At 45.7% G+C, this 56,275-nt stretch carries 56 protein-coding genes, 3 pseudogenes and 1 riboswitch (1 of these 60 running past the window's edge); of the genes and pseudogenes, 38 read left to right on the top strand and 21 right to left on the bottom strand.

Annotated elements, in window-relative coordinates; translation table 11 throughout:
- Positions 1-73 precede the first annotated feature (73 nt).
- The gene (locus ACZ5PW_RS15815) at positions 74-391 is read right to left on the bottom strand and encodes a hypothetical protein (protein WP_464555444.1); all 318 of its coding nucleotides are present in this window, start codon (positions 389-391) and stop codon (positions 74-76) included.
- A 319-nt stretch (positions 392-710) separates the two neighbouring features.
- Between ACZ5PW_RS15815 and ACZ5PW_RS15810 the strand changes: the two genes are divergently transcribed.
- Complete coding sequence (locus ACZ5PW_RS15810; RefSeq protein ID WP_464555443.1) at positions 711-1,406, top strand: hypothetical protein; 696 nt, start codon at positions 711-713, stop codon at positions 1,404-1,406.
- Between the two features lie 114 nt (positions 1,407-1,520).
- Here ACZ5PW_RS15810 and ACZ5PW_RS15805 read toward each other — a convergent pair whose 3' ends face one another.
- Positions 1,521-1,985, bottom strand: coding sequence for a hypothetical protein (locus ACZ5PW_RS15805; protein WP_464555441.1), 465 nt, complete (start codon positions 1,983-1,985; stop codon positions 1,521-1,523).
- A 1-nt stretch (position 1,986) separates the two neighbouring features.
- Positions 1,987-2,766 (bottom strand): DUF4198 domain-containing protein, encoded by a 780-nt coding sequence (locus tag ACZ5PW_RS15800; protein ID WP_464555440.1) that lies wholly within the window; start codon positions 2,764-2,766, stop codon positions 1,987-1,989.
- 262 nt (positions 2,767-3,028) lie between these two features.
- Here ACZ5PW_RS15800 and ACZ5PW_RS15795 point away from each other — a divergent pair, with 262 nt between their 5' ends.
- On the top strand, positions 3,029-4,369 hold the full coding sequence (locus ACZ5PW_RS15795; RefSeq protein WP_464555437.1) for a sensor domain-containing diguanylate cyclase: 1,341 nt from the start codon (positions 3,029-3,031) through the stop codon (positions 4,367-4,369).
- Between the two features lie 453 nt (positions 4,370-4,822).
- Here the strand turns inward: ACZ5PW_RS15795 and ACZ5PW_RS15790 are convergent, their stop codons facing one another.
- Entirely contained in the window at positions 4,823-6,529 is a 1,707-nt protein-coding gene (locus ACZ5PW_RS15790) for a Na+/H+ antiporter NhaC family protein (RefSeq protein ID WP_464555435.1), read from the bottom strand.
- A 325-nt stretch (positions 6,530-6,854) separates the two neighbouring features.
- Here ACZ5PW_RS15790 and thiC point away from each other — a divergent pair, with 325 nt between their 5' ends.
- The 4 genes from thiC (at position 6,855) to ACZ5PW_RS15770 (ending at position 11,240) form a co-directional block, all read left to right on the top strand.
- Positions 6,855-8,120, top strand: a complete 1,266-nt coding sequence (gene thiC, locus ACZ5PW_RS15785; protein ID WP_464555430.1) for a phosphomethylpyrimidine synthase ThiC — start codon at positions 6,855-6,857, stop codon at positions 8,118-8,120.
- A gap of 660 nt (positions 8,121-8,780) precedes the next feature.
- Positions 8,781-9,437 carry a PAQR family membrane homeostasis protein TrhA gene (gene trhA, locus ACZ5PW_RS15780; protein WP_464555428.1) on the top strand — a complete coding sequence of 219 codons (657 nt, stop codon included), beginning with the start codon at positions 8,781-8,783 and terminating at the stop codon, positions 9,435-9,437.
- 36 nt (positions 9,438-9,473) lie between these two features.
- Positions 9,474-9,902, top strand: coding sequence for a VOC family protein (locus ACZ5PW_RS15775; RefSeq protein ID WP_464555426.1), 429 nt, complete (start codon positions 9,474-9,476; stop codon positions 9,900-9,902).
- A gap of 297 nt (positions 9,903-10,199) precedes the next feature.
- On the top strand, positions 10,200-11,240 hold the full coding sequence (locus ACZ5PW_RS15770; protein ID WP_464555425.1) for a hypothetical protein: 1,041 nt from the start codon (positions 10,200-10,202) through the stop codon (positions 11,238-11,240).
- 14 nt (positions 11,241-11,254) lie between these two features.
- Here the strand turns inward: ACZ5PW_RS15770 and ACZ5PW_RS15765 are convergent, their stop codons facing one another.
- The gene (locus ACZ5PW_RS15765) at positions 11,255-12,757 is read right to left on the bottom strand and encodes a sensor domain-containing diguanylate cyclase (protein ID WP_464555424.1); all 1,503 of its coding nucleotides are present in this window, start codon (positions 12,755-12,757) and stop codon (positions 11,255-11,257) included.
- 553 nt (positions 12,758-13,310) lie between these two features.
- Here ACZ5PW_RS15765 and ACZ5PW_RS15760 point away from each other — a divergent pair.
- Positions 13,311-14,351, top strand: a complete 1,041-nt coding sequence (locus ACZ5PW_RS15760; RefSeq protein ID WP_464555423.1) for a DNA cytosine methyltransferase — start codon at positions 13,311-13,313, stop codon at positions 14,349-14,351.
- Positions 14,348-15,868, top strand: coding sequence for a hypothetical protein (locus ACZ5PW_RS15755; RefSeq protein WP_464555420.1), 1,521 nt, complete (start codon positions 14,348-14,350; stop codon positions 15,866-15,868). The genes ACZ5PW_RS15760 and ACZ5PW_RS15755 overlap by 4 nt, the downstream gene beginning before the upstream one ends.
- Before the next feature lie 568 nt (positions 15,869-16,436).
- Here ACZ5PW_RS15755 and ACZ5PW_RS15750 read toward each other — a convergent pair.
- From ACZ5PW_RS15750 to ACZ5PW_RS15720, 7 genes are all read right to left on the bottom strand, one after another.
- A complete protein-coding gene (locus tag ACZ5PW_RS15750; protein ID WP_464555419.1) occupies positions 16,437-16,628 on the bottom strand; it encodes a hypothetical protein in 192 nt (63 codons plus the stop codon).
- The gene (locus ACZ5PW_RS15745) at positions 16,628-17,116 is read right to left on the bottom strand and encodes a zeta toxin family protein (protein ID WP_464555417.1); all 489 of its coding nucleotides are present in this window, start codon (positions 17,114-17,116) and stop codon (positions 16,628-16,630) included. Before ACZ5PW_RS15745 ends, ACZ5PW_RS15750 begins: the two co-directional genes overlap by 1 nt.
- A gap of 408 nt (positions 17,117-17,524) precedes the next feature.
- A complete protein-coding gene (locus tag ACZ5PW_RS15740) occupies positions 17,525-18,631 on the bottom strand; it encodes an ABC transporter substrate-binding protein (RefSeq protein ID WP_464555416.1) in 1,107 nt (368 codons plus the stop codon).
- Positions 18,632-19,080: 449 nt separating this feature from the next.
- Positions 19,081-21,336, bottom strand: coding sequence for a methyl-accepting chemotaxis protein (locus ACZ5PW_RS15735; protein ID WP_464555414.1), 2,256 nt, complete (start codon positions 21,334-21,336; stop codon positions 19,081-19,083).
- A 308-nt stretch (positions 21,337-21,644) separates the two neighbouring features.
- Positions 21,645-21,908 (bottom strand): RNA recognition motif domain-containing protein, encoded by a 264-nt coding sequence (locus ACZ5PW_RS15730; RefSeq protein WP_464555411.1) that lies wholly within the window; start codon positions 21,906-21,908, stop codon positions 21,645-21,647.
- Positions 21,909-22,579: 671 nt separating this feature from the next.
- Complete coding sequence (locus ACZ5PW_RS15725; RefSeq protein ID WP_464555408.1) at positions 22,580-22,843, bottom strand: RNA recognition motif domain-containing protein; 264 nt, start codon at positions 22,841-22,843, stop codon at positions 22,580-22,582.
- A gap of 394 nt (positions 22,844-23,237) precedes the next feature.
- Positions 23,238-24,284: a tRNA dihydrouridine synthase gene (locus ACZ5PW_RS15720; RefSeq protein WP_464555406.1), complete on the bottom strand. Its 1,047-nt coding sequence runs from the start codon at positions 24,282-24,284 to the stop codon at positions 23,238-23,240.
- Positions 24,285-24,818: 534 nt separating this feature from the next.
- Here ACZ5PW_RS15720 and ACZ5PW_RS15715 point away from each other — a divergent pair.
- The 5 genes from ACZ5PW_RS15715 to ACZ5PW_RS15695 all read left to right on the top strand — a co-directional run bounded on the left by ACZ5PW_RS15715 (position 24,819) and on the right by ACZ5PW_RS15695 (position 28,312).
- Entirely contained in the window at positions 24,819-25,157 is a 339-nt protein-coding gene (locus tag ACZ5PW_RS15715; protein ID WP_464555404.1) for a hypothetical protein, read from the top strand.
- Positions 25,150-25,959 carry an endoprotease gene (locus ACZ5PW_RS15710; protein ID WP_464555402.1) on the top strand — a complete coding sequence of 270 codons (810 nt, stop codon included), beginning with the start codon at positions 25,150-25,152 and terminating at the stop codon, positions 25,957-25,959. Before ACZ5PW_RS15715 ends, ACZ5PW_RS15710 begins: the two co-directional genes overlap by 8 nt.
- Before the next feature lie 527 nt (positions 25,960-26,486).
- Entirely contained in the window at positions 26,487-27,455 is a 969-nt protein-coding gene (locus ACZ5PW_RS15705; RefSeq protein WP_464555400.1) for a major capsid protein, read from the top strand.
- 181 nt (positions 27,456-27,636) lie between these two features.
- Positions 27,637-28,029 (top strand): Bbp16 family capsid cement protein, encoded by a 393-nt coding sequence (locus tag ACZ5PW_RS15700; protein WP_464555399.1) that lies wholly within the window; start codon positions 27,637-27,639, stop codon positions 28,027-28,029.
- A 10-nt stretch (positions 28,030-28,039) separates the two neighbouring features.
- Complete coding sequence (locus tag ACZ5PW_RS15695) at positions 28,040-28,312, top strand: hypothetical protein (protein ID WP_464555397.1); 273 nt, start codon at positions 28,040-28,042, stop codon at positions 28,310-28,312.
- Positions 28,313-28,400: 88 nt separating this feature from the next.
- On the opposite strand, the gene ACZ5PW_RS15690 is transcribed toward ACZ5PW_RS15695, so the two are convergent.
- Complete coding sequence (locus ACZ5PW_RS15690; RefSeq protein WP_464555395.1) at positions 28,401-29,303, bottom strand: universal stress protein; 903 nt, start codon at positions 29,301-29,303, stop codon at positions 28,401-28,403.
- Between the two features lie 317 nt (positions 29,304-29,620).
- On the opposite strand from ACZ5PW_RS15690, the gene ACZ5PW_RS15685 reads away from it, so the two are divergent.
- From ACZ5PW_RS15685 to ACZ5PW_RS15610, 16 genes and pseudogenes are all read left to right on the top strand, one after another.
- Entirely contained in the window at positions 29,621-31,669 is a 2,049-nt protein-coding gene (locus ACZ5PW_RS15685) for an RHS repeat domain-containing protein (RefSeq protein WP_464555394.1), read from the top strand.
- Between the two features lie 54 nt (positions 31,670-31,723).
- Positions 31,724-32,404, top strand: coding sequence for a hypothetical protein (locus tag ACZ5PW_RS15680; RefSeq protein WP_464555392.1), 681 nt, complete (start codon positions 31,724-31,726; stop codon positions 32,402-32,404).
- Between the two features lie 132 nt (positions 32,405-32,536).
- Positions 32,537-32,620, top strand: a pseudogene (locus ACZ5PW_RS15675) (RHS repeat-associated core domain-containing protein); the annotation flags it as partial.
- Positions 32,621-33,250, top strand: a complete 630-nt coding sequence (locus tag ACZ5PW_RS15670; protein ID WP_464555391.1) for a hypothetical protein — start codon at positions 32,621-32,623, stop codon at positions 33,248-33,250.
- Positions 33,251-33,957: 707 nt separating this feature from the next.
- The gene (locus tag ACZ5PW_RS15665) at positions 33,958-34,428 is read left to right on the top strand and encodes an RHS repeat-associated core domain-containing protein (protein ID WP_464560435.1); all 471 of its coding nucleotides are present in this window, start codon (positions 33,958-33,960) and stop codon (positions 34,426-34,428) included.
- 897 nt (positions 34,429-35,325) lie between these two features.
- A pseudogene (locus ACZ5PW_RS15660) lies at positions 35,326-35,430 on the top strand (RHS repeat-associated core domain-containing protein); the annotation flags it as partial.
- Positions 35,431-36,171 (top strand): hypothetical protein, encoded by a 741-nt coding sequence (locus ACZ5PW_RS15655; RefSeq protein ID WP_464560485.1) that lies wholly within the window; start codon positions 35,431-35,433, stop codon positions 36,169-36,171.
- Between the two features lie 2 nt (positions 36,172-36,173).
- Entirely contained in the window at positions 36,174-36,488 is a 315-nt protein-coding gene (locus tag ACZ5PW_RS15650; RefSeq protein WP_464555390.1) for a hypothetical protein, read from the top strand.
- Between the two features lie 104 nt (positions 36,489-36,592).
- A pseudogene (locus ACZ5PW_RS15645) lies at positions 36,593-36,676 on the top strand (RHS repeat-associated core domain-containing protein); the annotation flags it as partial.
- Between the two features lie 72 nt (positions 36,677-36,748).
- The gene (locus ACZ5PW_RS15640) at positions 36,749-37,069 is read left to right on the top strand and encodes a hypothetical protein (RefSeq protein ID WP_464555388.1); all 321 of its coding nucleotides are present in this window, start codon (positions 36,749-36,751) and stop codon (positions 37,067-37,069) included.
- A 95-nt stretch (positions 37,070-37,164) separates the two neighbouring features.
- Entirely contained in the window at positions 37,165-37,311 is a 147-nt protein-coding gene (locus ACZ5PW_RS15635) for a hypothetical protein (protein WP_464555387.1), read from the top strand.
- Positions 37,308-37,532 carry a hypothetical protein gene (locus ACZ5PW_RS15630; protein ID WP_464555386.1) on the top strand — a complete coding sequence of 75 codons (225 nt, stop codon included), beginning with the start codon at positions 37,308-37,310 and terminating at the stop codon, positions 37,530-37,532. Before ACZ5PW_RS15635 ends, ACZ5PW_RS15630 begins: the two co-directional genes overlap by 4 nt.
- Positions 37,533-37,599: 67 nt before the next feature.
- Positions 37,600-37,839, top strand: coding sequence for a hypothetical protein (locus tag ACZ5PW_RS15625; RefSeq protein ID WP_464555384.1), 240 nt, complete (start codon positions 37,600-37,602; stop codon positions 37,837-37,839).
- A gap of 75 nt (positions 37,840-37,914) precedes the next feature.
- Positions 37,915-38,232: an RHS repeat-associated core domain-containing protein gene (locus tag ACZ5PW_RS15620; protein WP_464560433.1), complete on the top strand. Its 318-nt coding sequence runs from the start codon at positions 37,915-37,917 to the stop codon at positions 38,230-38,232.
- Between the two features lie 14 nt (positions 38,233-38,246).
- Complete coding sequence (locus ACZ5PW_RS15615; RefSeq protein WP_464555382.1) at positions 38,247-38,765, top strand: hypothetical protein; 519 nt, start codon at positions 38,247-38,249, stop codon at positions 38,763-38,765.
- Between the two features lie 1,361 nt (positions 38,766-40,126).
- Positions 40,127-40,540 carry a GFA family protein gene (locus tag ACZ5PW_RS15610; protein WP_464555381.1) on the top strand — a complete coding sequence of 138 codons (414 nt, stop codon included), beginning with the start codon at positions 40,127-40,129 and terminating at the stop codon, positions 40,538-40,540.
- Positions 40,541-40,762: 222 nt separating this feature from the next.
- Here the strand turns inward: ACZ5PW_RS15610 and ACZ5PW_RS15605 are convergent, their stop codons facing one another.
- Positions 40,763-41,758, bottom strand: a complete 996-nt coding sequence (locus tag ACZ5PW_RS15605; protein WP_464555380.1) for an ABC transporter substrate-binding protein — start codon at positions 41,756-41,758, stop codon at positions 40,763-40,765.
- A gap of 365 nt (positions 41,759-42,123) precedes the next feature.
- Here ACZ5PW_RS15605 and ACZ5PW_RS15600 point away from each other — a divergent pair, with 365 nt between their 5' ends.
- From ACZ5PW_RS15600 to ACZ5PW_RS15590, 3 genes are all read left to right on the top strand, one after another.
- On the top strand, positions 42,124-42,717 hold the full coding sequence (locus tag ACZ5PW_RS15600) for a VPLPA-CTERM sorting domain-containing protein (protein ID WP_464555378.1): 594 nt from the start codon (positions 42,124-42,126) through the stop codon (positions 42,715-42,717).
- A 168-nt stretch (positions 42,718-42,885) separates the two neighbouring features.
- Positions 42,886-43,323, top strand: a complete 438-nt coding sequence (locus ACZ5PW_RS15595) for an alanyl-tRNA editing protein (RefSeq protein ID WP_464555376.1) — start codon at positions 42,886-42,888, stop codon at positions 43,321-43,323.
- Between the two features lie 72 nt (positions 43,324-43,395).
- Positions 43,396-43,483: riboswitch (ZMP/ZTP riboswitch) on the top strand.
- 55 nt (positions 43,484-43,538) lie between these two features.
- Positions 43,539-44,795 carry a serine hydroxymethyltransferase gene (locus ACZ5PW_RS15590; protein WP_464555374.1) on the top strand — a complete coding sequence of 419 codons (1,257 nt, stop codon included), beginning with the start codon at positions 43,539-43,541 and terminating at the stop codon, positions 44,793-44,795.
- A gap of 286 nt (positions 44,796-45,081) precedes the next feature.
- On the opposite strand, the gene ACZ5PW_RS15585 is transcribed toward ACZ5PW_RS15590, so the two are convergent.
- From ACZ5PW_RS15585 to ACZ5PW_RS15565, 5 genes are all read right to left on the bottom strand, one after another.
- The gene (locus ACZ5PW_RS15585; RefSeq protein ID WP_464555371.1) at positions 45,082-45,756 is read right to left on the bottom strand and encodes a GDSL-type esterase/lipase family protein; all 675 of its coding nucleotides are present in this window, start codon (positions 45,754-45,756) and stop codon (positions 45,082-45,084) included.
- 4 nt (positions 45,757-45,760) lie between these two features.
- Positions 45,761-46,711, bottom strand: coding sequence for a hypothetical protein (locus ACZ5PW_RS15580; protein WP_464555369.1), 951 nt, complete (start codon positions 46,709-46,711; stop codon positions 45,761-45,763).
- Between the two features lie 13 nt (positions 46,712-46,724).
- The gene (locus ACZ5PW_RS15575) at positions 46,725-48,128 is read right to left on the bottom strand and encodes an MBOAT family O-acyltransferase (protein WP_464555367.1); all 1,404 of its coding nucleotides are present in this window, start codon (positions 48,126-48,128) and stop codon (positions 46,725-46,727) included.
- 186 nt (positions 48,129-48,314) lie between these two features.
- Positions 48,315-48,770 carry a GNAT family N-acetyltransferase gene (locus tag ACZ5PW_RS15570; protein ID WP_464555365.1) on the bottom strand — a complete coding sequence of 152 codons (456 nt, stop codon included), beginning with the start codon at positions 48,768-48,770 and terminating at the stop codon, positions 48,315-48,317.
- Positions 48,771-48,884: 114 nt separating this feature from the next.
- Complete coding sequence (locus ACZ5PW_RS15565) at positions 48,885-49,484, bottom strand: phosphatase PAP2 family protein (protein ID WP_464555363.1); 600 nt, start codon at positions 49,482-49,484, stop codon at positions 48,885-48,887.
- A gap of 228 nt (positions 49,485-49,712) precedes the next feature.
- Here ACZ5PW_RS15565 and ACZ5PW_RS15560 point away from each other — a divergent pair, with 228 nt between their 5' ends.
- Positions 49,713-50,822, top strand: a complete 1,110-nt coding sequence (locus tag ACZ5PW_RS15560; RefSeq protein WP_464555360.1) for a glycosyltransferase family 4 protein — start codon at positions 49,713-49,715, stop codon at positions 50,820-50,822.
- Positions 50,823-50,824: 2 nt separating this feature from the next.
- Here the strand turns inward: ACZ5PW_RS15560 and ACZ5PW_RS15555 are convergent, their stop codons facing one another.
- Both ACZ5PW_RS15555 and ACZ5PW_RS15550 read right to left on the bottom strand, forming a co-directional pair.
- Entirely contained in the window at positions 50,825-51,946 is a 1,122-nt protein-coding gene (locus ACZ5PW_RS15555; protein ID WP_464555358.1) for an endonuclease/exonuclease/phosphatase family protein, read from the bottom strand.
- 294 nt (positions 51,947-52,240) lie between these two features.
- A complete protein-coding gene (locus ACZ5PW_RS15550) occupies positions 52,241-53,473 on the bottom strand; it encodes a M24 family metallopeptidase (protein ID WP_464555357.1) in 1,233 nt (410 codons plus the stop codon).
- A gap of 159 nt (positions 53,474-53,632) precedes the next feature.
- On the opposite strand from ACZ5PW_RS15550, the gene ACZ5PW_RS15545 reads away from it, so the two are divergent.
- The 5 genes from ACZ5PW_RS15545 to hisF form a co-directional block, all read left to right on the top strand.
- Positions 53,633-54,055, top strand: coding sequence for a CoA-binding protein (locus ACZ5PW_RS15545; RefSeq protein WP_464555355.1), 423 nt, complete (start codon positions 53,633-53,635; stop codon positions 54,053-54,055).
- Positions 54,056-54,490 carry a YkgJ family cysteine cluster protein gene (locus tag ACZ5PW_RS15540; protein WP_464555354.1) on the top strand — a complete coding sequence of 145 codons (435 nt, stop codon included), beginning with the start codon at positions 54,056-54,058 and terminating at the stop codon, positions 54,488-54,490.
- A 6-nt stretch (positions 54,491-54,496) separates the two neighbouring features.
- Entirely contained in the window at positions 54,497-55,300 is an 804-nt protein-coding gene (locus ACZ5PW_RS15535; protein WP_464555353.1) for a DnaJ domain-containing protein, read from the top strand.
- Positions 55,301-55,509: 209 nt separating this feature from the next.
- Positions 55,510-56,151: an imidazole glycerol phosphate synthase subunit HisH gene (hisH, locus tag ACZ5PW_RS15530; protein ID WP_464555351.1), complete on the top strand. Its 642-nt coding sequence runs from the start codon at positions 55,510-55,512 to the stop codon at positions 56,149-56,151.
- Positions 56,141-56,275 carry the 5' portion of an imidazole glycerol phosphate synthase subunit HisF gene (hisF, locus tag ACZ5PW_RS15525; protein ID WP_464555349.1) on the top strand. It continues 645 nt past the right edge of the window, so the window shows 135 of its 780 coding nt (coding positions 1-135); its start codon is at positions 56,141-56,143; its stop codon lies beyond the right edge, outside the window. The genes hisH and hisF overlap by 11 nt, the downstream gene beginning before the upstream one ends.

The raw sequence follows: 56,275 nt of genomic DNA, 5'->3' as shown, positions 1-56,275 counted from the left end.
TCCGGCTCTTTCTCGGCCGCCTGATTTATGTTTGATTAAGCACTATCTGCGTTGCCGCAGATTCCGTTTCCAATCAGGATTTCAGAAACCTGTCATTGGCCTGCATCAGGCTGGTTTTGGCCTGTTGAGCCTTTTCCTGAGGGAAACCTATCTTGAGCAGATGTTTGACGGAAGACTCAAGAAGCCCGTTGAAGAAGTTCCTCTTTTCAGGCAGAGACTTGTCCGCCACCTCTTTCCAGCTTGCGTAGCCTGAATTTTTCAGGGCGTCATTGATGCCCAACCTGAATGCTCCCTTTACTGAAATTCTGGTCATTTCGGGGTGAATACCCATAACTATCTCAGCCATTGATTCAATCTTGCGCTCCTGCTTTCCCACTCCAGTTGTCTTCATGGCGAACTCCGTTGAATGAGTGTTTTTGATATTAATTCGTGACGGACATTTACCTTTTGCCTACATCAGCTCCCGCGCGGGATCATTGATCGGGATCAAGTCCGGTCCGGAAAAAGTGGACAGGTCACAGCAGGGTTATTTTCGGGAAACATTTTAAATAAAGGGCTGCCAATTCAGATTAAGTAAGTATATATATTGCAAAATCAGGCACTTTAAGGGTATATGCATAACTTGAATTGTCGGGGATGCTGGGTGGTCGAGTGTAATTTTTCAAGGATTGATATATTTCAAATAATTCCCGAACAGGATTTTCCATTTAATGCTGGTTCTTACTGACTTAACACGATTCAAAGATAGTGATGATGTCTGCATCGCCCTGCTGGATGAAAATGATGGCACCTGCTATCGGCCCCTTCCTTACGTAGACCGTTCATTTGTTTGCAGTCATAATATTTATCCCGGTACCATCGTTTCCGCTGATATTATTCCCGATGAAAATGCCGCCGCTCCTCATGTTGAGGATTGCAGATTCGAAAATGATATCTGGATGGAGCAGGTGGAGGAGGATGTTTTTCGGGAAATTCTCGAAAAAAGTGCCGTGGATTCGGTACATGAAGCCTTTGAAGGGCTGGTGACTCCCTCAAACAGATGTGTGCCGGTTGATTCTTCCTGTTCCCGTTCCATACGGACCGTCCGGGTTGATCCTCTTTCCCTTTCCGTGTCAGTTGTTGATTTCGGGGAAGAGAAAAAGCTGCGGGTCGGCTTCAGTGACCTTTCAGGTGAAAGATTCCGCCATACCCCGATTTCCGATCTTTATTTTCACAAGGCTGCACTGTGTTATGTCGAGCAGGACAGGCTTGATGAACTCAATGCCCTTCTTGCGGGAGGGGAGGCCGTTTATATCCGGGTGGGGCTCAGCCGCCTTTACGAATCAAAAAGCGGCAGGCAGGGATACTGGATGCAGGCAAACGGTATTTATACTTTTCCCGGCTGCCTGCGGAAAGATTGCGTCTGATCTGATTCTTCCCTAAAGAAAAGGCGCTGCCCGGAGGCAACGCCCTGAAGAGGGGGGATTTCATAAAAAGAGAACTGAAAGGTAGACTCTCCGGTTTCGGAAAGTCGCCTGAAGCTATTTCCTTTTTCTCCAGTAAAGAGCGCCGAGCGCCACGTTCAGGAGCAGGCTCAGACCCAGAGCCGCGTTTACGGCTTGGGACGAATGCCCCATACCCGCCACGTTGACTCCGTTTCTGTTTTCCGCTGAAGGTTCGGAAACCGTTACATCAAACATCAGTTTGTGCCCCAGTCCGCCATCCACTTCAACTTTCCATATTCCTGCCCGGTCCGGCAGAAAGGTGAACACTCCGTTCCTGTCGGTCCTGCCGTTCTGGTATTCCACTTCGCTGTCAGCGGGTGAATATATCAGCACTTCGCCATAGGCTATGGGTTCTCCGCTGGAGAATCCGCTCTTGAACGAGATGGCCGGTGAGGTGTCGATCATCTCATAAGAAACCCCGTGGGCAAGGCAGGCCGCCGCATAAAAAAAAGTCGCGGCCGCAATTGTGAGTGCGGCCGCTGTAATCTTACCGAATTTCATATTACTTCACTTCAAAAACCAGCACTGCGCGCATAACGTGGCTGTCGTAATCGGCAGTGGCGGTGTCGTTCTTGTACTGCACGCGGACCATCCAGGTTCCGGGGGCAGTGATTTTAACTTTGGTCAGTCCCGCGCCGTAAGGCTGGGTGTAATAGGCGTAGGTGTTGGGGTTGGAGGAGAAACCGTCGTATGTTGCGAGCATGTCCTCCACGGAGATGGGCTTGCCGTCCAGCAGGGTCTTGAATTCGATTTCGTCGCCCACTTTTGCCTGGGTGGGGTCACTCAGGGGAACGATTTCAAGGCGGTGGCCCACGGTCTTTGCGTAGTTGCCGTCAGCCTTACCCACGGTAACCAGAGTCTTGCAGAACTTCTCATATTTGCCGCTGCTGATAACACCCTTGAGGCCTTTCTTGGATTTCTGCTTCCAGCCCTGAGTGGTCTGGGTCCAGATAACTCCTTCACGATGTCCGGCAATGATTGCTGTTCCTTCAGCCGCAGGCTTGATCTGACCGTCAAGGGTCATCAGGGTTTCATTAGGATGCAGCTTGATGTCACTTACCTTGCCGCCGGAATACAGTTTGGTTTTAACATGCTGGATAGGCTCCATTTCTTCACTGATCATGAAAACATGGGCGGAGACAACAGAGAAGGGCACAACGTGGTCTTTCTCTGTTTCAAGCTGCACGGGCTTGATGATAAATTCATGGGCGAAAGCGGAACTGCAGGACAGAACCGCGAAAATGAAAGCCAGAATGAGAATGGAAAATCTGCGTTTGTTCATACACACCTCTGAGTAAGAAATTTTTATTGTTTATGCAGCTGTGCTACTTATACTAAAAAAATATGTCAATGTTAAAATTCAATATGTTTTCGTGTGGGGAGGAGTCCAGCTATCGACAATTATCTCTGTTTATTTTGCTGTCTGAGGTAGCCGCTTTAAGAGTTAATTTATATAAAATCTTATGTTAAAGTTTTATAAAAGGTTTGTATGACCAGCTATATCCTGTGTTGTGATTCAATTCGCTTTGACCCAGGGAGGTAGAATGCGGGAATTCTATGAAGGTAAATCTGTCCGGTTGACGATACTGATGCTTTTCTCTGTCAGTCTTGTCGGTATAGCCGGTGGATTTGCAATATATTTTGATTCCCTTGACCGTCTTGCCGCTGAAAATCTCAAAGAACGGGTGCAGGTGGCTTTGAGGATTGAAGCTAATCAGCAGAACAGGTTTCTTGAGGAGTATTCATTTTGGGATAAGGCATATGAAAAAACAGTTCTGAGCCCGGATGAAGAATGGATTGAACGAAATTCCGGAAAGTATCTGATCGATAAACTGGGATTGTCCTTTTCTCTAGCTGTGGATGACGGGATACCATCCTATATTGCCACTGATGAGACCTCCAAGGAAATAAACTACTCTATTCTTGCAGAATCAGGGCTGGATTCTCTTATGGAAAAATCCAGAAACAGCTTTTCTCTGTTTAAAATTGTAAGTGGATATATCATTTATGAAGATGAGTTGTACCTTGTAAGTGTTGGGCCGTTCATAAATGAAGAAACCAAGCTGCCAGTCAATACCGATGATTTTCTTGTTTTAGGCAAAAGATTGGACTCAGCTTATCTTGAGAGCATTGGTGAAGATTTCATGATTTCCGGGCTCGATTTTGCCGGTAAACCGGGCGATCATGAAAGTGCGCTGCCTTTGGATGGGGAGTCAGGGATGCTGGGGTATATTATATGGGACGAACATATACCGAGCAGGGAACTTCTGCCTAAGCTGGGTTTCATGATCTTCCTGTTCTATCTGCTGACCCTCGGAGGATGCTGGTATATTCTGCGCAGGGAAGCCCGCAACATCAAGGCGGAGGAGGAGAAACTGTATTTTCTTGCAACTAAGGATTTCCTCACAGGTATATACAACAGGCGTCATGTAATGGAACTGGGGCAGCGGATGCTGTCCACCCATGCAAGGTACGGGCGCAGTATGTCCGTTCTGCTTTTGGATATTGATCATTTCAAAGTCGTGAATGACCGTTACGGACATGATACCGGGGATAAAATCCTGAATATGTTTTCCAAAATTGTTTTAAGTAAATTACGCCCTTCGGATATTTTGGGTCGTTTCGGCGGGGAAGAGTTCATTGTCGCGCTGCATGACACTGAATACAGACAGGCTTTGGTAATAGCTGACCGAATTCGTGAGGCGATTCAGGATCTTGGAGTTGATTCCGGCGGTAAACTACCTGAAATAACCGTAAGTATCGGCGTTGCAAGTAATTGTGACTCTACTGATTTCGATGAAATAATAAGAAATGCTGATGACGCATTGTACAGAGCCAAACATGGAGGGCGTAACAGGGTTGTTTCTCATGAATGCGGATGTTGATGGAGGGCAGTATTTTTCTTGCGCCTCGCATCTGATACTTTCTCGATAGTCTTATTCTCCTTGCCTCATTATCAAAATAAAACTCCCCCCGAACATCTGTTCAGGGGGAGGCAGACTGCCGATAAAGCACCATCTGCTTCGTTGCTGCTAAAAATATTGAAACTCACGTATGTTTAGATACGCTTCGTTCCAATATTTTTCTTGCGCCTCGCATCTGATACTTTCTCAACAGTCTGATCAATTTAAATATTCAGCCTTCCGAAGCGGCGAAGCCTTATTGAAAGTTTTCGGAGAGTCCAGAGAACCCTTTTTCAAAAGGGTTCTTTGGTCCCCGAAGGGCCGCCGGAGGCTATACCCCGAAGGGCCGCCGGAGGCTATACCCCGAAGGGCCGCCGGAGGCTATACCCCGAAGGGCCGCCGGAGGCTATACCCCGAAGGGCTGCCGGAAGGCAATTAGTTTGCGACCGGCTTACCGAGGAATCTTACAGTTGCCAGTACGGCGAGGACACCTACGGGCAGTACCATGAGTACGGGCATTCCGAGTCCCGCTGGGATGTATCCGAACAGGATGGAGATGACAGCTACCGGTACGGCGTAGAAGAGCTGTGTTCTGGTATGGTCGATGTGGTCACAGGCCGAACCCATTGATGACAGGATTGTGGTATCTGAAATGGGTGAGCAGTGGTCACCGAAGATAGCGCCGGTGAGAACCGCACCGATGTTCAGGATCACGTAGCCCTGTTCGGGAACCAGCGCGAACGCCAGCGGAATGCACAGGGGCATGAGAATACCCATGGTTCCGTATGAGGTTCCTGTCGCGAAAGAGATGATGGACCCCATGATGAAAATAATGGAGGGCAGCAGGAATGACGGGATGGTATCGGACAGCACATTTACGAGATATGCCGCGGTTCCCAGTTCCTTGATGATGCCGGACAGGGACCATGCCAGCAGCAGGATAACCGCTGTGATGTTCAGGGATTTCACACCCTGCACCCATGTGGAGATGGCTTCATCTACCTTGAGCAGACGTTTACCGATGGCGATGGCGAGAGCCACAACACCGGCAATAAGGGCGGCCTGGAAAAGAACAACGGACGCATCGGACGCGCCGAATGCTTCACGGATGGCCACGAAGCTCATGGGAGATTCTTCGAAGATGGCTTTGACTGCCGCATCGTCTCCGGCCATGATGCCGTTGTATCCATTAAAATAGAAGCCGAGGAAAGCGGCAACAATCAGGGTTCCGATGGGGATGATGGCGTACCAGATGCTGGGTGTGATGTTCTCATCAGGCTGAAGCTCGGTAGCCTCGTCAGCGACCATGGGCTTGGCGTTGTCATCAAGGACTTTGCCTGTGGTGCGGGCACGCTGCTCGGCTTTGAGCATGGGACCGAATTCACGCATGAAAAAGATGGTGGCGAGGATGAAGACCAGAATCAGGATGTTGTAGAAACGGTAAGGAATGGTCTCCACGAAAACGCCGTACGCGTTCATGGTGTAGCCGATGCCCTGAAGACCGTCACGGATCAGGCCCACTTCGTAGGCAACCCATGTGGAGATAAGCGCGATACCCGCGATCGGGGCGGCGGTGGCATCAATAACAAATGCCAGCTTCTCACGGGAAACCTTCATCTTATCTGTTACCGGACGCATGATGGGACCGACTGTCAGGGAGTTTGCATAGTCATCGAAGAAGATGAAAAGACCTAGCATCCAGGTAACAAACTGCGAGCTTCTGGGGCTTCTGGCTTTCTTGGCCAGAGCGTCAGCAATCGCTTTAGCTCCGCCCATCTTGGAAACCAGTGCGATGAGACCGCCGATAGCCAGACACTGCAACACGATACCCGCGTTCCATGAATCGGCCAGAGATGCGAGAATCTCGTTGGACATTCTCAGAAAGCCGCCCACAAAACCGTTGTAGATGTCAAAGCCCTTGGCTTCGAGCATGAACGCACCGGAAAATACCCCGATGAAAAGTGAAAGAACAACGTTCTTGGTAATGAAAGCCAGTACAATAGCTACCAGCGGCGGAATAAGTGTAAAAATTCCGAACATTTCAGCGTTTGCCGGTCCAAGACTGGAATCAGCAGCGAATGCAGGCTGACAGAAAAGTGTCAGCACCAGCGTAGAAAAGAATAACAATCTCCAGTTGCGCATTTTAAAATTTCCCCCTTGAAATATTTTATGTCGCAGAAAAATATGTTCAGGGGGTTTACTCCAAAATTTACATAAATGCAAATTGGATTTTGTATCTCGTTAATTTTCCATGATAAAATTCTGAAATGGCCGAAATAAAACGCATAAATCAAGCAAATGCTAAAGTTATAATCATGCTATGAAATGCATGTGATTATAGTCTTATTATCGCGAAATGGTGAACAACAGCATTGTACCTGCAGACAAATTGGGGTATGCACTTCCCTTGTACAGACACCATTAATAATACGAAATGCACAATTCTAAATAAGTTAAAGGAAATCAGATGTTTTCAAAAAACAAAGCACTCAAAAGCATTTTTGATTCCAGCATTGATGAACTCTGCAAGAGCGAAGGACTCTCCAAAGAGACTATTATCGAGGGAATTGAGAACGGAACTATGGTTCTTCTCGGGAACCCCAATCATAAAAATGTGACTCCGACCCTTATCGGCCAGCCCGCCAAGGTCAAAGTCAATGCCAATATCGGTACTTCTCCTTTCAAGAATGATCGTGAGAAGGAAATGAAAAAACTGGACGCAGCATGGAAAGCCGGGGCGCACGCCGTAATGGATCTTTCCACCGCCGGTGATCTTGACGGTATCCGTACCGATATGCTCGGAGCCTGCCCGCTGCCCCTCGGCACTGTTCCCATCTACGCCATGGCCCAGCAGTATGTCGCCCGTGACGAAGATCCCGCAGGTTTCACCATCGAAGAACTGCTCAAGGAAATCGAGAAAGAAGCCGAGCAGGGCGTGGATTTCATGACTCTGCACTGCGGTCTTACCCGTCGTGGAGCCGAATGGGCGCTCGGTGGCGACCGTATTCTGGGAATCGTTTCCCGCGGCGGATCCATTCTCGCCCGCTGGATGCGTGACCATGATTCCGAGAACCCGCTGCTCACAAACTATGAGCGCATTCTCGAAATCTGCCTGAAGCACAACGTGACCCTCAGCCTCGGTGACGGCCTGCGGCCCGGTGCTGGCGCCGATGCCGGTGACGCCGCGCAGTGGGAAGAAGTTCTCATGCTCGGACAGCTCGCCAAACAGGCCCGTGAGTACGGTGTGCAGGCAATGATCGAAGGTCCCGGCCATGTGCCCATGAATTTGGTTGAAACCCAGATCCGCGGCATCAAAGCTGCAACTTTCAACGCGCCTCTCTACGTTCTCGGACCTCTGGTAACAGACTCCGCTCCCGGTTATGACCACATTGCCGGTGCTATCGGCGGGGCTATCGCTGTTCAGAACGGCGTGGACTTCCTCTGCTACCTGACCCCCGCAGAGCATCTGACCCTTCCTGAAATCGACGACGTATGGAACGGTGTTAAAGCCTCCCTCGTTGCCGCTCAGTGCGGTGAAGTTTCTCTCGGACGCAAAGACGCGGTCGAGCGTGACCTTGAAATCTCCAAAGCACGCATGGAACTGGACTGGGATCGCATTGCCGAACTGGCTATCGACCCCGCTCTGGCCTGCGCTCGCAGAAAAGATCACAAAGATGAAAAAGAATGCGCAATGTGCGGAAAATTCTGCGCAGTACGTATGCTTTCTGAGTAGTAATCAAGACTAATTACATTCAGCCGCTCTGTACCTGACGATGATAATGGCCCGCAGCACAACACTGGTGCTGCGGGCTTTTTTTATGTAAGCTGTTTGTTTAAAATTAAACGATTGTTTGATATGAGGATGAGGTTATATCCCTCCGGGGGCTCAAGGGGAAGGGGAGACCCCCTTTGCCAAAACCCAAAGGGGGTCTCCCCTTCCCCTTAAGAATCCCCATCCCCTCTACCCAAACGCTTTTTAATAGCGCTTCGCGGGAGGGACTGAATGTCCGGGAACAAGTTGATTCAGTTTTTTGAATTCGGGTTGGTGATATGTTAGGGCCAAACTAGGGCTTTAGATGATTTCCGGCAGGTATATTCAAAGAAGCATTTGCCCGCTTTTTGCAAAGTTCATTATTGAAGAAAGATTTTCCTTAAGAAAGCGGCGAAGCCCTAGTAAAAGTTTCTGAAGAGTCCAGAGAAACTATTTTGATACCGCCTGAGTTCGCAGAATTCAGGCCAGTAAAATAAAAATTTACAAACGGCTAAGCCTGACTAAGCGGCGAAGCCCTAGTAAAAGTTTTTGAAGAGTCCAGAGAAACTTTTTTCAAAAAGTTTCTTTGGCCCTCGGAGAGGCCCCCGGCAGGGCCGCCGGAGGCAAACAGGAGGAAATACCATGATAAAATATGTTCGTGATCCGATGAGTGGGCTGACTCATTTTATAGGTTTCTGCCTGGCGATAGCCGGTCTTATTCTTCTTGTGCTGGATTCTGTTGATCCGGTCAGGACCATGCATGTGGTTACGTTTTCCGTATTCGGCGGCGGCATGATACTCCTTTACCTTGCCAGCACGCTTTACCACTGGCTGCCTCTTGACGAGCGGGGCACGCTTTACCTGCGCAAGCTCGACCATGCCATGATATTTGTTTATATCGCGGCAACTTACACTCCCATATGCCTGATCGGGCTTAAAGGGGCGTGGGGCTGGTCCCTTTTCGGGGCGGTCTGGGGTCTGGCTGTTGCGGGAATAATCACCAAACTTTTCTGGATGAACGCTCCCCGCTGGCTATCCACTGCTTTTTATCTGGGCATGGGCTGGCTGGTGATAGTAGGTGTAGCCCCGCTTGTGCGGGCCTTGCAGACCGGCGCTCTTTTCTGGCTCACTCTGGGCGGCGTAATGTATTCCCTCGGCGCGGCGATCTATGTTATCAAACGGCCTGATCCGTGGCCCAAAGTCTTCGGCTTTCATGAGATTTTCCATGTATTCGTGATGGCGGGCAGCTTCTGCCATTTCTGGGTCATGTATGAGTATATCACCCGGATGAGTGTTTAGCAGACCTTTTAAAATTTATCGGGAGACGGCTATAAAATGGAATCAAGAATCAGCATAATTACTCTGGGCGTTGAAAATCTGGACCGTTCCCGTGAATTTTATTCCGCACTTGGATTTGAACCCGCGAAAAATGCCGAAGAGGGAATCGTGTTTTTCAAAACCGGCGGAGTATGCCTTGCGCTGTATCCGTTTAAAGCTCTGGCTGAAGATGTTTATGAAGAACTAGACCCGAAACGCTCCGGATTCTCGGGCATAACCCTTGCGCATAATACCAGGGCGAAGAGTGAAGTTGATGAAATCCTGAACCTGGCGGAGCGGATCGGCGGCAGGATTGTAAAGCCCGCTCAGGATGTTTTCTGGGGCGGTTACAGCGGATACTTTTCCGATCCGGACGGCTACCTCTGGGAAGTGGCCTATGCCGATTTCTGGCAATTCAACGAAGACGGCAGCCTTGTTATAGCCTAAGCCGTGAATCCGGCTGGCTGAGAGCCCGTCATGCTGACGGGGTGTGCTGTCCACGGTGTGGTCCGTAACAATAAACCTTATCACCTTTTTTAGCGTGATAAGGTTTTGTGCTTTTTTAATCAGAACTTATCACCTCACTCTGTAAATTGACTCCCTGTAAGCCAAGTTTACATTCAAGCTATTTTGGGCAGTTCTATTGCGAATAACAGTCTTGTTTGCTATGTGTCATTCTATGTGGAGTGCTGTTTATGTGGCCTTTTGCCTTTTTTGTCAGGCTTTGCGATGGAGGGTGCGGGTGTGGGAGATGATAAAAACCAAGTAAACGATAATTCCAATGGCGTGGAAGTCAGTGATGATGCACAGCATCAGGCCGGAAACGACTCGCAGCCGCCTTTGCAGGGTGCTGCTGCAGGACAGGCGCAAATAAGGATAAACTGGGTCGGGGTGACCAAGGGATTCATACTTGTAGCATGGATAGTGCTGTTGGTTTACGCGGCTTCCCTTGCCGCAACCAGACAGGTCTATCCGACACTGGTCAAGATGCCGGACACTTTCAGGGGCTACATCAATGGCGGACCTGCCGATGAAGGGAAAAAGAATTACCGGAAGATTTTCGAGATAAATTCCGTATGGGGCCTTTTGCAGTCCTATGAGACAAAGGCTCCGGCTCCTGTGATTTCATCCATACTGGATTTGGGCTTCCCGAGATGGGACGATGCCAGAAAAGTTTATGAACATGGACAGTTCGCCGGTATGGACGGTGTCTGTGATGCTTATTGCAGGCTGTTCGAATCTGTGGATAATTATCTGAATGCTGTTGTCCTCAGCAAGGATTTCGATCCGACCAAGGCTAGAATCAGCCACGGCATCGCGCCACCGGTTTTCAAATTCAGCGCTTCAAATGAAGAGATCGCGGTTCCGGCCGTGGCGGTGAGCTGGATAAATTCCATGCGTGAAAGGCTGGAGAAGGATGAACAGCTTTCCAATCTGATAGACAGCTTTTTCATCATGCTGGTTCTGGGCGCTTTCGGAAGCATGGTCTTTCTGATCAAGGATTTCCTTTACGGAGAGGTGCGGGTCAAGGTTGCCCAGTATGTTTTCAGGCCTGTGCTGGGCATGTTTCTGGCCATGACTGTTTTCCTGATGGATATCCTTACCCATTCCGTTCTTTCAACGGCCTCCATTGAAGCTCTGCGCCTTGAGCCCTTGTTCTTTCTGGGGATTGTATCCGGCATGCTGGCGGAACAGACCTACGGAGTGATCTACGCGAGGGCCCAGAAAGTTATCAAAAAAGCCGCCGAGGACGCGGGTGTGAGCAGGGACGGCGGAGACGGATAAATAAAAGTATTGCGTCAGAGCTCCATGGTCTCATAGCGGTATTGCGTAAAGACGCAGTTGCGGCCCATGTGCTTGGCTTTGTAAAGGGCAGCGTCCGAACGGGTCATCAGGTCCTTGGGCAGCACATCTCCATTTTCGAAACAGCTTACGCCTATGCTTGCCGTTACATTTATAATCTGCCCGTTTGCTTCGATTCTCATCTGTTCTATGGTGCTGCGAATTTTTTCCGCGGCGGTATTGGCTCCTTCGAAGCCGGTATCGCTCAGCAGTACCGCAAATTCCTCTCCGCCCAGTCGGCAGTTGATGTCGGTTTTGCGGCAGAGGCTCTTCAAGGTTTCCGCAACCTGAATAAGAACCGTATCACCACGGTCGTGCCCGTATTTGTCGTTGACCATCTTGAAATGGTCGACATCCACTGTAAGAAGGGCAAGCGGCCGCGAATGCCGTAAAGCAAGGTTGAATTCACGCTCCAGTATCGGATAGAACCTGCGTCTGTTGGGCAGTTTGGTCAGCGGGTCCAGCATGGCCTGTTCTTCGAGCAGGTTCTGGTAGAGCAGTGCCTGTTTCTGATGGCGGAAAAAGAGAATGTACGAGTAAGCGGAAAAAAGTATCAGGATTCCCAGCCCGGTCATGATGGTCCAGAAATAAAGCCACCACTCGTTGAGTATTGTTTCTTCGTCTGTGGAGGCGAAGGCAATGAAGGGATATTCTCCCACACGGGTATAGACCACTTCACGCCTTTTATGGTCGAACGGGGAAATGGTGGAGGCTACCCCTTCAACTCTGCCGCTTTCCCAAAGCCTTTTCAAAGGAGCGTAACTTTTGAGTGTCATGGATGTTCTCGGCAGCCTCATCAGAACATTGCCTTCACTGTTGCCAAGGGCAATGGCGGCCCCTTCCGGTATGCCCAGTTCTTCGAAGTCCTGTGTGAAATGGTTGTAGTCGATCAGGGCTGTATAAATGAATTGCAATCTGCCATTTTTATCCCTGAATCCCATACTCACCCCGAAATAAGAATGGTCGGTGTCTTTTTCCTTGTGCAGTATGCCGCTGACATAAAAGCCTTTTTTCCGGACCATGTCGGTATGGGCTTTTATGAATTCCTCGTTGAAAATTATGAATGGCTTGGTTTTTCCGGTCCAGTGCAGCGGGGTCCCCTTGCCGTCAGTTACAATGAGAGTGAGCAGGAAAGGGTTATATTTGCGGCTTTCCGTGAGGAGATCATGAACCAGTTTGTCATGGGCATGGTGGGCGGAAATGTCTGTCTGGCTTTCAAAGGTCAGGTGCAGGGCGTTGTGAATTGCAAGAATCACCTGCCGGATGGCGTCAAGGGTATCAATGGTATGGTAGGCCACGAGCTTGGCTATGAAAAGGTTCTGCTCATGCACTTTAGTAAACTCGTCACGGTAGTGCTTTTCCATGAAGAAGCCGGAAACAGCAATGAGTGCCGCAAGCAGTACGCTGCCGATCGTCAGACCGATGCGCGATGATTTATGGGTATGGCTTCTTTTGTTCATAATTATCTGAATAGTTATCGGTGTTTTATTGATATTACTTAATACTCTAACACATCAAATCCAGTGCGAAAACTGCAATCAGGTATAATTATGATGGCTGTATCAATTCAATTATAGATTTATTTTGGTGGTGGGGGAGGAAGGTGGGGATAGTTTATGAGCAGGGGCGGATCGTGCTCGGGTTATTGCAATATGGAAATGGAAATAGAGCGGGTTGAATAAAGGATCATGATTCCTAATCCTGGTGCCGCAGGTTCGACAAATCCGCAGGACAGCGGATTTGGACGTTGGTTCTTCACCAACGCCCCGAAGGGGTGAGCCCTAGGACAGGGCGAATCATTCCTGCCGGGGTCACCATCTAGTACAAAAGTATCACAATATTAGAGTGTTATCTCATTTTCAAAGGTAAACCTTATTTGCGCTTTTTTTGGGGTGCTGCCAACTTTGGTGCCAACCGGGGTGGGTGAGCGGTGTTGTGATTGTTATTATATCGTTATTTGTGTTTATTTGTTGTGTTGATGATGTCTGTGACATGTGATAGGTTTGCTACATTATGGTTAATAAGTATCTAGAAATATTGAATTTACTTCCTGATCTGTCTCAGGTTGAATATAGGCGTCAAGCTCTCTCCTTCTTTTGTGGAGGGGGTGGGCTAGATTTGGGTATGGCATTAGCTGGTTTTCGTGTTGGGTTTGCCTCTGATGTAGAAAAAACTCTTTGCGACACTATTGAGCATAATTTTAATGATTGTTATGTCAGTGCAGCTGATATATCTGATTTAAATTTCGATATAATTGCCGATAAGACAGGTGTTCGAGATGTTGACCTTATCGTTGGAGGGCCTCCTTGTCAGTCTTTCAGTATTCTTGGGCAGCGAAGATCATTTGATGATCCAAGGGGGCAACTTGTTTTTGAGTTCATTCGTATAATTAATGAGGTGCAGCCTAGGGCATTTTTGTTCGAAAATGTCCCCGGACTTAAAACTTTAAATGGTGGAGAAGATTGGAACACACTTCTATCCACCTTTTCTGAAGAGTTGGGATATAAAATGTTTACAGATGTTTTGAACTCTGCTGACTATGGTATTCCTCAGATTAGAAAGCGTGTTTTTATTATAGGTTTTAGAGATCATAACACTCAGTTTAATTTTCCTATTCCAACTCATAAAGATCCTGCTTTAGGAGCTTTAGCAGTAGAAGGGCGTGAAAATTGGTTGCCCGCTAAGTTTGCATTGGAAAAGATTAATGGTGCTCCTAACCATGAAAAAAGAAAACATGGTGACCGAGTTCGTTTACGCTATGAAAAAATTGAACCGGGTAAAAGGGATAAAGTAGATCATACTGATCGAATTCATCCAGATAGACCGTCTGGTACGGTTTTAGTCGGATCAAGATCAGGTGGAGGACGACCTTTTATTCATCCGTATGAGCCTCGCCATATTACAGTCAGAGAAGCTGCGAGACTTCAGTCTTTCCCTGACTGGTATGAGTTTAAAAGTACAGGAACATGGCAATATCGAGCAGTTGGGAATGCTGTCCCGCCTGTCGTTGCATATAATATAGGATTATCAATTTCTGAGGCATTAGATCGATGATTCATTCGTTAGCACTACCATATCCGGGGTTCTCTTGGTCGATAACACAACATACCGGTCCTGGGACAAATGTAACAGTCCTTTTTGCGCTATTGCAGGCAGCTCAAGCGTTTGGTGGTGAAAGGAATTGTCAGGCTAAAATTACTGAATATCTTGTTGAAAATAATATTTTAACTCCAAATATCCGTAAAGATCAGGGTCGTGAACAAGCATGGAGAGACTATCAGCAAATTTTGTCAGAGCTCGGCTTGATTGTTTCAACTAGATTTACATCTAATATCATCGTTACTCCTGTTGGACTTTTGTTGCTTGATGGTGGTATTGGATATTCTGAATTAATGGCAACGCAATGCTTTAACTATCAATATCCTAACGGTCATAAGCAGGCATTATCTCCTTCTCAGAAGAAATTGTTGAGTGAAGCTGGAATTAAGTCTCCTGATACTAGAACTGAACTTGATTCAGTGTTTAGGGTTCAGATAAAACCAGCCGTTCTTATTTTACGGGTACTTATTGAAGGTTTTTTAAAATCAACTTTTAGTTCAATTACTCCTAAAGAGTGCTTGCATGCACTTGTTCCGATAAAAAGCAATATTAACTGGGAAATCGGATATAACAGCATGCTCCACTTTAAAAAAGGTACAATTTCAAAGTCAGATACTCGAAGACTTAGGCATGTGCAGGAATGGTTTCGGTTGTTGGCGGTCACTGATGTTTTTACGATGAATGAGGGAGGACTTACTTTTACTGCTTCCGCTCTTTCTCGTCTTGACGAGTTGTTACTTTTTGCAGAGTTACAAGCTGATCCCAAGCATTTTTGGGTTCCAGCAACTAGTGATAGAAATGAATTAGGTATTTCTTGGTTTAAATCATATGGTAACCCTGATGTCACCAAGCAATGGATGCGATCTTTTAGTGCTTTAGATGCTGATTATATTTCAGAAAATTACCCTGATGGAATAGATAGTGATAGCTACATTGGTATAGATAAAGGAGGATGGAGTTCTTCGTTAAGTCTTAGTGAAATTGACTATGCTAAATATTTTGACCCAGATCATTCCTTTAGTCGACCTAAAGTTGACCCTGAAAATATTTTAAAAGGGCATGTTCGTAGACACGAGAAAACGTTATTGCATAATAAAATTGTTGGACTGCTTGCAAAGCGTTATGTCGATAAAGGGTTTAAGGTTTTTGAAGATAAAAACTCAGTGGATTTACTGGCTATAAAAGGTGATGAACATTCAATTTTAGAAGTTAAAACAGTTACTCCTCGAAGTCTTAGTAGTAGAATTCGACTTGGTGTTGGGCAACTTTGTGAATATCGATATAGAAGAGAGATTGAGTCACATGTAAGGCCAAATTCAGCTTTAGTTATTAGCAATAAGGCATCTTTTCCTAAATGGATGATAAAGTATTTTAATGACGATTTGGATGTTGAGCTTCTGTCGCTTAGCGAAAGTGAAAATTTTTACGCATATACTTCAGGTGCTAATAGTCGCGTGTTGGTAGTGAACTAGTTTTGTGGTGTGAGGTGTTGCCTCTATTTTTCTTATAGATTTGGCAGAGCATTTCAACCGTCAGAGTTCGGTCAACCTCGTCAACCCAAAAAACGCACTCCCATCTGATCCACAGAATCACCAAAAAAATCGAAAGATAATCAACCCACCCCAGTGACCAAATCAAACCAATCAGGATAACCTTCAATTTTCATGATTATTTAACAATATGAAATTGAAGGAGATTTACTGATGGTAATTAACTGCGATCCACTATTAAGGATGGTTTATTCCTACATTCGTAAACAGGTAATCGAAGACGGGAATTAAACGGATGTAACAGAGCAGAAGAAACAGATATTCTTCAAGGGGTGGTAGTCTTCCCCTTTTTAGCTCCAACACAACATGCCATAATTCAGCTCCAGAAATAGATTTATTTTTAAGATAAGAATAACATACTAGATACTTGAGAGTGAATAAAACTCTAACGGCAGATTATTGTAAATATGAATTGGGAAGGCTACAAACAAAAGACCCCATACCGAAGTATAGGGTCATAATAGACTGTATATGTAGCTGGAAAAGAAGCTTACAAAGCATCCTTAATCGATTCACGATACTCCTGAACGTCCTGCTCTGTCACTTTAATATGCTTAACTTCGCCATCTTCTTCAATGACGATGGGGGTATTGGTCTGCAATGCTATTTCCCGTGCTTTGAGAGCTGAACGGTTGAGAGCCTTCTCGATAAGGTCTTTAAATTCATCATGATTGTGGTCCATTAGTTACCTCCTGATTCGATCAGCTGGGGCTGCTTGCCCTTATTCTTAAAGAAATACCATCTATCCACAAGCTTTTTATATACAGGGAAATTGCTCAGTCCATTATGGAAACGTCTTCTGATGACATCTTCAGGAATATTGTGTCCTCCCTGAGATACACGATACGCTACACGGTCAATGGCTGCTTGCTCGTTCTCCAGCGATAGAAAGATCAGAGCTATATTATATCCTTGGCTTTGCCATTTAGGTATCTTTCTGAGATAGCCTTTGCCGGATAGCGTTGTTTCCAGTGAAAAGCTGAGTCCTTCTGCAACGTATTTATCGATCTGTTTCAGCATCAGCTTGCCAGCCTGTATTGCTTCAGATTCGGGAGAGAAGGGGGCCAGTCCACTGGCAATCTTATCCGCATTAACGAATAGTGGAGTCTCGAACAGGCTTGGTAGGAATTGGTCAAATTTTAAATGTTGGTATCCCATAAAAAAGTACATTCATGTCAACCATACGCCAAGCTAAGTTGAAATAAATGAGTGTTTGTTTACAGTCGTGTATAGAATAAGTTTAATTAATTCAGACAGTAGAATCACCTCAAAAAATCAACCCGCCCCAGCATCCAAACCAACCCAATCAGTATAAGCGTAAATTACCACCGAAAATACTTTAAGGCGCAGGGCGGACAGACCTGCTGAATGTTCCGGGCCGGGCTGATGCCCCGGCCGACTCTCGTTAGATCCAACGATGGAGCGATATCTGTTAATGTAAGTGAACTAACGGATAAATCCGGGTAATTTCTGTTGGAACGGTTTCCGGCGCTGCATTCTTACGTCAGCGTAGAGATCTGGAAGCGTAATGAGCAGGGGGGCGAAGCTGTGACTGTTTACCCAATGAATTATGAGGTCCTATTCGCTTCTATAATTTTTTAAGACCTGATCGAATGAAAAGTTATAGTTTTCAAGATCCGGGTTCAGTACTTTTGAAAATTTCTTGAAATCAATATTTCCCCAGTCCTGACGGGTAAGTATATCGTAATATTTGTCTAAATTATCCTTGGTGATAGCAATCATCTCAGTATATATTTTACCATCATATTGGCTGACGAAATCTTTGCCATGATAATAATCATATAACAGTACCAGTGCGAATCCGGTTTCTGTAAAATGTCCTCCTACTGATGCATCTAAATTGCCTTTTTTTATAGACTTAATTGCTTCACCATTCCAATCAAATCCACCAATTGTGTACCTGTTTGATGAGTCTAAAGTGATTGCTTTCAGTGCCATGTCATCAGTCGCATACCAGAGAATATCAATGTTTGGATATCTTGATATTAATTTCCTGGTTCTAAAGTATGCATCGGTTGGTGACCAGTCAGTATATACTAACTGTCTTATGGTTGCATTGCAGGCCTCTGCCGCTTCCTGAAGCCCTTCAGCCCTGTCAATCGCGACAGGGCTTTCCCTGTGACCGGAAAATGCGAGAATTTGTTTCCTGCCGTTTGGGTTTTTGCGTTTCGCTATTTTCATCAGTTCACAGGTGAGCAGGTGTCCGGCCTGTTCTTCGTCCGGCAACATGTGGCCTATATAATTATTATATTTACCCCGTATATTACCCACCTGATTCTTTTCCGGGTCAGGTACATCAGAATTCAACATGAATATGGGAATATTGTGCTGTCTGGATAATTCCAATGCTGATTGAGCGATTCCCCTTAACATCGTCCCGATTACAAAGTCGGGCTTTTCTGGTGCATTAAATGCTTTTTCATATGCTTCAAGGTATGTTGCCCTGTTGTTCTTCGAGTTATGGATAACTGTGAATTCTATGTTCAAATCTTTTGCGGCGCTCCGGGCAAAATTATTAGCTAATCCCCAAAAATAAGTGTCATTATGGTGGGGCGATACAAATGTTATCCTCAGTGGCCTGTGGTCAGCTTCCGCCTTTGTTGTCCAAAAGAACAAAGGTATTATGATGATCATTGCAACATAAATTGTGTTCTGAAGTGTCACGGATGTTCTCATATTATTAGCTGTGTTAAGGTTCACTGTGCTTGAAGCTCTTGGGCCTGTTTATTATGTATAGCACCATTTGTAACCATAATGTATAAATTTTAGCTTGTTGTTCAAATAAATACCCCAGCGATCAAATCAACCCAATCAGGATAATATTCAATTATCATGATTGTTTAACAATATGAAATTTAGGGTAAATTTCGATGGTGTTTGACTGTCCACAGTTCATCGTAATTTTGTAATCTTTTCCTATACCAGAAAGCAGGCAATCGAAGACGGAAATCTGATCGATGTGACCGAACAGGCGAAGTAACCGGATTCAGGGTTCCGGTGGTTGTTTCTTTTGAATAATTTCAAAAATAGAAAAGCAGCCAATCCAGATCAGGATTGACTGCTTTTATTGGTTTGTCTTTCAGACAATTACATTCATTAAATTGGATACATAGCTAGCTTTTCATCTGATTGATGAGGTTCTGCAGAACCTGAGCCTGTTTCGACATTTCATCAACCGCAGCAGCTGACTCTTCCATTGCTTGTGTTGTGTCGGAAGATATTTCAGCTATCTGACCCAATGACCTGTTTATCTCTTCACTTGTGGCAGACTGCTGCTCTGAGGCGGTAGCAATGCTTTGTACCTGTTCTGAGGTCTCCTCAACAAAGGAAACAATCGCATCAAGAGCCTCGCCCGATTGCTCTGAAAGGGCTGCTGTCTCATTAATTCTATCAACTGCAGTTTCAACGTGGTTGATATTCGTTCTGGTTCCCTGCTGAATATTATTGATCGCTGAGCCGACTTCTTGTGTCGCTGTCATTGTTTTTTCCGCAAGCTTTCGAACTTCATCTGCAACAACTGCGAACCCTCTACCTGCTTCGCCGGCACGCGCGGCCTCGATTGCGGCATTAAGTGCAAGCAGGTTTGTCTGGTCAGCAATATCAGAGATTACCTCCATTACCTGACCAATTCCTTCCGCGTCTTTACCAAGTGTGGTTACATCATCTTTGAGCTTTTGCGCGACTGCCTGAACTTCTTCCATGCTGGATAATACCTTGCTCACAATATTGGATCCAGTCTCAGCCTTTTCTTTGGTCATATTTGCAGTTTCAGCCGAGCTTGAAGCATTTTGAGAAACTTCGAGTACTGTCGCATTCATTTCTTCCATTGCAGTGGCAGCTTCGCTTATCTGGCTGTATTGTGCTTTGGTGCTGTTGGCAGAATGTTCAATTTGGGATGCAAGTTTTTCCGATGCAGCACTTACTATGCTTACGACTTCTTCAAGGTCGCGAGCCGCCTGAAGCTTGCCTTCCTTCTCTGCTCTGTCTGCCTGTTCTTTGGCTGCGTTGGCTTCTTTTACTGCTACATTAGCTCTTTTGGCTTCATCTTCTGCTGCTTTGCTTTTCTCTTCAGCTTCAATGATCATCTTTTTGAGATTTTCGACCATTTTTTTCAAAGCTTCAGCCAGGACGCCAATTTCATCAGCCTGGTTGATGTCCAGTTTCTGATCAAAATCTCCATTTGCCACACTTTCAGCAAAGTCCACGGATTTCTTGACCGGGGCGACGATTGCGCCTGTCAGAAACCAGAGAGCCACACATGCTAAAAATGCAACTCCAACACCGGTCAGGATAGCTGTCTGGAAACTGCTGTTTGATTTTTCAGCCATTTCCTTGTCGAGTTGAATTGCTTCAGCAAAAACAATATTTCTGGGAACAGTGATAAGAACAGCCCAGGGTGTTCCGGTATTGCCTAAGGGGATCGGTGCCATAGCCAGGACAATGCCATCTTCTTTTCCCAGATTGATGTATGATTCTGAGTCTTTAATTTTCTGACTTATTTTATCGCTATGGATGTTGTCAGTCTGAGATATCGGTTTGCCGACATTTCCTGCATTGGCACTGTCTGCGACAATTATGCCCATGTAACTGATTACCTGTACTGTGGCTTTGCCGTCATAGAGTCCTTTCGCGACATCTTTCGCAAGGTCCTGAACGAAGTCCAACCGCAGGTCCGTACCACCTATACCAACAAATTCGTTGTTAATGCGGATGGGTACAGACATTGTGGTCAGCATTTCCTGCTTGCCCTGTACTATGTAAGGAAACGGGTCGAGTATATTTTCTTTGCCTGTTTCCCTGGGATTCAGGTACCACCCACCTTTACGGACACCATTGGGGTGCCGGCTTGAGTCTTCATAGCCTACGAGTGCCTGACGTGCGATTTTGCCGTTTTTATCCCTGTTCCAGTAAGGGACAAAACGACCTGAATCATCATACCCCTCATCTTTTCTGCCTTGGTATGCTATATCATTACCGTCAATGGCATTGGGCTGCCATGCACTGTATGTGCCCAGGAATTCGGGGTTATCTTTAAGGGTTGTGAGGAGGATATCGTTAAAGACTTTTCGTATATCGATGTTTTGTCTGGTTTCATCGTCAGATCGTATTGATTTGAACGCGCTGGCAATGGTTCTTGCGGTATCAATATTTTTTTCAAGCTTGGACTGAATAACCCCTGCTTCACCTTTAGCAATTCCTAAAAGGCCGTTAGCTGTGGATTTTTCGATCAGATTATCAACTTTCGTCCCCACGAATTTACTGGTTTTGTTTTGTTCCCAGATTTGTAGGGAAATAACTGATATTGCAAGAATGGCGATACAACATGCCGAACTAAGGACAATTTTTGTTTTAATCGATTTGAAATTCATTTAGCCTCCTATCCCCAAAAAGTATTACGAAAGATATTACTAGATATGCATATTGTGTCTTTTTTGCAAAGTATTATTGTTAATTTGTTAATATTTTATGGTTAAGCGAGGAGTTCAAATTAAACTTTGATAAATAAAAGTTAAAGAGCAGGTGAAGGAAAGCGGCTTTAAGATTTCAGTAGTTTTATTTACCCGAATCATCATGAAAGATACATTCTGCAGTTCATATTCAATATGCAACAAAAAAACGCCCGATTCTCATAAGAGAACCGGGCGCTAAAAAGTCTTTTAAGACTTACAGAAACAGACTACCAGCGGGGGCGTTCTGCTCTGGGCTTGGCTTCGTTAACCTTGAGGTTACGGCCATCAAAATCTTTGCCGTCAAGAGCTTCGATAGCATCGAGAGCTCCGTTGTCGTCCATTTCTACGAAACCGAAACCACGGGGGCGACCGGTTTCACGATCTTCGATGAGTTTAACAGAAATAACTTCACCGTAAGCTTCAAAGGATGCACGGACATCTTCTTCAGAAGCGGACCAAGGCAGATTACCAACATAGATGTTCTTAGACATTCAAAATTCTCCAGAAAAGTAAAAAGTATCTCAGCGCCCGTGCACCAAAAAAAAAGAGCCGTGTACAAGATGCGTACTCAGCTCCTCGATAGACATGTTTGATTAAACCAGCGCTAGTCACAGTCTGACCGTGCCTTCACGGGAACGGCTGGTGTTTGATTTGGAGAGAATCTTCTAATTATGGATTAAAGTCAAGCAGTATTTATAAAAAAGTGTATTGATGTCTCTATTTTCAGATTTTTTCTACGTAAGATGTTGTAAAAATTTAAAATATTTGTCTGCAAAAGTCATGAAGGCTTTCCCGGCTGATCAACGGGAGCATTATAAATGATCATTCCTTCTCGTGACCAAATCAAACCGATCAGGATCAGCTTCAATTTTCATGCTTATTTAATAATCCGGGATTGAGATATAAATTTTAATGGTGCTATATTTGTGATCCATTGTTTCGGATTATTTAATCCCAAGCCCGTAAACAGGCCATTGAAGATGGAAATTTAATAGATGTAACAGGAAAGGCCAAGGAGATTGGATTCAAGGTTCAAGTTGTTGTCGTTGAATCAGCATTAAAGCTGCATTAAATAGTTTCATATTCAATATGAAATAAAAAACGCCCGATTCTCGTAAGAGAACCGGGCGCTGAAAAGTCTTTTAAGACTTACAGAAACAGACTACCAGCGGGGGCGTTCTGCTCTGGGCTTGGCTTCGTTAACCTTGAGGTTACGGCCATCGAAGTCTTTACCGTCAAGAGCTTCGATAGCATCGAGAGCGCCGTTGTCGTCCATTTCTACGAAACCGAAACCACGGGGGCGACCGGTGTCACGATCTTCGATGAGCTTGACAGATACAACTTCACCGTAAGCTTCAAAGGAAACACGGATATCTTCTTCAGAAGCGGACCAAGGCAGATTACCAACATAGATGTTCTTAGACATTCAAAATTCTCCAGAAAAGTAAAAAAGTATATCAGTGCCCGCGCACCAAAAAAAAAGAGCCGTGTACAAGATGCGTACTCGGCTCCTCGATAGACATGTTTAATATAACCAGCGCTAGTCACAGTCTGACCGTGCCTTCACGGGAACGGCTGGTGTTTGATTTGGGAAGAATCCTCTAATACTGGATTAAAGTCAAGCAGTATTTAGAAAAAACTATATTGATATCTTTATATCAGAGTTTTTATTTGTAAGGCGTTGTAAAAATTGGAATATCTTTCTGAAAAAGTCATGGAGAATTTCCCGTCGGGTCAACGTAAATATCATAAATGATCACTACCTCTCGTGACCAAATCAAACCAATCAGGACAAATTTGAATTTTCACTCACACCAAGCTTACAGGCTGTATAGATTCATGTTCGGGGTCTGCTTTAGCGACATGTCCGGCTTGATATGTTCTTTTGCCATCCGGCGCACGTCATCCATTGTTTTGGCTGTGGAGAAGGTTGCCTGCAGGCTGTGGCCGAACCTGAAATTGGCGGCAAAGTAGGCCATGAACAGCCGGAACCTTTTAATTCCGCGGATCGGATCGAATTCCTGTTCAAGTGCTGTTGCCAGACGCAGAACGTAATCCTGAAAGATGTTTTCATCGGGTGTGAAGTCTGATGTCCACTGGGCGAAAAGCCACGGGCGGGCGATAGCCATCCGTCCGATGGATACCCCGTCACATCCTGTTTTATCCAGCATATCCTGGCAATGCTGCGGGGTCGTCACATCCCCATTGCCGAACACAGGGATGGATACCGCTTCCTTGATATAACGGATATGTTCGATGATCGGCGGACGGGTGCGTTTATCCGGGGATACCCGGGGATGAAAGACCAGACAGTCCGCGCCTGCCGACTCAAGCCTTCTGGAGAGATCCACCGCCGGAGCTATTTCTCTGGACCAGCCTGTGCGCAGCTTTACAAAAACCGGAATGGATACGGCCTTACGGACCGCTTCCACAATCTCCGCCGCTTTGTCGGGAGTCTTGAGCAGCGCTGCTCCGGCCTCCCGCTTGATCATGCCCCTCGCCGAACAGCCCATGTTTATATCAACACCGAAGAATCCTTCCCGCTCAACACGCTTGGCCGCAATAACCATTTCCTCGGCAGTGGCTCCCGCCAACTGGCAGACCAGACCGGGCAGTTCCCATTCATGCCAGCGAAATACCGGAGAAATACGTGGATTCTCAGTCGGAACAGCCCTTGCGCTGCACATTTCCGTAAAGGCCAGACCGCAGGAACCGTAATGAGCCAGAACCTCGCGGTAAGCACTGTGGGTCAGTCCGGCCATGGGCGCCAGCCAGAGTCTGTTGGGGATGGTTCTCCCCCCAATGACTACGGGGGTGTTGAGCCGCTCCGCAAGTCCGGGAAATTCTGTGTGGATGGATTCGTTCATGTAAAAGCAAGTGTTATTGGTTCATGGGATGCAGCATTGCGTATACTTTTGTCGGGTAACGGGCAAGACCGGAAAGCCATGAAAAATCAATTTCAACCGCCAATGGCATGGAATACGGAACTATGATTTTGAAATCCCCTTAGCCTCTTCATATCCTGATGACTTTAACTATGCTCTCAAGCCATCCCTGATCGATTATCAAAAAGTACAGTCGTTTCTCCTTCGTGTTAAAGTATAAAATAACAGCATGTTATGCCAGGTTTTCGGCCGTATTCTTACGCTGCCTCTTACCACTTAGATATTGTTTTCATAAAAAAATCAAAAAAATACACAGGGCGGACCTGAGTTGGGTGAAAAATGTCCGGCCTGTACCCTATTATGCCTCTTCGAAAGGGCGGTTGCAGCTTTCACAGCGGGACGCATAATTCGTTGAATCGTTAAAAACGTCTTGCCATGTAACTGTACGCTGCCCTGCGTTTAAGTGAATTGTTCTTTTGAAAAGTAACATCAGGATTCAAGGAGGTAGTTGCTCAGATGACATTGGATTCCGGTTTTCTGGAAGATGAAAAGCAGCAGGCGGACGAAATAAAGAAGCAGCAGCGCCGTGAGGCGGAGCAGTTCATGTCCGATATACGCAAGACTTTCGGAACCGCGCATGGAAAACGCATCTTTACTTTCCTGCTGGAGCAGGGAGGTGTGAACGCGGCTCTCTTTTCCAAAGAGGCCGATATTTACCGCAATGTGGCCGTGCATGATTTTGTGGTGGAGAACGTTCTTTCAGCGGTGGTCATGGCCGATGAGGAAATCTACCTTTCCATCATTCGTGAAAGGGCCGAAAGATTGCGGCATGAGGAGGAATTGAAAAATGAATGAGTCAGCTGATCACGAAACGGAATTGTCCGTGGAGAGCGGGCCTCCCGATCAGCAGCCGGAGCGGCAGGCGGATTCGCGGTCCGGTCAGCTTTCCGCTGATTCAGCGGCCGACAATGGAGCCGATCAGGTTCAGGATGGAAGGGATAGCAGTTCCGGATTCAAAGGACTTCATCCCGCGCGTCCATCAGTCGGAGATGGCAAAGAACCCGAAGGCCCGGCGCGGAGTCAGAAAGCAGGAAACAGCGCAGACAATTCCGCTGAAGACGGAGTTGTTTCCGCAAAATCCGGCCCGAAGCGGGACGGCGGGGAAGGGTCCTCGGGGGCACCCGCACAGGCCCCGATTCCCCCGGCTCCCGAAGAGTACAATATAGATTACAGGCAGCCCGGCGGTATTGATCCTTACATCGATAGTCAGTTCAGGAGCTTTGCGCATCAGAACGGGGTGTCCGGTGAACTGGCCCAGAAAATGGTGGATTTCAACAGCTCGCTCGAAGCGGCAAGGTGGCAGGATCACCAGCAGCAGGTGGAGCAGTGGGAGCGTGAAACAAGGTCGCTGCCCGGATGGCACGGGCGGAACTATACCCGGAACATAGGCATCGCCAGAAGAGCAATGCAGACTTTCGGGTCACCCGAACTAGCGGAGCTGGTCGGCTCGTCCGGGTACGGTAATCATCCCGAAGTTGTGAAAGCTTTCTATAACGTAGGAAAGTGCTTGTCAGAAGACTCATACGTGGACAGCAACAGGCGGACTCCACGGAAGAAAACTATCGGGGAGATACTATATCCCAATCAACCTGTTTAATCTCTAGAGCTCTCCGAGGGCCAGAGGGGGAAAACTTTTGAAAAAGTTTTCCCCCTCTGGACTCCCCCTTTCAAAAGCTTTTAACAAGGCTTCGCCGCTGGGAATCGGACAGAAAGAAGTTAAGCTAAATTATCTTCTCCATCGGTTTACATTGGATTTTCCGAAACCTGAGCGAAGCTTATTGAAAAGTTTAGGAGAGTCCAGAGAACCCTTTCCAAAGGGTTCTTTGGTCCCCGAAGGGCTGCCGGAGGCCATACAGAGAGTAGTATGATTTAATCATCTTCTACATGCACGAGTCGTAGACAAGAAAGCTTTGCAGAACCTTCGGTTAACATTGGATTTTGCAGAAACCGGAGCGAAGCTTATTAAAAAGTTTAGGAGAGTCCAGAGAACCCTTTCCAAAGGGTTCTTTGGTCCCCGAAGGGCCGCCGGAGGCCATACAGTAAATTTTGAAAAGAACGCTTTTAAGCGTCCATTGTAACTTAGAGCTCCCAGAGGGCCTTAATCATATTTAAGGAGAATCAACTATGGGAACTCTTGGAACTAACGCACTTACTCTTTCTGAATGGTCCAACCGCACTGATCCGGGCGGCAAGGTATCGGAAATCACCGAAGTCCTGTCCCTTACCAACGAGGTTCTGGATGACGCTGCCTGGGTTGAGGGCAACCTGCCCACCGGCCACCGCACCACCGTGCGCACCGACCTGCCGACTGTAAGCTGGCGCAAGCTGAACTACGGCGTGAAGCCCAGTAAATCCCGCACCAAGCAGATCGATGACACCTGCGGCATGCTCGAATCCTACGCTGAAATCGACAAGGCCCTGTGCGACCTGAACGGCGACTCCTCCAATTTCCGTACTTCCGAGGAGCGTGCTTTTCTGGAAGCCATGAACAAGGAATTCGCGGACACTTTCATCTATGGCGACACTGCTCTGGAACCTGAGAAATTCCTCGGCCTCGCACCGCGTTTCAATTCCCTTGAACACAAAAACGTCATTAACTTCGGCGGCAGTGGCAACAACTGCACCTCCATCTGGATCGTCTGCTGGTCCGATCAGACCGTCCACTTCACCTTCCCCAAGGGAAGCAAAAGCGGCCTGGCACACAACGACCTCGGTGAAGTAACCCTCGAAGATGCGGCAGGCGGCAGATATCAGGGCGTGCGCACCCATTACAAATGGTCCCCCGGCCTTGTTGTGCGTGACTGGCGTTACGTAGTGCGCATCGCATCCATTGATCCCAAAAACATGGGTGAAAATTCTCTGCGCCACTCACTCATCGAAGGTCTGAACATGATCCCCAACACCAACATGGGCAAGACAGTTATCTACTGCAACCAGTCCGTCAAAACACAGCTGGATATCGAAGCGGCAGACAAGAGCAACGTGATGCTGAAAACCGAAAACTGGGAAGGCAAACCCGTGACCACCTTCTGGGGCTGCCCGGTGCGCCGTGTGGATTCCATCCTGAATACCGAGTCCGCGATCACCGCTTAAAAGCTGGCTGTTTCGCGCATTATGAAAATTTAATTAATACTCCGGCGGCGCATGAAAAAGTATCCGGCTGAAATAGAAGCGAAGCCCGATAAAAAGTTTAGGAGAGTCCAGAGAACCCTTTTCAAAGGGTTCTCTGGTCCCCGAAGGGCCGCCGGAGGCATATAACAATAAGGAGATTAAAATGTTTTTAGATAAAGAACTTTGTTTTTGTGAAGAACAGGCCATCACCGCCAGCGCGGTTTCCGAAAATGTAATCAATGCCGGAGAAGACAGCGGCTCCGGCTCCACTGTACGCCTGAAAGTCATGGTGGACGGTGAATCCTTTGCCGGGCTGACCAGTCTGCGTGTGGGCGTGCAGGCATCCGCCACAGAAAGTTTCGCTCTTTTTGATACCCTTTTTGAGTCCGGTTCCATCTCGGTTGCGGACCTGAAGCCCGGCTACACCTTTCCGCTGCCTGCGCTGCCCGCGAAACATGGCGCTTTCCTGCGCCTTTCCTTCACCGTTACCGGAGCCAACGCCACAGCCGGTAAGGTCAGCGGCTACCTGATCATGGACGATCAGACCAACGTTTAAGGCGGATAAGATGAAATATATCTGCAAAAGAAACTGCTACGTAAGGAACGCTCAGGGTGTGCTGCAGCATTTTAAGGAAGGTGATGTGGTTGAGTATGACCGGAAAGCGGATGTAACCGAACACTTCGAGTGCGCTGAAACAGGCGCGGATAACGGTTGCGGTGATTCGGAACAGGAGAAAGCCGAACTGCGCAGAAAAATCAGGGAACTGAAAATCAACTGCCCGCCCAACGCGGGTATTGAGACAATGCGTAGAAAAATCAAGGAGGCGGAAGAAAAGTAAAACAATTGCTATGTCCTGACATTCCCGGTGAAATAAATAATCCCCCGTTCATTTACTGAGCGGGGGATTTATCTTGCCGTGGCTGATCTTAACTTACAGGACTTACGAATCCGGCGGGTTTGATTGCGATCAGTGATTCGGTAATTGATCCCGCAATTACTTCAGCGGTGTTGCCGATGAGCAGTCCGGACACACCGGATCTGGCCACGCTGCCCATGACTACGATATCCATTTTCTGGTCTGCAGCGTACTCGGGAATCACTGTTCCGGGATTGCCGTGAAGAATAACCCTCTTGGGCTCGCTGGCAAAAGATACGGAATCGACTATCCGGTTGAAATCCCGGGTGCTGACGTCCTTTTCATAATCCAGATATTTGTCAACTTCCTGTTCGGAAAAGTAGGGGCTTCCGGTCACGTTTTCAAGGTATCCGCTCCAGCAGTGCAGCACGTGCAGCTTACCGCCGAGAACCCGGTTAAGCTCTGCCGCGTGCTTCAAAATATCCTTATTGTGTCTGTCGCTGCTCTCATTGCCGTCATAAGGACCGACCGCGGCCAAAATCCTAACGGCTCCACGCCATAAATGGCCGTGATGGACCCATACCGGGCAGGGGCATTTGCGCATCAGGTGCATTCCGGTACTGTCGATGGCCTTGCCTTGCTCGACTGACGGGCAGATTACAAGGTCGTGCCTGTCTTCATTTACGGTCTTGATGCATTCAATGAAGTCCTTGCCCCAACGGGTCTTGAAATTGACCTTTTTACACACCTCTTCATCCAGTTCCTTCTCCAGCTCAGCGTTGTGACCTTTCAGGATCACTTCTTTGAGGTCACGCCCCTGTGACCGGAAATAGTCAAGAACAGAGGATCGCGGATTTTCAAAAACATTGAGCACCGTTAGTTCGGCTCCGGCTTTTTCGGCAAAATCAAGAGAGTGCTTAATCAGCGCGGCATCTACAACGGCTCCGAGATGAAGCAGAATTTTCCTGTACATATTATGTCTCCGTTTCTAGGCGGTCCTTAAAGCTCCGAGCGGAGCACGCATGCGCATATTATATCTTCCAATGGCTGTGAATCTGTTCGGGTATATAAATTATTCAGTCCACCATAACAGGATGGAATGATAAAGAATAGTACCTGCCATTTATATTTTGCAAAAATAGTTGAAATAACCGTCCACCCGGACCTGAGTTGGGTTAATTATGTCCGCCCTGGCTGCTATTCCTGAGGTTTGAATCCGGTCAGCATACTGAAATCAATGGGGTTTCAGCATGCTGCCGCAAACCTACAAACTTAAAGGAAGCAGGTATAATGAAATTTTCAGATTATGTGTTGAGAAAGAGAGACCGCAAGGAGATGAGCACCGGGCATGTGCTCTACGGCGAAAACGAACCGCCCGAGAAGCAGCTCGAAAATATGTGGGTGATCGTGAACCGCCGCAGCGGTGAAGCGCTTGAGGAACCAAGGCCAGATTTTTCGGAGTTCTCAAAAGGCGACCGCATGTATCCTTCCATGATGAAGCCCGAAGTGAAGGCCCGCTGGGACCGGAAAAATCTTGAATGGGAAGACAGCAAAGCAAACCATGCGAAGCTCAAGCGCATGGTCCACGCAAGGTTCATGGCTGAGAACCCTGATCTTCCGGTGGTGCAGGGCTTGCGGAACACCACCTACGGCAATGAGATTTCTTCCGAATACGAAAGCTTCATCCAGCGGGAAAGAGCCCGTCTGAGCCGTCAGCCGCAACGTGAGCCGCAGTCCGGCACAGGCGAGACAATTGCCGATGAATTGCAGCGTGATGGCGTGGATATCAGCGAGCTTGGCGATGAGGTGCTCCCTTTCCGAATCCCTGAATCCGGCACTCCTTTCGCTATTCTTGCCCTGAACAGGGATGAGGGGCTGCGCATAGAATCCAAGGCGCTGGTCAGTGCCGAAAGCAGTCATGTGATGGATTACGAATACGATGAAGAGGGCCGCCTGATCAAATCCGGATACAACGGTCAGCCCGTTGAAATGTATCAGTATAACAAGAACGGGCAGCGGATTTTTTCACAGGTTGCGGGCAGCACGCCCCTGCGGATGCGCTACAATGAAAAAGGTCAGCTAGTGCATTCTGGAATCGCGGCCTACAGGTACGATGAAGACGGTTTTCTGGCTGAGAAGCACGATGCGGAAGGGGTGACTGTCTACCGCTATCTGCATAGCGGCCAGCTCAGCGAAGTGCTGCTTCCCGACGGGCGGCATATAAAATACCGCTTCAACAGGGACGGGCTGCGGACGCAAAAACTTATCAACGGCGGCCTGCGTGAGCGTTACGAGTGGGCAGATATGGTGACGCTCACGGCAGTGGAAAACGTGCTCGGCACTGTCCGGTACCATTATAATGAAGAGGGCCGGGTGGTTGCCCTTGAGCGTTGCGGTAAAGGATACATTGTCGCTACCGACCAGCTCGGCAGCATTTTTAGTGTTGCGGATTTGTCGGGTAATAATGTACAGGAGGTTCTATATGATTCTTTCGGAGGAAAGATACTGGACAGTAACCCCGATCTTTCACAACCGCTGGGCTTCGCCGGAGGTTTGTACGACCCCGACACCAACCTGATCCATTTCGGCTACCGGGAATACGACCCGACCATCGGCAGGTTCATCTCGCCGGACCCGCTGGGGTTTGAGGGCGGCGATGTGGACCTGTACGGCTACTGCACTGATGATCCGGTTAATTTTATGGATCGCAGTGGGTTGGCGGGGAGTAGTGAAGCTGGTGAGGATGGGGAGAAGCAGGAGTCCGAGAGCTCAAGGGAGACTGGACAGATCAAGGATGATCGTAGTTTTTCTGGAGAGTTTGGTGACGCTCTTTTAGAAACGGCAAAAGGAACTGGTAAGGCTCTTTATAAAATCGGTTCTTTAGCTGTCGGGGCTACAGGAGAAATTGCAGCTGAGGCATTGGACAAGGCACACAAATTCTACAGTCCGATTACTCACTCTGAGACAAGAGACGAGGCCTTAAAATTTCTGCAAAGAAGAATCGAAGGTAAGGAGTCTTCAGCTAATGCTCCTGTTGAAATGGTAAAAAGCACTGCAAAGGCTGCCAAAGAAAGCTGGAATAATATGACGGAAAAAGAACGGTTGAAGCAAGAGAGGAGAGACGAGTTGGCAAGCAAACTTAACTCTAGTAGCGTGACTGACCTTTATAGTAGCAATGCAACGCTGAGAAAAAATAGGGCAGCAGTAATTAAGGCCAGTGTAGAAGATAAGTTGAAGAATTATGCCGAAGTTCAAATTTCTACTCCTGACACTGTCGTAACACCTGCACAATTTCTTATTGAGCGAGCAAATAAGTTATTAAGGAGCCGCAACAGGTGATAAAGTTGGTTATGCATTAGTTTTATATATTTTACGGATTGTTATGGAGATATAATGCTTTTGAAAAATATGATTGTAGATTCATTCGGTGTAATGTTTCGAAACAAAATCTCTCTATTTGTTTTGTATCTATATGTTTTGCTTAGTTATGTCTTTATTTATTCAAATGGAGCAAATGATTATACTTCGATGTATTCATTGAATTTATTTGTTGCATTTGCCATTAGTGCTATTGGGTGTAAAGAGTCTGGCTTAAAATTATTAAGATTTGATTTTCAATTTAGGATGACTTTTGTCTATTTAACTTTGCTTCTAATTCATCAATTAACAACAGTGACGACTGATTTTTTAAATCAGGATAATAGCTATTTAAATGAGGTTGTTAGTGGGATCTTGGTGTTTTTAGGGTATCATTTTGACAGTGAAGTGGCATATAAAGTCATTGTGGGAATTGTCTTGGAGTCAGTTTTTTATTGTTTGTTGTCTCCGCTAATGTATTTATTTGCAAGTCTTCGCTTTGCATTTAAAAAAATACTATCATTATCGATTTCCAGACTATTCTTGGGAATTATTTTGTTTGTAGTTACGGGATTTGTTTTTGCTGTGTTTGGTTTAATAGCTTTGCACATGATCAGTCTCTATGTTTATATTCCTATCTTTTCATTATATAATATTATTTTAGTAGTATTAGCTTATGTCGTAGGAAAGAATTCGTTTGTAAAAGATGAATCATAAAGCTTGTTAGGATAGAAAATTATGATCAATACCCCCGCACCACAACCCGGTGCGGGGCTTTTAATATCCACCACCGCATAAAAATTTTACGAGAACCATACCAGTGTTTCATCGCCCACCCCCGACACCAACCTGATCCATTTCGGCTACCGGGAATACGACCCGGCCATCGGCAGGTTCATCTCCCCCGACCCGCTGGGCTATGAGGGCGGCGATGTGGATCTGTACGGCTACTGCACTGATGATCCGGTTAATTTTATGGATCGCAGTGGGTTGGCGGGGAGTAGTGAGGCTGGTGAGGATGGTGAGAAGCAGAAGTCCGAGAGCTCAGGAGAGGCAGAAAAGATCAAGGATGATCGTAGTTTTTCTGGAGAGTTTGGTGACGCTCTTTTAGAAACGGCAAAAGGAACTGGTAGGGCTCTTTATAAAATCGGTTCTTTAGCTGTCGGGGCTACAGGAGAAATTGCAGCTGAGGCATTGGACAAGGCACACAAATTCTACAGTCCGATTACTCACTCTGAGACAAGAGACGAGGCCTTAAAATTTCTGCAAAGAAGAATCGAAGGTAAGGAGTCTTCTGCTAATGCTCCTGTTGAAATGGTAAAAAGCACTGCAAAGGCTGCCAAAGAAAGCTGGAATAATATGACGGAAAAAGAAAAGGCTCGTCTTGAGCGTATGGATAGAGCTTCTGCAAGCCTGAACTCTAATGGAACTCTTGCTGAAATAGCTAAAGAGTCTGTTCATGAATCTCTCAAGGGCTGGGCGAATACTTATTTGGATACTCCTGATAAGATAACCCCTATGACATATCTCATTAAGGAAATTGACAAAATACAAGAGAAATAATTTTAAATGGGGCAGTTCTAGCCGAATTGCCTCTTTTTATTTGGAGGTGTTTAGGATGGCCGGGTTGTTGATAAAAACATTTTGTAATGTAATTTCAAAGAATTGGATAGCAATTATAATCTTTTTTTTGTTTACCTTATGGACTTATTTTCAAGGTTCTTTACTCAATATTATGGTTTTATTGCAGGTTTGTGCATCAAGCGTCCTTCTTATCTGGTTAGGTACGAAAGACAGTAGAAGAAAAATGTTGTCTTCTAGTCGATTGCTTGATCTTTTATTTGTATCTCTGGTTTTGGTAATTGCCTATGCAATTGTCTGGGGTACGAGATCCATTATAACAAATGTTGTGTTTTCAACTGGCATGGCAGAGTATATAGCAGATGTATTCAGTTTGAATAGTAGTTATGGAGGTGTTTTTATAACTTTTCTGATAGATGTAGTAAGTAAGTGCTTGGTACTTACAGCATTTAGTGAGTTGATCTATGTTGTATCCATAAAGTCATATGCTGAAATAAAGAGAATACCAACAACTATACATTACTACTGGTTGTGTTTTACAGTGTTTAGTTTAATAAACATAGCTGTTTTTGCAGTCCTTGTTCTCTCTGTTTATGAGGGGGGAGCAATGTCTACTCGTTTAGTTATGAGTGTTTATGATTGTTTTTGTATTCTAATACCATTCTCGATCGGCAAGAACATCTTTGAAAATGTTCATGGTGGGTTATCCGATTTGGATAACCTTCAATGGGATAAGAGCATTTAGGAGATACAGATCGCCCACCCCCGACACCAACCTGATCCATTTCGGCTACCGTGAATACGACCCGACCATCGGCAGGTTCATCTCCCCCGACCCGTTGGGGTATGAGGGCGGCGATGTGGATCTGTACGGCTACTGCACTGATGATCCGGTTAATTTTATGGATCGCAGTGGGTTGGCGGGGAGTAGTGAGGCTGGTGAGGATGGGGAGAAGCAGGAAGACCCAAAAGAAAAATATGATGAAACCAAAGGGGATATTGCTGACTCAGCGATAAAAAACAATAAAAAGTCCTTAAAAAATGTTAATGATCAAACTATACAATCACGCCGCACTATTAATGACGACTGTTTTTATTCTTTTAGGAATTTATCTACTGACAACAGGAGCTATCCTCGGGCTATGGCTTGTTCTTGGTAGCTGTGCTTTCTTGTTAATGTCTGCGTATAGCGGAGTAGTTCTTTCGGAATATGAAGACGGGGTGATGACTCTGCAATTCAGTTTTTTTGAGCTCAAGGTTCCATTAGCAAAAGTGGACAACGTTAAGAAGAGTCACCTTTTAAGTATTCTCTGTGCCAAGGGGGTAGACTCATTTTATCTGTCAACTTCAAAGTGGGGATGTGTCGTTAAATACGCGGAAGATAAACAATATTATGGAAAAATACTGAAATCCTTAGCAGACAATTAATATTTCAATGCGAAGGAGTAGTCTGTGTTTAGTAAGTTATAAACTACTAGTGGCTCATATTGATCTGCAATTCTGAGAAGTACAGTAGTTTGAAATGATCTCTAATTTGGTTTTGATGAATATCTCTCCACAATAAGATTGTTTCTACAATATTTTGATTTAGACATAGCCCATAGTGTTTCACGAAGATTAATCTGTGAGTGTGATAATATGACTTCTTTTTTTCTTAGTTTTATTGATTTGGTTATGTTGGCACTATACTTTTACTTTTTTGGAGTGCAAGTTCGTTGCCCTATCTGTAACAAGCCTCAACGTTCTTTAACATATAAACAATTTGGCATTATCCTAATAATATTAAATGTATTTTCGTTCTCACTAGATATGTTTAATGGCAATATGTTATTTAGCTATATAGATATCATTTTCTGGATATTGCCTGTTTATTTCCTTTTTCGTACACCTTCATTCTTTTGCAGACACTGCTTTAAAGAGATTCCACTTAAAGAAGAAGACATGTTGAACAAACCTTTGTTTTATTGATTTTTAACTACCCCGCACCACAACCCGGTGCGGGGCTTCCAATATCCACCACCGCATAATAATTTTACAGAAACTATACCCGTGCTTCATTGCCTACCCCCGACACCAACCTGATCCACTTCGGCTACCGGGAATACGACCCGACCATCGGCAGGTTCATCTCCCCCGACCCGCTGGGCTATGAGGGCGGCGATGTGGACCTGTACGGCTACTGCACTGATGATCCGGTTAATTTTATGGATCGCAGTGGGTTGGCGGGGAGTAGTGAAGCTGGTGAGGATGAGAAGGCAGAAACTTCTAATCTGAGTAAAAGGCGTGATGAATCAGGTGTTGATCCTCAGGCAGAAATAATTTCTGTTAAAGGAAATAAGGCTGATAAAAAGACCAAACCTGGATCAAATGACCGTCCTGCAGAGGATGTCGGCTCTCATGAATCTCCTAATCAGAAAAAGGCAGATGCCGAGAAAACTGAAGCTGTTCCGGAGGAAGATAAATCTTCAGATGCAGAGCCGGCAGCCCGTGAGTCAAATGAAAAGGAAGACGAGGGCGGTTTCTGGAACGCTGTTGCCAAAATGGGGCGTGGGACTGCGGATGCTCTGAGTCGTGCTGCAGAAACTCTTTCCGGTGATGGGGATGATTATATAAAATTTGCAAAATATGTCAGTCCGGAGAAACGTAAGATATTTAACGATATGATGTCAGAAGCACAAAGAAGTGGCATGGATTATTCAGCTGAAGGTTACCGTAAATTTGGCCCAGTTGGTGTTGCGCTTGGAATGGTAGGTGGATCGTTTGGTATGCTAAAAGGATTGGGGAGTGCTATTAACAAAAAAAAACAAAATGAGACAATTAAAAAGGTAGAAGAAAATCTTCGCGAACAACGTCAAAATATAGAAGATCGTTTAGATAATTTTAAAAAGAATTATAGGAAGTGATAATGACTGGTAAAGAGTTCAATAGTGTTATCTTTTTTTTAGCCTTGTTTTACTTTATTTTTTTTAGAGTAAAAGTAAAATGTCCACAATGCAGCCAGGAAACTAAAACAATGACTTATGCCCAGTTTGGTTTGACTTGGCTTCTTATGAGATCTTCCTACATTATTTATGATCTTGTTATGGGTAGTTCTATTAATTATTATCTTGAAATTCTGTTTTTAACCCCAGCTATTTACTACCTTTCCTCCGAACCGAAGTTCTATTGTCGTCATTGCATGAAAGGAATTCCTTATCGTGAGGAATATATGGTTAAATGAGTATACCCCCGCACCACAACCCGGTGTGGGGCTTTTAATATCCACCACCGCATAAAAATTATGGAAACCATACCAGTGCTTCATCGCCCACCCCCGACACCAACCTGATCCATTTCGGCTACCGTGAATACGACCCAACCATCGGCAGGTTCATCTCCCCCGACCCGCTGGGGTATGAGGGCGGCGATGTGGACCTGTACGGCTACTGCACTGATGATCTGGTTAATTTGGTGGATCGCAGTGGGTTGGCGGCATGGACAATGCCTTTAGTCGGTGGAGCAATTGGGCTTGGATATAGTGCGTATGATGGTTACGGTGATTGGAGAGATGTCAAGATTTCTGGAAAGGAATATCTGGCTTCAATAGGCTTGGGTGCTGTTACTGGCGCGACAAGTGCTTTGGGCGGCAGTTTAGGTGGGAGCTTATTATGGGGAGCAGGGAGTGCTGCAATTAATGATGTGGGTAATCAGTTAATTAAAGATGGAAAAGTTGATGATGTTGGAGAAGTGACAAAAGCAGCACTAAGCGGAGGTGGAGGAGCAATTATGGGTAAATTCGGGAGAAAGTTGGAAGCCTTGTAATCAAGAATTCTAAAGTAGATAAAATACCAGTTGAGCCAATTCGCGATTATGGAAAACTTGGTAGTGTTACAGGATCAATTCTTGGCTCTGAATTCATGAATAAAAGTACTGATAAAATAGAAAGTGGATTTAAAATTGAAGAGGAAGATAATAAAGATAAAAATGAAGGCAAAGAACCAAAATTAAGTAATAGCAAAAGAAAAGATAAAAAAAGAATTAATGCTAAGGAGCAAGATCGTTGATTGTTGGAAGAATCGTGCTATTTTTGCTTGCGGCTCTTGGGTATTGCGAGGTCGCAAGAAGAATTTATTCATTTTACAAGAATAGAGGAACTGATAAAAGACAATTGTCTTTTATAAGGCTCTTTAGTAATGAAAAAAATAATCCAACTGAAGAGCTTCTCACAGCATTTCCGTTGTTGGTGATCTGTCTCGTTCTTACTGTTGTAATTGTTGTTAAGTGAGTTAAGTCAGACCATGTTGTGTGGTCTGACTTTATTTTGACTGAGAGTTCTTGTTAGGTGTCTATTTATGTTGCTAGAAGCGTTGGGTGTTTTTGGGCTTGGTGTTATTTTCTTTGGAAGTATTTGGTGTATTTACAATTCCTTTCAAATGAAAAATAGTGATAAACGTTCCTTTTCATTGGATAGATTCTTTAATGATGAAAACAATCAGGGGCCCTATGAGGAGTTATTGAACGGTATCGTTGGACTTCTTGTTTTTGTCGCTCTTATATGTGTGTACTTCTTTCCAGATTTAGAGCTTTGGTAATGCCTTCAAATTTCGAATAATGGATCGGGAGGCGTTCTGTAGAAGCCCCGCACCACAACCGGTGCGGGGCTTCTAATATCACCACCGCATAAAAATTACGAGATCCATGCCAGTGCTTCATCGCCCACCCCCGACACCAACCTGATCCACTTCGGCTACCGGGAATACGACCCGGCCATCGGCAGGTTCATCTCCCCTGACCCGCTGAGGTATGATGGCGGCGATGTGGACCTGTACGGCTACTGCACTGATGATCCGGTTAATTTTATGGATCGCAGTGGGTTGGCGGGGAGTAGTGAAGCTGGTGAGGATGGGGGAGAAGCATATCAGTTGACAAAAAAACATATATACTTAGTTGTCAGCATAATAATTGACTTACAACACTATTGCTAATCACGGAGAGGTTCATGAAACGTTTAATTCAATTAAGTCTAATGTCTATTGTTACAGTACTATTTATGTACGGTACTGCATTTGCACAAACAGATTTTTACCCCAATGGCAGCATTTTGGTTCCAAGCATAGAGTTCTCACATTTTCCTGGAAACTCAAACTCATATTTTAATACATCAATCATTGTTACTAACATTACAGATAAAACGGTTAAATGCAGGATAGGACTATACGACCAAGACGGGGCAGACTTTACAACATTTGCTAAAGTTTATACTGGATCATATACACAAAGCCATATCCTTATTTCAACTGGAACTGGTGATTTTGAACTTCCACCACATGCTACGCGGGTGTTATCCCTTAATGAATCACCGACCCCCGTACAACTCTGGGGCCATGCCATAATAGAATGGAGTTGTGACGACCCCAAAACACGTAAAGCATTAATTGCCGGAATACGTCTTTTTAGAAAATCTCTAGGCTCAGAAGGTCTCTCAGTGACTTATATCAACAACGGTCAGCCATTCTAACTTTTTTTATATCAGAAGGCTGAAAATAAATATTTTAGCCTTCTTCTCCTTCTTACAATGAAATGCTAGATGAAAAACGGAGTGTCCGTTTTTCATCTAGCATTTCTACTCTCCGAGTCTATAGGTGAGGGTATGAGAAAATATATAATTCTTTGGTTTGTGACTGGATTCGTTTCTGAACTGGCAATATTTTTTTATGGATTGTCAGACCGAGAGATTTTAGCGAATCTTTGGTCGAATACTGCATATTTTTTTAATCCGTATTACCTTATCTATATGGGCTACGAAACGTATTCTGAAAACTATTGGATTTCGTTTGGAATAATGCATTCCGCCAGATTGGTATGGCTGTTGTTGGCTGGGTTTCTAGATTCTTGGTCCAAAAAGTACAAACTTGCCAGATATGTAACTTGGGGAATGTTGGTTGTATATTTTATCCCGTATTTAATAGCTTTAAATAGTATGTAGTATGTTGGTTTAGCAAATGACCGTCCTGCGGAGGAAGCCGGCTCTCATGAATCTCCTAAGCAGAAAAAGGCAGATGCCGAGAAAGCTGAACCAGTTCCGGAGAAAGATAAATCTTCAGATGCAGAGCCGGCAGCCCGTGAGTCAAATGAAAAGGAAGACGAGGGCGGTTTCTGGAATGCTGTTGCCAAAATGGGGCGTGGGACTGCGGATGCTCTGAGTCGTGCTGTAGATACTCTTTCCGGTGATGGGGAGGATGTCATTAAGTTTGGTGAGTATGTCAATCTGGAGAAAGTAAGGTTTTGAATTAGATGGTAAAGAGAGGGCTACTAATGCCGTCCGCCATATCGGATACAATCATGATTAATTTTATTGTGTGTTTTTTGTTTGGAAGTATCGCCAAGTTCTTTATCTATTCAATAGTCCATAGCAGTCTGCTCATAATTTTACCTTTAGTCCTGTTCTGCCTGATTATGAGAGCCTTATACAGGAAACAGATATGGGCATATCTTGGTTTTGCTCTGGGCTACTCGCTATATGAGTATATTTTCCCATCTTTAGGGCGTTCGAGAGAGGATATACTAACAGAATTTGGATGGCACTTAGCTTTGGATTCCTTTGGGTATTACCTGATATTCCAAGTCGCAGTATTTTATTTATTTGCTGTCGCTCCTAAGATGTATTCAGGTTTGAACAGTAAGTTTGGCAAATGATTGCACTGAATTAAAAAAGGCGTAGCAGTATTTCCCTGGGGCTTCCAATCTCCACCACCGCATAAAAATTACGAGAACCATGCCAATGCTTCATCGCCCACCCCCGACACCAACCTGATACATTTCGGCTACCGGGAATAACTAGAACAAGACGACAATAATTGAGAACTAGAAGGAGGCATAATGAAATATACAGGGACATGCCTATGCGGCAAGGTCGCCTTTGAGGTAGAAGGATATTTTGATAATTTTTTCCTTTGTCATTGCGAACGATGCCGTAAAGACACCGGATCTGCCCATGCCGCGAATTTGTTTTCCTCCACGGCCAAGTTGAGATGGCTTGCCGGGGAAGAGGAAGTAAGGACATTCAACTTTAATTCAACAGGGCATATCAAAAGTTTCTGCAGCACTTGCGGCTCGGCTCTTCCTAATATCCAAATGGATGGAACCCTTCTTGTCGTGCCGGCGGGCAGCCTGGACTGTGACATACCGATTAGAGCGGATGGTCACATATTTATGGCTAATAAAGCCAATTGGGACTTTGAACTGGAAAGTTTGCCCATGTTCGACCGGCTTCCCGTAGAGGATGAAGGTTAGCGAGAGGATAATATGCGTGATGAAAAGGCATCGGATGCCGAAGAAATGGGCTTATTCAGTCGACTTGCCGTAAGGTATATCTAGCACTTCACCTGAAACTGCCTTTTCAAGAGTTTTTTTCGCAATTGGAATCAGCTTAAGTCGTTGATTGCCGAAACGTATTCTGGATTACCAGCTGATTTGTTTTTTTATATGCAGCAATTCATGCAGTTCTTTTTCCTGTTACTTTACGAAAACAGCTTTCTTTTTCAGTTCCTGAGGCAGTCTTATGCGCCAGCGGGAGAGTTCGTGTCTGCTGAACATCAGTATTCCTTCGTTGGGAAGTTGAATGGAGGGAATCGGTCCACCCGAAAGAATCTTGTTGGCCATTTCCGCTGCGGTCTTTCCCTGATGGTAGCCGCTCATAATCAGGCCGCCCATTGCTTTTCCTTTTCCCACTGAATATCTCCAAAACGCAAAAATCGGAACTTTGCTGTTTGCGCTGGTCCATTTGGCCACAGTGGTCATGGGCGCATGTTTCCCGGAAGCATCTTTCATCGCCGTGTAATTGCATATAATTATGCCTTTGTATTCGTTGACATCAAGATTTCGCACCTCTTCTTTCCATTTCGTGAAATGATTTGAGGTGAAAACATCTATGCTGCATGGCCCGTATTCGGCCTCTTTCCTGCCATCCATCTGGGTTTTTATTATAGCCATGGAGGTTGTCCCTGCGTCCATCATCAGCAGGTACTTTCCCGGTCCGGAAAGCTTGTTGAGCATCACCAGAGATCTTTTCAGCAGGGGCCTTTCAAGAACTCCTGTCACATTTGTCGGGATATTCTTCTTTGTAAAATAAAGCCGGGGATTTTGGTTGATTCCCAAAAAAACCTGCGGAATGCCTTCGTTACTTATTCTCTCCCCTAGCATTTTCAGTGCGTTATCATCCATCATCACAACAATATCCGGGCGTTCTTCGAAAATAAGTTTCATTGCCCTGTCCGCGCGGACATTGAACTCTTTTTCCGGAATTCTTTTGGTGTCCAGTTCAATATGAACCAGCTCGTAATCAGGATTCAGATTGTCGTGAAGTCCTTTCAGACAGTCGCTGGTCCACGGATAGCTGCTGTGGTAGCTGTTTAGAATAAATACTTTTCTCTTTGCCGCGGAAGCATCCTGAAAATTTACAATGCAGAAAGATAAAACAATAATAATGATTATATGTATGTTTTTTGTCATTTTTAAGTGTGTCTTTATTTTGCGTTGTATTGAATAAATAATTAACGCATTGAATGTTTATGCGTGTTGTTTTCCGCATATATTATAACATTTAACATAAAATGAAAATAAAATTATATTATTATTTTGTGTCATGTGTATGTTATAGATCTAATATGGACGTTTTTGAGTCGTCAGTATATCTTGTTCGAACGCATGAGGTGGTATTACTAAGCTGAAGATGATTGGCTTTGCTGGGAAAATTTAATGTGTTTGACGTAAAATGACAAAATGGTAATCTTTGAGCCTGAAGAAGTGTGTAACTTGACCCGATAGCTAAGGTGGATTATCTTAATAGTATAGAAAAAAAAGGTCGGGAGGCTTTTATGAAGAATATATACGCAGTTATACTGCTCCTGATAACTTTGACTGTGCCCGCTGTTTCGCAGGCATCGTCATACTATGTGACCCTTGAGGGAACAGTGAACAGCATACAGGATAACGGCGGGCTTGCAAGTTCCGCTAATATCGGTGTCGGTGCTAATGTCAGGTATGTACTTGAGATTGATACTGACCGGCTGGGATCTGTTACCAGAAACGGTCGTACGCGGGATAAGCAGAACACTGTTTATTCAGGCCTTTATGCCGGAGTCCTCAGCGGAGGAATGTGGTATGAGAATAATTTCCTGCAGGAGAATCCTGCGGAATTCAAGGCCGAAGCCGCCAACAGCCTCTCTGGTGTATACCTCAAGGACTGGAATACCAAGCTTGACGATCTGACTGTGGGAACAAAGCTCGGCTATATGCATGAGTTCTCCTACAACCCGGATAACAACTGGAAGTACACTCAGCTGAACCTTAAGGATATGACGGTTACCAACATATCCAACGTTGCTCCTACTCCAATCCCCGGTGCAGCATTCATTATGCTTGGCGGTCTCGGAGTTGTCGGAGCTTTAAGAAGAAAGTTCGGTAAGTAATCACTGAAACAATACATGAATCAAATCGCGGGGGCAGCAAGGCTTCCGCGATTTTTTTTGTCGGCGGAGCAGGGCGGTTTCGGGTGAGTTGTTTTCATGAAGAAAAAGGACTATTAATTCTACCCGGGATATTACCGTAAACATTTAAACGTAAAAGGGCGGCAGATTATGGCAAAAGATTACCAGCCGAGGATGCATTCCGCTGAACATATTCTCAATCAGGTTATGGTCCGCAGGTTTGACTGCGACCGTTGTTTCAGCGCGCATATCAACAAGAAGAAATCCAAGTGCGACTACCGTTTCGACCGGGCCCTGACAGATGCTGAGGCGCGTGAAATCGAAGCTTCCGTTAACGAGGCCATTTCATCCAATCTGGATGTGACTGAACAGATGATCAGCCTTAAGGAAGCCGATGAAAGATTCAACCTGACCAGACTCCCCGAAGGCGTCACCGAGGTGCGGGTGGTGAATATCGGTGATTTCGATGCCTGCCCATGCATTGGTGCGCATGTGGATAATTCCAGTGAAATAGGTGAGTTCAAGATGGTTTCGCATAGCTTTGAAGACGGGGTGCTGCGCATCCGCTACAAGCTCACTCTGCCGTAGATTTCATCCTCGGGCAAAAAAGTGTTTTACAGAGTTGAATTGTATTGCTATTGATGAGTCAGTTTTTGAATACACATTCCGTGCAACTGGCGATGTAATGTGGAATTAACCACAGGGAAACACGGAATTTTATATCCAGCCGCTCGCCTGGGCCTCGTTCTGAACAGAACGTGCATCCTTTCCTCTTCCAAGAGGTGCAATCCAAAGGAGTGCCCATGCAGCAATATCGTGATCTTCTTCAGAAAAATGACTCAGACATCTTCAATGCTCTTTCCGGCGAGGAAACCCGCCAGAAGGTGGGCATTGAGCTTATCCCTTCTGAAAACTATACCTACCCCGAAGTTCTCTGTACCTTAGGCAGTGTTTTCACCAACAAATACTCCGAAGGTTATCCCGGAAGACGCTATTACGGCGGTCAGGAATTTACCGACACCATAGAAGACATCGCCCGTGAGCGTGCAAAGCAGGTTTTCCGCTGCGAACACGCCAACGTGCAGCCCCTGTCCGGTTCACCCATGAATCAGGCTGTGTATCTCGGCCTGCTTGAACCGGGGGATACCATTCTTGCCATGGATCTTTCCCATGGCGGACACCTCACTCATGGCGCGCCTGTTTCGTTCATGGGTAAGCTTTTCAATTTTATCCGCTACAAAACCGATCCGGTTGACGGTTCCATTGATTTTGATGAACTGCGTAAAACCGCGCTTGAAAACAAGCCGAAGATGATCCTTTGCGGGTACACCTCCTATCCCCGTGATCTGGATTACGCGAAGTTCAAGGAAATCGCGGACGAGGTCGGCGCCATAACCATGACTGACGCGTCACATTATGGCGGTCTCATCGCTGCGGACGTCATCCGCAATCCCTTTGATTTCGGTTTTGATGTGGTAACCACCACCTCACATAAATCCCTTCGCGGCCCGCGCGGGGGCATGATCCTTTGCAGAAAGGACTTTGCCCCGAAAATCGACAAGGCAGTTTTCCCCGGACTGCAGGGCGGACCGCACATGAACACCATTGCCGGAATCGCGGTAACTCTCAAAAAAGCCGCGGAACCTGAATTCAGGGAATACGGCAGGCAGGTCCTCACCAACGCCGCGACACTCGCGGAGGAACTCACAAAAGCCGGTGCATCCCTGGTCACCGGCGGCACTGACAACCACATGATGGTCATGGATACCGAAAAGAGTTTCGGCATCAACGGCAAGGTTGCCGAGGAACTTCTCGACGAAGTTTCCATTACCACCAATAAGCAGATCATTCCCGATGATCCCAATCCGCCGCTCAAGCCCAGCGGAATCAGAATCGGTACTCCCGCAGCCACCACCCGCGGAATGAAAGAGTCCGATATGGTGAAACTGGCAGGCTGGATGGTCCAAGTCCTCAAGAATCCCGAAGACAAATCTCTGGCTGCCACCACAAAGACAGAGATCGAATCTTTCTGCTCAAGGTTTCCGGTTCCGGGAATCTAAAAACATCACTCCTTCCCTTACTGGCCGGAGCTTCGTCCATCAATGAAGCTCCGGCAAGAAAAAGCAAAGGCCCTCATCCAATCAATGGATGAGGGCCTTATTAATTGCCAGTGGCAGCTCCGGAAACTACAACTGAACTGAAGTCGGGGTGGGTGATAAATTGCTAATCCTTATCTGGCTGGGTGAATTGTTCCGGATTGTCTTTCAGTTCTGGATGTCGTTCATAAAAATAAAGGGGTAGCTTTCTCTTCATTACAGTAAGTTGAAAATAGTTCATTTGTTTTTATTATTCGTCCGAAAGAAGTAATTCATAAATTTTTTCCCGGATAATCATGTACCCCTGTCCTGTTAAGTGGATTCCATCATATGTGAGGTGCTTTTTCATGGAACCATTTTGATCGGCAAAACTGCTGTACAGATCTAAATATTGAATAGCCTTTTTCGTGCATAGATTTGAAAGCATTTTGTTCACTTGAGAGATTTTGGGATTCAAGTCGGAGAGGAGGCTAGTGTCATTGGTTACTGGTAGCAGAGAAGAAAAGTAAATTTTGGTGTCGGGTGTCTGTGTTTGGATTATTGTAATAATTCGTTCGTAGTTTTTAAGAACTTCTGAAACGCTATGTTTCCTGAACAGGTCATTCAGACCGACCATTATGAATAGTTTGGAAGGTTGTTGTGCGTAGACTGAATCAAGACGTGAAAGAACATCGTGAGTAGTATCTCCGGCAATACCACGATTAAATACCGATTGTCCTAAAAGTTCATGCCACTCACAGTGCTGAATAATACTTGCTCCAAGAAAAACGATAGTATTCTTCCTTTTGGGCAGGACTTTGAATAAAGACACTCTTGAACTGTGCAACCATGATGGCTTAGTAGGTGAATAAGGATTGGGTTTATTTACGTAATAAATTGTAGCTAAAGTAAAAATTACCAATAAGATGATTACCGATTTTTTCATTTATTTACCGAATGTTATCTTTGATATATGAGGTGAAGATTTTGCTTCCATCCGTATTTAAATGATCCCCGTCAAGGAAAATATTTTTGGGTAGGTTTAAATTGGATAAGTCATAGCAAGCTACATTTTTATGTTTTTTTGTGATTGAATTTATGATTGTTGAAAATTTATCGGTGTAAATTTTGGGGATTTGTTCTGAGAATTTTTTATATAAGGGAGTTCTTATCAAAGTGAGCTTGATCCTTTTTTGGTCACATAAGCTGGCTATCGCTTCTATGCTTTGTATTGATGTCTCTGAAAATTTATTGTCACTTTCAGGAAAATTGAAGTAGACAGCTATCTTTTTAGCGAGGTGCTTGTTATCTAGATGCACTTCATCCTTTTTTTCCTGTCCTCCCCAGAAATTATAATCTGAATTCTTAATTATATTTTTAACTTCCTTGTAGGATAATTTTATGTCTCTCAGATAACTAAAAGGAATTCCAAGTTCGTATTTGAGCCATGATATGTAAAAATCTTCTGTATAAGATTGTAGTGAGGAATAATCTTTACTATGCAATAAAAAGAAATAATCCAAGTATGTATTGCGAGAGTTGGAGGTGTTTTTGTACATTAAGTTGTCTTGATATTTGCTTATATGAATAGGGTCAAAGGCAATTATGACTTGCTTGATCTGTTTGTTGTCATTTAATAATTTTTGCAATTTGAAATAAGTAAAAAAAACAGGCTCGCCACTACGTCCAATATTTATAGAGTTAGGATAATATTCGGGACAAAAAGCACACGCCGTATGGGATGCTCCTGCAAAAATTGTGTCGACGGATTTGTCTATAGGAAAAGATTTTAATTTATATAATGGGTCGATTATAACACTTTTGTATATAACGGTGGTCACTATCGCGAGTGCAATAGTAATCATTAATGTTGTTTTTAAGTATTTTTTTGAATCTTTCATTTTGTATTATAAGTTAAAATTGGAAATATAAGAATCCGCGAGGATTACTTAAGTTGAATAAAGATATAATTATCAAGAGAGCCGTACAGTAGCTTACTTTGTATGATGGCTTAAATTTTGTCAGCATTTGATTACTGTTGGGGAAAAATAAAGTGACTATAAACCCTATTGCCAAATATACAGGTATTTTGCTTGGAACGACAATTGCGTGTAATCCTTGCGGCAAAGTTGTGCCAATCATTGTCTTTAAAACATGGAAAGAGTCGTCGACGGAATTTGATACAAAGAGGACTCTTGTTCCGACAATACCTAAGAAAGTCAGGAACCAGGCAATGATGAATGGTAGTTTTATTTCAGCCCGTTTCATCATATGAGCTGAGATAACAAATATTCCATTCACCACTCCCCATATTACGAAGTTCCATCCTGCTCCATGCCAGAATCCTGATACAAGAAAAGTTATAAAAATTGCGTAGTAGAAATTGAAGCTACCTTTTCCCTTGATGTATACATTTCTGAAAACGTAATCGCCTAGAAAGCGGGATAAGGTTATATGCCAACGTCTCCAATAATCAGCAAAGTTTCTTGCCTTGTACGGAGAATTGAAGTTTTCAGGTATTTTAATGCCGAAAATCAAGCCCAGACCTATCGCCATATCCGCATAGCCTGAAAGGTCAAAGTAGTATGCAAAAGTGTAGCTTAACGCTGCCACCCAAGATTGTACCATATCCAAGTTGTGCACATTGTTGAACGCATGTTGAGCCCATTCAGACAAAGGGTCCGCCATGATTATTTTTTTAGTGCAACCTATGAAGAATAAGAAAACTCCTTTTGCTATATTATCATAATTTAAGAATTTTTCTTTCAGACGATTATATTGTGGGACAACGTCTTTATGATGGACAATTGGTCCGACAATAAGTTGAGGAAAGAAAGTGATGAACATAAGGTAGTTCAAAAGGGTGTATTCTTTTGTTTCCCCTCGATATGAGTCGACTAAATATGCAATCAGCTGAAAAGTGAAAAAGGAGATTCCAATTGGAAGTAATATGTTCTGATAAGCCAAAGGTTCGGAAACAAAAAGATTTATATTAGCAATGATAAAGTCAGTATATTTGTAATATCCCAATAGAGTTATGTTTCCAAGTATCCCAAATGTAAGGATTAATCTTCGAACTAAGGAGCTGTGCTTTGTATGGGATTTGAGCAACTGACATCCCACTAAATAGTTGAAAGTAATGCTTCCAAGAAAGAAAGGGAAAAAGTCCTTTGCTCCATATGCATAGAAAAAAAGAGAGCCGCAAACTAATGCCCACTTAGCTAGCTCGGTTTTTTTTGAAGAAAGCAGCAGGGCGTATAAAATAAAAACGGCTGGAAAAAAGAGAAAAATAAAAATGTATGAAGAAAATAACATCATAACTCCTTTACGCTATTGAGCTTATCTCAATCTTTGGAATCAGATGTTTTATAGTTCGATATGTTTAAGTTTGCAACACAATAATTGCCATACCTATATGTGGGATATAGTCTTGAGTGGGAGGTAGTGTGGAAATGGTTCTAGTGTTGAATTAAATGTTTATCTTTAGTGCACTGAGCCCCCAAGCTATGCTGAGGGATCAGTAGAGTTTGACTTATGCGGGAGTGTAAACCCTTTTTTAATCATGACTTCTTCGTTAACAAAGCTGGCCATTCCGGTTTTCATTTTTCTGAATCCCTGTTTCTGATAAAATCCCTCTTTGCCGGGCGAGGCATAGAGAATGACATTGCAGCCGGGGACCTGTTTCATAAGCTCACTCATTATCTTTGAGCCCAGCCTATGCCCCTGATACTCGGCTTTAACCGCACAGTCGTAAACCGCGGCCTGATATTCTCCATCGGAAATGGTTCTGCCGAATCCAACCATCTGCCCACCGGAATAAATGAACACACAACTGTGGCTGGCCTCAAAGGCCCGCTTATGTTTTTCCGGTGCATAGAATGCCATGCCCACTGATTGCAGTGTGTCTGAAACTTCCTGCCAGTCTACGTTTTTGCAGTCGTGCCTGATTTCAAATTCCATCGGTGACTCCTTTAAATATTTAGAAATTGGTAAGGATTGCATTTGTCAACATAGCCGCGTCAAGGGCGGACAGCTTTTGAATTGAGGTGCGGGCTCATGTCTGTTTGAACCTGCTTAAACCCGGAACCGCTCAGGAACTTTGTCTCGCAGCACATACTCCCAGATAATCCATACCGTTATGGCCACGCAGAGTCCCACAGCCCATCCCGCCAGCACATCCGTTGCGAAGTGCTTGCCGAGATACAACCGTGAATACCCGACACCTATGGGCAGGAAAAGCAGCCACGGACGTAATTTCCTGAAAAAGATCATCAGCATTACCGTGAAGGCCATTGAATTGGAGGCGTGGGCGGAAGGGTATGAGTTGCCCCGTTCCTTGGTCTGCTTGAAATCAAGTGCCCGCCTCTGCCATCTGTTGTCTTCATGATGATAGGTCAGGGCGATGGAGTTGAGTGGGCGCACCCGGCCGAAGGTTTTTTTCAGAATGTTTGTGGAAAGGTCCGCAAGGCCCATGGATGCTACAACCAGAAGCATTATGATCAGAAATCTGGCCCCTTTTTTATATATGCCCAGAATAGTGACAACTGATATGATGGCCCACAGAAGTGCCGCGGAAGACATGAGCGGCATGGACACATCAAGCCAGTGTTTACGGAAGATCTGGTTGACCAGAATGAATATCTGCATATCCAGGGGATGAGTCAGAAAAGGCATTATTTCTCCTTACCTGTGGTTTTTCTTGGCAAGTATAGAGTTTCGGATTAACATTCGCGCCCGCTGCATTCTGCAGTTCTGCTGAGAATATATGGCGAGGTTTATTGTGCCGCCTGTTCTCAGCGGACGCTTTGAAGCGAGTATCAATATAAGGGCAGGCGGGCAAGATTATTCAGCCGCCCTGTGTACGTCCTGTAAATCTTTAAGTCCAAGGGCTTGTTAATATATATGAAGAAGATAGCCATAATGCTACCCCGGTTCAGCCGCTATGGCGGAGTGGAGCGGTTCGGATACAATTTAAGCGCAGCTCTTGCCGGAGCCGGATATCAGGTGGATTTCATCTGTTCAAGGGCCGAGGTGGATGCGCCGGAAGGTGTCCGGGTGCTCAAAGTGGGGCGTTACGGCTTTTGCAGAGCGGGAAAGCTACTCTGGTTCGTGCTGGCTGCCGAGCGGCTTCGCAGTCGGGGCGGGTATGACCTTTGTATCAGTCTGGGCAAATCCCTTAATCAGGATATCCTGCGTGTCGGTGGCGGGCCCCTTGAACCGTTCTGGAAACTTTCCCGGCGGGCTTGGGGTAACGGTCTGGCGGGAAAATTAAAGATGCTGCGCCGCCGCACCGCCCCTGTGAACCTGCTGATAAAATATATCGAGCGCAGGCAGGTCCGTTCGGACAGCAGGATCGTCTGCGTTTCGCACAGGGTGCGTGACTGGATGATTGAGGCGCACCCTGAGCTTTCAGGACGTGAAATTGATGTGGTCTACAACAAGCCGGACCTCTCGCTGTTCAGCCCTCTGCCGGAAGAGCGCAGAGCAGCAGAACGCTCCGGATTATCCCTTACCGGAAATGATGTGGTTATTTCCACCGCTACGACCAACTTTGCCCTGAAAGGGGTTTCTTCGCTTATCCGGGCCCTTGCACTTCTGCCGGGCAACTTCCACCTGCATGTGGCGGGGGGGCGGAATCCTTCAAGATACAGCGCTCTGGCTGAAGAGCTGGGAGTTGCCGATAGGGTTAATTTCCGGGGAAAGGTTGAAGATATGCCCGCATTTTACGGCAGTTCCGATATCTTTGTCCTTCCATCCTTTTATGACGCCTGCTCCAATTCGGTTCTTGAAGCCCTTGCCTGCGGTCTTCCGGTGATAAGTTCCCGTGATAACGGCAGCAGCTATTTTCTGCCGCCCGAAAATGTGATTGATGATCCCGCCGACCATTCGAATCTGGCAAAGGTGATTCTCTCCACCTTAGAAAATTCGGGCACAAACGAATTTGTCTGGCCCGATGATGTCCCCTGCGGAATTGACCCCTATCTGGAGCTGGTCAGGCAGATGCTTGGCTGATATCAGTCCCGAAAGTCATCCGTCAGCATTGATCTGAGATAGTTGCGGCTGTTGTTGGTTTTGAGCCGCACCCACATCAGGTAGTGGTCGGATAACTGGTAGGTCCGCCACTTCTTGTATGCCTTGAAAAGCTTTTCTTCACTGTCCGCCTTTTTACCCGAACTGGTGGTCTTGCGTACCAGTTCTTTGTAGATATCATAATGATCATCAGTCATTATTGATTTGAACAGGTCGACCACCCCTGCATTTCCGTTTCCGGGAGTGTCTACATATTCAACGGTTTCCGCTTTGGTCTTGAATGCTATCTGGTCATAATGTTTTCCGGTCCCGGTTGTTGTTTTATTTTTCAGGACATCGGGGATGACGAAGTTATTATTCTCCAGTGCCTGCATAGTGGGGTGGTTGAGGCCGAAAATATTGAAGTCTCCGAGCAGAATTGTGGAGATATTTTTCCTGAGCTTTTTGTCGGCTGTTTTGGAAAGATATTTTGCGATTGCATTGATCTCTTCGCTTCTTTCGCGCAGGTCGTCCTCTGAGTCCGAGCCGTAATGAATGTGCACGGTGCACAAATCGAGCTTAAGCCAGTCCGCCTGAAATGATACCAGAAACGGTGTCCTGTCGAACTGTTCTCCCGCAGTCAGCTTTTCCTTATCCTTATCAAAGATATGTCTGCTGATCAGCATGGATGGGGGCAGAACAATTTCCCCCGCCACATTTCTGAATGATACTTTCCTTGTGTCGTAAACAAAGACCATCCGCTCGCCGTTTCCGCCTGCCGCCCGGTCGGCAACATCTGTTGCAATGTAATCCCAGTGCGAGCCAAGAATACGCATTACCTTTTCCCACTCATCAAGGCTGGTGACTTCCTGTACCGCCACAAGATCAAAATTTGAGATTATTTCCGCAATGTAAAACCATGACTCGGGGAGCCTGTTTCCCCAGCCGAAAGGGTTTTTTCTGCCGAAATTGCGTATGTTCCATGTGGCGAGAAGCAGGTTTTCTTCCGCGTCTTTTTCAGGAACGGAACCCTGCATCTGTTCTTTAAGTCTGAGCAGGTTTTCTGCCGCCCGTGCCTTTGCGTCTTTATTTCTGATCAGCTTATGAAGATTGCTGTAAATGGGCATGGATTATTCTCCCTTAATATTTCTCAATCAAGTTGTGGTATTGTTCTTATAACAAAAGAGCCGTAATGATCCAGTGCCGAGGCGAAAAAAAAGGCCCGGAACAATTCATGTTCCGAGCCTTGATATTCAGCAGTCCTGCTTTGCGGATAAAGCGGCATCTGCGTTGTGAAGATGATTTTTAACGAGCCTTTATTTCGCAATACCATAAGCCTGTGGCGCGCAGAGAAAGAAAACTGAAACCCGCGTAAGTCTAACCATGTATAGTTGTGGTGTTTTACGTGTTTCCTGCTTCTGCTACTTATCAATACAAATTATATCAAAATTATTTCCGGTGATGCATTTTGCGCCCTCTGCGGTCACTTCGTAGGTGTTTTCAACGCCCACCATGCCCACTCCCGGGATTCCCTGCTTGGGCTCAAGGGCGAAGACCATTCCTTCTTCTATGGGCAGGTCAAAACCTTTAGCGATGGCCGGAAAACCGTCAACTGTCAGGCCGATTCCGTGTCCGAGGAAGTTGACCTTGTTATCGCCCAGACCCATGAAGCCTTCACTGAAGCCGCGTTTTTCGGCCTCGTCAACGGCTAATCTGTATATGTCGCTGACCGGAGTTCCGGGCTTGAGGTTTTCCGCGGCCATTGCCTGCACATCCTGACAGAAAAGCTGTGCGTCCATAACTTCCTTTGGAATGGAGCTTTTCGGCCCGGACCAGTAAACCTGTGTCTTGTCGGTGTGGTAGCCTTCCATGACGAATCCAGCGTCAACGGAGAGCGGGGCGTTTTTGTCCCATAATTTTGCTCCGCTGCCCATGTAAGGGGATACAGGATGCACTCCGCGCAGTCCCAGTGGGCCGTCAAAGGTGCTGGGATAGTTGCCGGAATCCCCGGCTGAGATGTGGCCGAGAAAGATTTCCGACCCGAAAGTCTGCATGCGCATGTGCCCTTCGTGTCCGTATTCGAAAAAAACGTTCCAGATGTACTTGGATATTTCCAGTTCACTCATGCCCGGTTCCAGAATTTCTGGAAGCACATCCACAAGCGCTGAATTGTGTCGCTCACCGACTTCACGCATGATTTCCAGTTCCCATTCGGATTTGAGTGATCTGGCCTGAGCCAGAACCTTGTCACCGGGTACGAATTTGAATTCGGGCATGCGTGAGGCGAGCATTTCCCCCAGTTGCCAGGTCAGTCCGGCGGTTTCGGCTCCGATCGTATCACTCAGTGGGGCTCCGGCTTCTTTTGCAAGCGGGGCTATGTCCTTGAATGACTTGAAACGTATGATTTTTTTTATGCTGCTTTCTATTTTGGCTCGGTCGTAGGATTTGCGGACAAAAAGGATCGGCTCTCCTTCAAGGGGCAGCCATACTGCACCGTTGACAAATGAACCTGAGAGGTAATAAATCTGCAGACGCGAGAAGCAGAGAATGCCTCCGGCCTGCGGCGCAACCTGCGGCAGAAAGCGGCGGCATTTGGCCCAGCGGGCTTCGAGTTCGGTCCTTGGAACAACAATATTAGTATTCATATCAGACATTTTGGTATACTCCTTAAACAGGCGGGTTTGAAAACTGTGTAAGTTTTCTGATCGGCGGGAATGCAGTACGGAAAAAATCGGGTACTGTGAGAGAACTTTTGCAAGTGAGCGGGCTTTACTGTAGCATGCACAAACACTTAACTGCCCGGGGAAAAACAAATGTTGCTGTTAGACGAAAAAAAATTAGCCGCACTTCTTGATGAGGTCAAGGTAATTGCCGTAATCGGTGCTGTCGACAAACCCGGCCGTCCGGTGGACATGGTCGGGCGGTACTTGATAGACGCTGGTTTCAAGGTTATCCCGGTTCATCCGAAAAGACAGAATGTCTGGGGACTTGAAACATTTCAGACCATTCTGGATATCCCTGAACCCGTGGACGTTGTGGATGTGTTCAGGGCTTCACAGTTTTGTGCCGATCATGCCCGTGAATGCCTGAAGCTTGAAACACTGCCCAGAGTTTTCTGGATGCAGTCAGGCATATACAACCCGGAGGCAAGAAATATGCTCTCCGAAAAGGGCGTTGAAGTTATAGAAGACAGATGCATTATGGTGGATCATAAAAAATTAGCAGGCAGACGATAAATGGATCAGGCTTTTGAGTGCCGCATGTGCGGTCATTGCTGTCAGGGTGAAGGCGGGATAATCATGACCGCCAAGGACCGGCAGCGTCTGGCGGAATTCCTCGGCATGTCCGAGGAAGAGATGGTTGAAAAATACAGTGAAACCGTTAACGGTAAAATTCGTCTCCAGTCACGCGGGGACGGTTACTGCGTTTTCTTTAATGAAGGATGCGGGGTTCATCCCGGTCGTCCCGATATCTGCAGGGCCTGGCCTTTCTTCCGTGGCAATCTCATTGATGAAATGAGCTGGGAGATGATTCAGGATTACTGTCCGGGCGTAAATCCCGAGGCAGGACACGCTAAATTTGTTGAACAGGGCAAGGAATATATCCGGACCGAAGGCCTGCGCCAGCATGATCCTGATGTTGCACCCAACGCACTTATTACCGACGAATAATCAACTATGAACACCAGACAGGCACAGAGTATTCTAAAGGTCGGGCCGAATGCTACCGAGGAGGATATCAAAAGATCTTTCCGCAAGCTTGCTTTCAGCATGCACCCCGATCTGAACCCCAGCCCTGATGCCGCCCGCAAATTCCGCGAACTGAATGAGGCTTACGTTTTTCTCAAGAACGTCGCCTCAAACAGCGGAGCCAAATCCTCTGCCGGGAAGAGTTCATACACCCGCCAGAAAAGCACCTTCAAGTCACAGGCGGACCGCAAGACAGCCTCACACGGCGCCAAGGCTTATCAGAACCAGCAATCCAAAGCCCGCACGGATTCGAGAGCCAATTCCGAACGCGCGCAGCAGAGCCGTTATTTCTTTCAGAAAGAGGAGGACGTGCTCAAGGATATCCTGAACGATCCTTTCGCCCGTCAGGTGTTTGAAGATATCTACAGCCAGATCAGCAAGGACAAGCCTTTTCAGAAAGCTTCCTCTCCGGTTCAGGACCGCAAGGTCAACCTCAGCTGGGGCGATAAAACCGCCTCGGTAGACGTCTCATCAGGATTCACCGAGGGCATCAAATCATGGATGAAAGGGCAGATGGACGATGAACAGACCGTTTATTTCCCCGCTTCCGCACTGCATCCCGGACGCACCGTGCGTATCACCATCCAGCAGGGGGTCCGTAAAAAGACCAAAACTCTGGATATAACCCTGCCGCGTGATTTTGTTATCGGCAGGGCAATCCGTCTGAAGGGGCAGGGGCGCAAACTCGGTCCTTTTAAAGGTGATCTGTACCTGCGTATTCTGGCAAAGTAGAAAACATAACACTTATCTTTATATTTTCCCTTGTTTTCCATCCGTTTTTTGACTAGCTCCTATTTATAGGACAGAACCGTTACGCTCTGCCGTTACGGCAGCCGTTCTTCGGGAAGAACTCTTTTCTTCCATGAAAATTTATCCCTCATATCAGATACTTGATTCTGCGGTTCAATATAAGCATCTAAAACTTTAAGGGGGCCCCTCTCATGCTGGCTATTCTTGATTACAAGGCCGGAAACCAGACCAGTGTTCAGCGAGCTCTGAACAAGCTGGGAATTCCCAATGAAATTACTTCGGATAAGGAAAAGCTCGCCAGTGCCACCGGGATTATCTTTCCGGGCGTAGGCGCCGCGGGGCAGGCCATGGATGAACTCACATCCGGCGGTCTGGACGAACTGCTTAAAAACCTCGTGCTGCAGAATAAGCCTCTGCTCGGCATCTGTGTCGGCTGTCAGATTCTTCTAGATTACAGCGAAGAAAATGACACCAAGGCGTTGTCTGTCATTCCCGGTGAATGCCGCCTTTTCAACCCTTCATGGGAAGATTATGAAGGCGTGCCCATCCGTGTTCCCCACATGGGCTGGAACCAGATCGAGCTTAAGCAGGACTGTGCGCTTTTCAAAGACATCGATCCTGAAGCCCATTTCTATTTTGTTCACAGCTATTATCCCGCTCCTGAAGAAAAATACATCATAGGTGAAACCACCTACGGACGTCCTTTCTGCTCCCTGCATGGGCGCGAAGGTCTTTGGGCCGTTCAGTTCCACCCCGAGAAGAGCGGAAATCCGGGCCTGAAACTTCTTTCCAACTTTTATGAATACTGCAAGGAGGTTTCCGATGCTCAGTAAAAGAATTATCCCTTGCCTCGATGTAAGAAACGGAGTCCTCACCAAGGGAATCAAGTTCAAGGATAATGTCGATATCGGTGATCCGGTGGAAACCGCCAAGATGTATTATGAGCAGGGCGCGGAT

The sequence above is a fragment of the Maridesulfovibrio salinus genome, from assembly GCF_055394525.1.
This window is presented reverse-complemented; position numbering and strand designations above follow the sequence as displayed.

What these genes read in the sequence shown, in the direction of transcription:
- ACZ5PW_RS15585 (WP_464555371.1), bottom strand. Translation starts at nt 45,756, where the DNA reads ATGAAAAAATCGGTAATCATCTTATTGGTAATTTTTACTTTAGCTACA.
- ACZ5PW_RS15695 (WP_464555397.1), top strand. Translation starts at nt 28,040, where the DNA reads ATGAAATATATCTGCAAAAGAAACTGCTACGTAAGGAACGCTCAGGGT.
- ACZ5PW_RS15715 (WP_464555404.1), top strand. Translation starts at nt 24,819, where the DNA reads ATGACATTGGATTCCGGTTTTCTGGAAGATGAAAAGCAGCAGGCGGAC.
- ACZ5PW_RS15745 (WP_464555417.1), bottom strand. Translation starts at nt 17,116, where the DNA reads ATGTACTTTTTTATGGGATACCAACATTTAAAATTTGACCAATTCCTA.
- ACZ5PW_RS15690 (WP_464555395.1), bottom strand. Translation starts at nt 29,303, where the DNA reads ATGTACAGGAAAATTCTGCTTCATCTCGGAGCCGTTGTAGATGCCGCG.
- ACZ5PW_RS15685 (WP_464555394.1), top strand. Translation starts at nt 29,621, where the DNA reads ATGAAATTTTCAGATTATGTGTTGAGAAAGAGAGACCGCAAGGAGATG.
- ACZ5PW_RS15650 (WP_464555390.1), top strand. Translation starts at nt 36,174, where the DNA reads ATGACTGGTAAAGAGTTCAATAGTGTTATCTTTTTTTTAGCCTTGTTT.
- ACZ5PW_RS15550 (WP_464555357.1), bottom strand. Translation starts at nt 53,473, where the DNA reads ATGTCTGATATGAATACTAATATTGTTGTTCCAAGGACCGAACTCGAA.
- ACZ5PW_RS15615 (WP_464555382.1), top strand. Translation starts at nt 38,247, where the DNA reads ATGAAACGTTTAATTCAATTAAGTCTAATGTCTATTGTTACAGTACTA.
- ACZ5PW_RS15710 (WP_464555402.1), top strand. Translation starts at nt 25,150, where the DNA reads ATGAATGAGTCAGCTGATCACGAAACGGAATTGTCCGTGGAGAGCGGG.
- ACZ5PW_RS15570 (WP_464555365.1), bottom strand. Translation starts at nt 48,770, where the DNA reads ATGGAATTTGAAATCAGGCACGACTGCAAAAACGTAGACTGGCAGGAA.
- ACZ5PW_RS15565 (WP_464555363.1), bottom strand. Translation starts at nt 49,484, where the DNA reads ATGCCTTTTCTGACTCATCCCCTGGATATGCAGATATTCATTCTGGTC.
- ACZ5PW_RS15610 (WP_464555381.1), top strand. Translation starts at nt 40,127, where the DNA reads ATGAAATATACAGGGACATGCCTATGCGGCAAGGTCGCCTTTGAGGTA.
- ACZ5PW_RS15790 (WP_464555435.1), bottom strand. Translation starts at nt 6,529, where the DNA reads ATGCGCAACTGGAGATTGTTATTCTTTTCTACGCTGGTGCTGACACTT.
- ACZ5PW_RS15545 (WP_464555355.1), top strand. Translation starts at nt 53,633, where the DNA reads ATGTTGCTGTTAGACGAAAAAAAATTAGCCGCACTTCTTGATGAGGTC.
- ACZ5PW_RS15755 (WP_464555420.1), top strand. Translation starts at nt 14,348, where the DNA reads ATGATTCATTCGTTAGCACTACCATATCCGGGGTTCTCTTGGTCGATA.
- ACZ5PW_RS15590 (WP_464555374.1), top strand. Translation starts at nt 43,539, where the DNA reads ATGCAGCAATATCGTGATCTTCTTCAGAAAAATGACTCAGACATCTTC.
- ACZ5PW_RS15540 (WP_464555354.1), top strand. Translation starts at nt 54,056, where the DNA reads ATGGATCAGGCTTTTGAGTGCCGCATGTGCGGTCATTGCTGTCAGGGT.
- hisH (WP_464555351.1), top strand. Translation starts at nt 55,510, where the DNA reads ATGCTGGCTATTCTTGATTACAAGGCCGGAAACCAGACCAGTGTTCAG.
- ACZ5PW_RS15535 (WP_464555353.1), top strand. Translation starts at nt 54,497, where the DNA reads ATGAACACCAGACAGGCACAGAGTATTCTAAAGGTCGGGCCGAATGCT.
- ACZ5PW_RS15805 (WP_464555441.1), bottom strand. Translation starts at nt 1,985, where the DNA reads ATGAAATTCGGTAAGATTACAGCGGCCGCACTCACAATTGCGGCCGCG.
- ACZ5PW_RS15600 (WP_464555378.1), top strand. Translation starts at nt 42,124, where the DNA reads ATGAAGAATATATACGCAGTTATACTGCTCCTGATAACTTTGACTGTG.
- ACZ5PW_RS15815 (WP_464555444.1), bottom strand. Translation starts at nt 391, where the DNA reads ATGAAGACAACTGGAGTGGGAAAGCAGGAGCGCAAGATTGAATCAATG.
- ACZ5PW_RS15705 (WP_464555400.1), top strand. Translation starts at nt 26,487, where the DNA reads ATGGGAACTCTTGGAACTAACGCACTTACTCTTTCTGAATGGTCCAAC.
- ACZ5PW_RS15595 (WP_464555376.1), top strand. Translation starts at nt 42,886, where the DNA reads ATGGCAAAAGATTACCAGCCGAGGATGCATTCCGCTGAACATATTCTC.
- ACZ5PW_RS15735 (WP_464555414.1), bottom strand. Translation starts at nt 21,336, where the DNA reads ATGAATTTCAAATCGATTAAAACAAAAATTGTCCTTAGTTCGGCATGT.
- trhA (WP_464555428.1), top strand. Translation starts at nt 8,781, where the DNA reads ATGATAAAATATGTTCGTGATCCGATGAGTGGGCTGACTCATTTTATA.
- ACZ5PW_RS15640 (WP_464555388.1), top strand. Translation starts at nt 36,749, where the DNA reads ATGCCTTTAGTCGGTGGAGCAATTGGGCTTGGATATAGTGCGTATGAT.
- ACZ5PW_RS15580 (WP_464555369.1), bottom strand. Translation starts at nt 46,711, where the DNA reads ATGAAAGATTCAAAAAAATACTTAAAAACAACATTAATGATTACTATT.
- ACZ5PW_RS15750 (WP_464555419.1), bottom strand. Translation starts at nt 16,628, where the DNA reads ATGGACCACAATCATGATGAATTTAAAGACCTTATCGAGAAGGCTCTC.
- ACZ5PW_RS15725 (WP_464555408.1), bottom strand. Translation starts at nt 22,843, where the DNA reads ATGTCTAAGAACATCTATGTTGGTAATCTGCCTTGGTCCGCTTCTGAA.
- ACZ5PW_RS15560 (WP_464555360.1), top strand. Translation starts at nt 49,713, where the DNA reads ATGAAGAAGATAGCCATAATGCTACCCCGGTTCAGCCGCTATGGCGGA.
- ACZ5PW_RS15810 (WP_464555443.1), top strand. Translation starts at nt 711, where the DNA reads ATGCTGGTTCTTACTGACTTAACACGATTCAAAGATAGTGATGATGTC.
- ACZ5PW_RS15555 (WP_464555358.1), bottom strand. Translation starts at nt 51,946, where the DNA reads ATGCCCATTTACAGCAATCTTCATAAGCTGATCAGAAATAAAGACGCA.
- ACZ5PW_RS15635 (WP_464555387.1), top strand. Translation starts at nt 37,165, where the DNA reads ATGAATAAAAGTACTGATAAAATAGAAAGTGGATTTAAAATTGAAGAG.
- ACZ5PW_RS15720 (WP_464555406.1), bottom strand. Translation starts at nt 24,284, where the DNA reads ATGAACGAATCCATCCACACAGAATTTCCCGGACTTGCGGAGCGGCTC.
- ACZ5PW_RS15775 (WP_464555426.1), top strand. Translation starts at nt 9,474, where the DNA reads ATGGAATCAAGAATCAGCATAATTACTCTGGGCGTTGAAAATCTGGAC.
- ACZ5PW_RS15795 (WP_464555437.1), top strand. Translation starts at nt 3,029, where the DNA reads ATGCGGGAATTCTATGAAGGTAAATCTGTCCGGTTGACGATACTGATG.
- thiC (WP_464555430.1), top strand. Translation starts at nt 6,855, where the DNA reads ATGTTTTCAAAAAACAAAGCACTCAAAAGCATTTTTGATTCCAGCATT.
- ACZ5PW_RS15605 (WP_464555380.1), bottom strand. Translation starts at nt 41,758, where the DNA reads ATGACAAAAAACATACATATAATCATTATTATTGTTTTATCTTTCTGC.
- ACZ5PW_RS15665 (WP_464560435.1), top strand. Translation starts at nt 33,958, where the DNA reads ATGTTCATGGTGGGTTATCCGATTTGGATAACCTTCAATGGGATAAGA.
- ACZ5PW_RS15730 (WP_464555411.1), bottom strand. Translation starts at nt 21,908, where the DNA reads ATGTCTAAGAACATCTATGTTGGTAATCTGCCTTGGTCCGCTTCTGAA.
- ACZ5PW_RS15765 (WP_464555424.1), bottom strand. Translation starts at nt 12,757, where the DNA reads ATGAACAAAAGAAGCCATACCCATAAATCATCGCGCATCGGTCTGACG.
- ACZ5PW_RS15575 (WP_464555367.1), bottom strand. Translation starts at nt 48,128, where the DNA reads ATGATGTTATTTTCTTCATACATTTTTATTTTTCTCTTTTTTCCAGCC.
- ACZ5PW_RS15700 (WP_464555399.1), top strand. Translation starts at nt 27,637, where the DNA reads ATGTTTTTAGATAAAGAACTTTGTTTTTGTGAAGAACAGGCCATCACC.
- ACZ5PW_RS15760 (WP_464555423.1), top strand. Translation starts at nt 13,311, where the DNA reads ATGGTTAATAAGTATCTAGAAATATTGAATTTACTTCCTGATCTGTCT.
- ACZ5PW_RS15680 (WP_464555392.1), top strand. Translation starts at nt 31,724, where the DNA reads ATGCTTTTGAAAAATATGATTGTAGATTCATTCGGTGTAATGTTTCGA.
- ACZ5PW_RS15625 (WP_464555384.1), top strand. Translation starts at nt 37,600, where the DNA reads ATGTTGCTAGAAGCGTTGGGTGTTTTTGGGCTTGGTGTTATTTTCTTT.
- ACZ5PW_RS15800 (WP_464555440.1), bottom strand. Translation starts at nt 2,766, where the DNA reads ATGAACAAACGCAGATTTTCCATTCTCATTCTGGCTTTCATTTTCGCG.